Source organism: Streptomyces sp. NPDC048331 (assembly GCF_043201215.1).
Lineage (GTDB): Bacteria > Actinomycetota > Actinomycetes > Streptomycetales > Streptomycetaceae > Streptomyces.
Genome location: NZ_JBICYT010000001.1, coordinates 561,401 through 615,504, shown reverse-complemented (window position 1 = coordinate 615,504; position 54,104 = coordinate 561,401). Strand labels below are relative to the sequence as shown.

General features: G+C 71.0%; 55 protein-coding genes (2 of these 55 running past the window's edge). 25 read left to right on the top strand and 30 right to left on the bottom strand.

The genetic code is table 11. The features are described from left to right. Both ACGFYY_RS02880 and ACGFYY_RS02875 read right to left on the bottom strand, forming a co-directional pair. On the bottom strand, positions 1–186 hold the 5' portion of the coding sequence (locus ACGFYY_RS02880) for a carboxymuconolactone decarboxylase family protein (protein WP_365273410.1). Its footprint begins 288 nt before the window's first position; 186 of the gene's 474 nt are visible here — the first part of the coding sequence; its start codon is at positions 184–186; the stop codon falls past the left edge of the window. A gap of 94 nt (positions 187–280) precedes the next feature. Continuing rightward, positions 281–820 (bottom strand): TetR/AcrR family transcriptional regulator, encoded by a 540-nt coding sequence (locus ACGFYY_RS02875; RefSeq protein WP_393706708.1) that lies wholly within the window; start codon positions 818–820, stop codon positions 281–283. Positions 821–921: 101 nt separating this feature from the next. Between ACGFYY_RS02875 and ACGFYY_RS02870 the strand changes: the two genes are divergently transcribed. Continuing rightward, the gene (locus tag ACGFYY_RS02870) at positions 922–1,347 is read left to right on the top strand and encodes a nuclear transport factor 2 family protein (protein WP_393706707.1); all 426 of its coding nucleotides are present in this window, start codon (positions 922–924) and stop codon (positions 1,345–1,347) included. 93 nt (positions 1,348–1,440) lie between these two features. Here the strand turns inward: ACGFYY_RS02870 and ACGFYY_RS02865 are convergent, their stop codons facing one another. Beyond that, complete coding sequence (locus tag ACGFYY_RS02865; protein WP_393706706.1) at positions 1,441–2,022, bottom strand: TetR/AcrR family transcriptional regulator; 582 nt, start codon at positions 2,020–2,022, stop codon at positions 1,441–1,443. 140 nt (positions 2,023–2,162) lie between these two features. On the opposite strand from ACGFYY_RS02865, the gene ACGFYY_RS02860 reads away from it, so the two are divergent. Continuing rightward, positions 2,163–3,749 (top strand): MDR family MFS transporter, encoded by a 1,587-nt coding sequence (locus ACGFYY_RS02860; protein WP_393706705.1) that lies wholly within the window; start codon positions 2,163–2,165, stop codon positions 3,747–3,749. Positions 3,750–3,897: 148 nt separating this feature from the next. On the opposite strand, the gene ACGFYY_RS02855 is transcribed toward ACGFYY_RS02860, so the two are convergent. Next, a complete protein-coding gene (locus tag ACGFYY_RS02855; protein ID WP_393706704.1) occupies positions 3,898–4,224 on the bottom strand; it encodes a hypothetical protein in 327 nt (108 codons plus the stop codon). A 309-nt stretch (positions 4,225–4,533) separates the two neighbouring features. Here ACGFYY_RS02855 and ACGFYY_RS02850 point away from each other — a divergent pair, with 309 nt between their 5' ends. Together ACGFYY_RS02850 and ACGFYY_RS02845 are read left to right on the top strand one after the other, a co-directional pair. Continuing rightward, positions 4,534–5,394, top strand: a complete 861-nt coding sequence (locus ACGFYY_RS02850) for a polysaccharide deacetylase family protein (protein ID WP_393706703.1) — start codon at positions 4,534–4,536, stop codon at positions 5,392–5,394. Positions 5,395–5,510: 116 nt separating this feature from the next. After that, on the top strand, positions 5,511–5,840 hold the full coding sequence (locus ACGFYY_RS02845; RefSeq protein WP_030011500.1) for a hypothetical protein: 330 nt from the start codon (positions 5,511–5,513) through the stop codon (positions 5,838–5,840). Here ACGFYY_RS02845 and ACGFYY_RS02840 read toward each other — a convergent pair. Beyond that, positions 5,831–7,015: a serine hydrolase domain-containing protein gene (locus tag ACGFYY_RS02840; protein WP_393706839.1), complete on the bottom strand. Its 1,185-nt coding sequence runs from the start codon at positions 7,013–7,015 to the stop codon at positions 5,831–5,833. The genes ACGFYY_RS02845 and ACGFYY_RS02840 overlap by 10 nt on opposite strands. A gap of 161 nt (positions 7,016–7,176) precedes the next feature. Here ACGFYY_RS02840 and ACGFYY_RS02835 point away from each other — a divergent pair, with 161 nt between their 5' ends. Then, positions 7,177–7,803, top strand: coding sequence for a hypothetical protein (locus tag ACGFYY_RS02835; protein ID WP_393706702.1), 627 nt, complete (start codon positions 7,177–7,179; stop codon positions 7,801–7,803). Positions 7,804–7,951: 148 nt separating this feature from the next. On the opposite strand, the gene ACGFYY_RS02830 is transcribed toward ACGFYY_RS02835, so the two are convergent. The 3 genes from ACGFYY_RS02830 to ACGFYY_RS02820 form a co-directional block, all read right to left on the bottom strand. Continuing rightward, entirely contained in the window at positions 7,952–9,238 is a 1,287-nt protein-coding gene (locus tag ACGFYY_RS02830; RefSeq protein ID WP_393706701.1) for an extracellular solute-binding protein, read from the bottom strand. A gap of 296 nt (positions 9,239–9,534) precedes the next feature. After that, positions 9,535–10,152: an SMI1/KNR4 family protein gene (locus ACGFYY_RS02825; protein WP_365273437.1), complete on the bottom strand. Its 618-nt coding sequence runs from the start codon at positions 10,150–10,152 to the stop codon at positions 9,535–9,537. A gap of 59 nt (positions 10,153–10,211) precedes the next feature. Then, positions 10,212–10,580 carry a DUF192 domain-containing protein gene (locus ACGFYY_RS02820; protein ID WP_393706700.1) on the bottom strand — a complete coding sequence of 123 codons (369 nt, stop codon included), beginning with the start codon at positions 10,578–10,580 and terminating at the stop codon, positions 10,212–10,214. Between the two features lie 165 nt (positions 10,581–10,745). Here ACGFYY_RS02820 and ACGFYY_RS02815 point away from each other — a divergent pair, with 165 nt between their 5' ends. Further along, positions 10,746–11,519, top strand: a complete 774-nt coding sequence (locus ACGFYY_RS02815) for a prepilin peptidase (RefSeq protein ID WP_393706699.1) — start codon at positions 10,746–10,748, stop codon at positions 11,517–11,519. A 142-nt stretch (positions 11,520–11,661) separates the two neighbouring features. Here the strand turns inward: ACGFYY_RS02815 and mgrA are convergent, their stop codons facing one another. Continuing rightward, entirely contained in the window at positions 11,662–12,699 is a 1,038-nt protein-coding gene (gene mgrA / locus ACGFYY_RS02810) for an L-glyceraldehyde 3-phosphate reductase (RefSeq protein WP_393706698.1), read from the bottom strand. A gap of 129 nt (positions 12,700–12,828) precedes the next feature. Between mgrA and ACGFYY_RS02805 the strand changes: the two genes are divergently transcribed. From ACGFYY_RS02805 to ACGFYY_RS02780, 6 genes are all read left to right on the top strand, one after another. Beyond that, a complete protein-coding gene (locus ACGFYY_RS02805; protein WP_030011184.1) occupies positions 12,829–13,590 on the top strand; it encodes an isoprenyl transferase in 762 nt (253 codons plus the stop codon). 302 nt (positions 13,591–13,892) lie between these two features. Continuing rightward, positions 13,893–15,209 carry a PhoH family protein gene (locus ACGFYY_RS02800; RefSeq protein WP_365274859.1) on the top strand — a complete coding sequence of 439 codons (1,317 nt, stop codon included), beginning with the start codon at positions 13,893–13,895 and terminating at the stop codon, positions 15,207–15,209. A gap of 414 nt (positions 15,210–15,623) precedes the next feature. Continuing rightward, the gene (locus tag ACGFYY_RS02795; RefSeq protein WP_393706697.1) at positions 15,624–16,328 is read left to right on the top strand and encodes a transglycosylase SLT domain-containing protein; all 705 of its coding nucleotides are present in this window, start codon (positions 15,624–15,626) and stop codon (positions 16,326–16,328) included. A 135-nt stretch (positions 16,329–16,463) separates the two neighbouring features. Next, positions 16,464–17,867: an AI-2E family transporter gene (locus tag ACGFYY_RS02790; RefSeq protein WP_393706696.1), complete on the top strand. Its 1,404-nt coding sequence runs from the start codon at positions 16,464–16,466 to the stop codon at positions 17,865–17,867. A gap of 52 nt (positions 17,868–17,919) precedes the next feature. Continuing rightward, positions 17,920–18,237, top strand: a complete 318-nt coding sequence (locus ACGFYY_RS02785; protein ID WP_393706695.1) for a hypothetical protein — start codon at positions 17,920–17,922, stop codon at positions 18,235–18,237. A 9-nt stretch (positions 18,238–18,246) separates the two neighbouring features. Then, positions 18,247–18,933 (top strand): hypothetical protein, encoded by a 687-nt coding sequence (locus tag ACGFYY_RS02780; protein WP_393706694.1) that lies wholly within the window; start codon positions 18,247–18,249, stop codon positions 18,931–18,933. 63 nt (positions 18,934–18,996) lie between these two features. Here the strand turns inward: ACGFYY_RS02780 and ACGFYY_RS02775 are convergent, their stop codons facing one another. Further along, positions 18,997–19,533, bottom strand: coding sequence for an alkyl hydroperoxide reductase (locus tag ACGFYY_RS02775; protein WP_365274845.1), 537 nt, complete (start codon positions 19,531–19,533; stop codon positions 18,997–18,999). A gap of 3 nt (positions 19,534–19,536) precedes the next feature. Further along, complete coding sequence (locus ACGFYY_RS02770; protein WP_365274842.1) at positions 19,537–20,091, bottom strand: peroxiredoxin; 555 nt, start codon at positions 20,089–20,091, stop codon at positions 19,537–19,539. A 135-nt stretch (positions 20,092–20,226) separates the two neighbouring features. Here ACGFYY_RS02770 and ACGFYY_RS02765 point away from each other — a divergent pair, with 135 nt between their 5' ends. Further along, positions 20,227–21,174 (top strand): hydrogen peroxide-inducible genes activator, encoded by a 948-nt coding sequence (locus tag ACGFYY_RS02765; RefSeq protein WP_365274839.1) that lies wholly within the window; start codon positions 20,227–20,229, stop codon positions 21,172–21,174. 45 nt (positions 21,175–21,219) lie between these two features. Here the strand turns inward: ACGFYY_RS02765 and ACGFYY_RS02760 are convergent, their stop codons facing one another. The 5 genes from ACGFYY_RS02760 to ACGFYY_RS02740 form a co-directional block, all read right to left on the bottom strand. After that, entirely contained in the window at positions 21,220–23,571 is a 2,352-nt protein-coding gene (locus tag ACGFYY_RS02760) for an ABC transporter permease (RefSeq protein ID WP_393706693.1), read from the bottom strand. Beyond that, the gene (locus tag ACGFYY_RS02755; protein ID WP_365274833.1) at positions 23,568–24,257 is read right to left on the bottom strand and encodes an ABC transporter ATP-binding protein; all 690 of its coding nucleotides are present in this window, start codon (positions 24,255–24,257) and stop codon (positions 23,568–23,570) included. The genes ACGFYY_RS02760 and ACGFYY_RS02755 overlap by 4 nt, the downstream gene beginning before the upstream one ends. Further along, positions 24,254–24,778 carry a PadR family transcriptional regulator gene (locus ACGFYY_RS02750; RefSeq protein ID WP_365274830.1) on the bottom strand — a complete coding sequence of 175 codons (525 nt, stop codon included), beginning with the start codon at positions 24,776–24,778 and terminating at the stop codon, positions 24,254–24,256. Before ACGFYY_RS02750 ends, ACGFYY_RS02755 begins: the two co-directional genes overlap by 4 nt. A gap of 98 nt (positions 24,779–24,876) precedes the next feature. Then, positions 24,877–25,161 (bottom strand): hypothetical protein, encoded by a 285-nt coding sequence (locus ACGFYY_RS02745; RefSeq protein WP_382551162.1) that lies wholly within the window; start codon positions 25,159–25,161, stop codon positions 24,877–24,879. After that, positions 25,107–26,015: an SPFH domain-containing protein gene (locus ACGFYY_RS02740; RefSeq protein ID WP_393706692.1), complete on the bottom strand. Its 909-nt coding sequence runs from the start codon at positions 26,013–26,015 to the stop codon at positions 25,107–25,109. The genes ACGFYY_RS02745 and ACGFYY_RS02740 overlap by 55 nt, the downstream gene beginning before the upstream one ends. A gap of 232 nt (positions 26,016–26,247) precedes the next feature. Here ACGFYY_RS02740 and ACGFYY_RS02735 point away from each other — a divergent pair, with 232 nt between their 5' ends. Then, positions 26,248–28,512 carry a transglycosylase domain-containing protein gene (locus ACGFYY_RS02735; RefSeq protein WP_365274821.1) on the top strand — a complete coding sequence of 755 codons (2,265 nt, stop codon included), beginning with the start codon at positions 26,248–26,250 and terminating at the stop codon, positions 28,510–28,512. Between the two features lie 77 nt (positions 28,513–28,589). On the opposite strand, the gene ACGFYY_RS02730 is transcribed toward ACGFYY_RS02735, so the two are convergent. The 3 genes from ACGFYY_RS02730 to ACGFYY_RS02720 all read right to left on the bottom strand — a co-directional run bounded on the left by ACGFYY_RS02730 (position 28,590) and on the right by ACGFYY_RS02720 (position 33,337). Then, positions 28,590–30,791: a SpoIIE family protein phosphatase gene (locus ACGFYY_RS02730; RefSeq protein ID WP_393706691.1), complete on the bottom strand. Its 2,202-nt coding sequence runs from the start codon at positions 30,789–30,791 to the stop codon at positions 28,590–28,592. A 309-nt stretch (positions 30,792–31,100) separates the two neighbouring features. Continuing rightward, positions 31,101–31,820 (bottom strand): DUF402 domain-containing protein, encoded by a 720-nt coding sequence (locus tag ACGFYY_RS02725; RefSeq protein WP_365274815.1) that lies wholly within the window; start codon positions 31,818–31,820, stop codon positions 31,101–31,103. A gap of 113 nt (positions 31,821–31,933) precedes the next feature. Next, a complete protein-coding gene (locus ACGFYY_RS02720) occupies positions 31,934–33,337 on the bottom strand; it encodes a class II fumarate hydratase (RefSeq protein WP_393706690.1) in 1,404 nt (467 codons plus the stop codon). Between the two features lie 133 nt (positions 33,338–33,470). On the opposite strand from ACGFYY_RS02720, the gene ACGFYY_RS02715 reads away from it, so the two are divergent. Further along, positions 33,471–34,976 (top strand): ricin-type beta-trefoil lectin domain protein, encoded by a 1,506-nt coding sequence (locus ACGFYY_RS02715; protein WP_393706689.1) that lies wholly within the window; start codon positions 33,471–33,473, stop codon positions 34,974–34,976. A 68-nt stretch (positions 34,977–35,044) separates the two neighbouring features. Here ACGFYY_RS02715 and ACGFYY_RS02710 read toward each other — a convergent pair whose 3' ends face one another. After that, on the bottom strand, positions 35,045–35,815 hold the full coding sequence (locus ACGFYY_RS02710) for a glycerophosphodiester phosphodiesterase (RefSeq protein WP_393706688.1): 771 nt from the start codon (positions 35,813–35,815) through the stop codon (positions 35,045–35,047). A gap of 99 nt (positions 35,816–35,914) precedes the next feature. Here ACGFYY_RS02710 and ACGFYY_RS02705 point away from each other — a divergent pair, with 99 nt between their 5' ends. After that, the gene (locus tag ACGFYY_RS02705) at positions 35,915–36,331 is read left to right on the top strand and encodes a hypothetical protein (protein ID WP_393706687.1); all 417 of its coding nucleotides are present in this window, start codon (positions 35,915–35,917) and stop codon (positions 36,329–36,331) included. Here the strand turns inward: ACGFYY_RS02705 and ACGFYY_RS02700 are convergent. Beyond that, positions 36,276–36,926 (bottom strand): hypothetical protein, encoded by a 651-nt coding sequence (locus ACGFYY_RS02700; RefSeq protein WP_393706686.1) that lies wholly within the window; start codon positions 36,924–36,926, stop codon positions 36,276–36,278. The genes ACGFYY_RS02705 and ACGFYY_RS02700 overlap by 56 nt on opposite strands. Before the next feature lie 139 nt (positions 36,927–37,065). Then, complete coding sequence (locus tag ACGFYY_RS02695) at positions 37,066–38,730, bottom strand: fumarate hydratase (protein WP_393706685.1); 1,665 nt, start codon at positions 38,728–38,730, stop codon at positions 37,066–37,068. Positions 38,731–38,880: 150 nt separating this feature from the next. Here ACGFYY_RS02695 and ACGFYY_RS02690 point away from each other — a divergent pair, with 150 nt between their 5' ends. The 3 genes from ACGFYY_RS02690 to ACGFYY_RS02680 all read left to right on the top strand — a co-directional run bounded on the left by ACGFYY_RS02690 (position 38,881) and on the right by ACGFYY_RS02680 (position 40,791). After that, positions 38,881–39,561 carry a DUF1707 domain-containing protein gene (locus ACGFYY_RS02690; protein ID WP_393706684.1) on the top strand — a complete coding sequence of 227 codons (681 nt, stop codon included), beginning with the start codon at positions 38,881–38,883 and terminating at the stop codon, positions 39,559–39,561. A 98-nt stretch (positions 39,562–39,659) separates the two neighbouring features. Further along, positions 39,660–40,259: a TIGR03086 family metal-binding protein gene (locus ACGFYY_RS02685; protein ID WP_393706683.1), complete on the top strand. Its 600-nt coding sequence runs from the start codon at positions 39,660–39,662 to the stop codon at positions 40,257–40,259. 133 nt (positions 40,260–40,392) lie between these two features. Beyond that, positions 40,393–40,791 carry a WhiB family transcriptional regulator gene (locus tag ACGFYY_RS02680; protein WP_393706682.1) on the top strand — a complete coding sequence of 133 codons (399 nt, stop codon included), beginning with the start codon at positions 40,393–40,395 and terminating at the stop codon, positions 40,789–40,791. 162 nt (positions 40,792–40,953) lie between these two features. On the opposite strand, the gene glpX is transcribed toward ACGFYY_RS02680, so the two are convergent. Then, a complete protein-coding gene (glpX, locus tag ACGFYY_RS02675) occupies positions 40,954–41,985 on the bottom strand; it encodes a class II fructose-bisphosphatase (protein ID WP_030712049.1) in 1,032 nt (343 codons plus the stop codon). Positions 41,986–42,254: 269 nt separating this feature from the next. On the opposite strand from glpX, the gene ACGFYY_RS02670 reads away from it, so the two are divergent. Beyond that, on the top strand, positions 42,255–42,773 hold the full coding sequence (locus ACGFYY_RS02670) for a DUF4245 domain-containing protein (RefSeq protein WP_365281604.1): 519 nt from the start codon (positions 42,255–42,257) through the stop codon (positions 42,771–42,773). Between the two features lie 276 nt (positions 42,774–43,049). On the opposite strand, the gene ACGFYY_RS02665 is transcribed toward ACGFYY_RS02670, so the two are convergent. The 4 genes from ACGFYY_RS02665 to ACGFYY_RS02650 all read right to left on the bottom strand — a co-directional run bounded on the left by ACGFYY_RS02665 (position 43,050) and on the right by ACGFYY_RS02650 (position 46,762). After that, positions 43,050–43,643, bottom strand: coding sequence for a malonic semialdehyde reductase (locus ACGFYY_RS02665; RefSeq protein ID WP_030712043.1), 594 nt, complete (start codon positions 43,641–43,643; stop codon positions 43,050–43,052). Between the two features lie 146 nt (positions 43,644–43,789). Continuing rightward, the gene (locus ACGFYY_RS02660; protein WP_365265310.1) at positions 43,790–44,008 is read right to left on the bottom strand and encodes an exodeoxyribonuclease VII small subunit; all 219 of its coding nucleotides are present in this window, start codon (positions 44,006–44,008) and stop codon (positions 43,790–43,792) included. A 54-nt stretch (positions 44,009–44,062) separates the two neighbouring features. Then, on the bottom strand, positions 44,063–45,349 hold the full coding sequence (gene xseA, locus ACGFYY_RS02655) for an exodeoxyribonuclease VII large subunit (RefSeq protein ID WP_393706681.1): 1,287 nt from the start codon (positions 45,347–45,349) through the stop codon (positions 44,063–44,065). Between the two features lie 33 nt (positions 45,350–45,382). Beyond that, positions 45,383–46,762, bottom strand: a complete 1,380-nt coding sequence (locus ACGFYY_RS02650) for an APC family permease (protein WP_393706680.1) — start codon at positions 46,760–46,762, stop codon at positions 45,383–45,385. Between the two features lie 163 nt (positions 46,763–46,925). On the opposite strand from ACGFYY_RS02650, the gene ACGFYY_RS02645 reads away from it, so the two are divergent. Both ACGFYY_RS02645 and ppgK read left to right on the top strand, forming a co-directional pair. Further along, positions 46,926–47,930 (top strand): 4-hydroxy-3-methylbut-2-enyl diphosphate reductase, encoded by a 1,005-nt coding sequence (locus tag ACGFYY_RS02645; RefSeq protein WP_393706679.1) that lies wholly within the window; start codon positions 46,926–46,928, stop codon positions 47,928–47,930. Between the two features lie 21 nt (positions 47,931–47,951). Continuing rightward, positions 47,952–48,716: a polyphosphate--glucose phosphotransferase gene (gene ppgK, locus ACGFYY_RS02640; RefSeq protein ID WP_393706678.1), complete on the top strand. Its 765-nt coding sequence runs from the start codon at positions 47,952–47,954 to the stop codon at positions 48,714–48,716. Between the two features lie 12 nt (positions 48,717–48,728). On the opposite strand, the gene ACGFYY_RS02635 is transcribed toward ppgK, so the two are convergent. Further along, positions 48,729–49,250, bottom strand: coding sequence for a DUF6542 domain-containing protein (locus ACGFYY_RS02635; RefSeq protein ID WP_393706677.1), 522 nt, complete (start codon positions 49,248–49,250; stop codon positions 48,729–48,731). Positions 49,251–49,385: 135 nt separating this feature from the next. Here ACGFYY_RS02635 and ychF point away from each other — a divergent pair, with 135 nt between their 5' ends. Then, positions 49,386–50,474: a redox-regulated ATPase YchF gene (ychF, locus tag ACGFYY_RS02630; RefSeq protein ID WP_365265318.1), complete on the top strand. Its 1,089-nt coding sequence runs from the start codon at positions 49,386–49,388 to the stop codon at positions 50,472–50,474. A gap of 107 nt (positions 50,475–50,581) precedes the next feature. Here ychF and ACGFYY_RS02625 read toward each other — a convergent pair whose 3' ends face one another. Both ACGFYY_RS02625 and ACGFYY_RS02620 read right to left on the bottom strand, forming a co-directional pair. Then, complete coding sequence (locus tag ACGFYY_RS02625; protein ID WP_393706676.1) at positions 50,582–51,700, bottom strand: tyrosine-type recombinase/integrase; 1,119 nt, start codon at positions 51,698–51,700, stop codon at positions 50,582–50,584. A gap of 24 nt (positions 51,701–51,724) precedes the next feature. Beyond that, complete coding sequence (locus ACGFYY_RS02620) at positions 51,725–52,225, bottom strand: helix-turn-helix transcriptional regulator (RefSeq protein WP_393706675.1); 501 nt, start codon at positions 52,223–52,225, stop codon at positions 51,725–51,727. Positions 52,226–52,350: 125 nt separating this feature from the next. Here ACGFYY_RS02620 and ACGFYY_RS02615 point away from each other — a divergent pair, with 125 nt between their 5' ends. After that, the gene (locus ACGFYY_RS02615; RefSeq protein WP_125822349.1) at positions 52,351–52,545 is read left to right on the top strand and encodes an AlpA family transcriptional regulator; all 195 of its coding nucleotides are present in this window, start codon (positions 52,351–52,353) and stop codon (positions 52,543–52,545) included. Positions 52,546–53,056: 511 nt separating this feature from the next. Further along, positions 53,057–54,104, top strand: the 5' portion of a protein-coding gene (locus tag ACGFYY_RS02610; RefSeq protein WP_393706674.1) for a DUF3631 domain-containing protein. It continues 212 nt past the right edge of the window; the window shows 1,048 of its 1,260 coding nt (coding positions 1–1,048); the start codon lies at positions 53,057–53,059; the stop codon falls past the right edge of the window.

Sequence of the window (54,104 nt, the reverse complement as noted above, 5' to 3'; positions counted from 1 at the left end):
CGAGGCGTCCTTGAAGTGCATGTCGGTGCAGAAGCCGCAGCCGTTGATCTGGCTGGCCCGGAGCTTCACCAGTTCCTGCGTGGCGTGCGGGAGGGTCGAGTCCGAGATGGCCTTGCCCGCGGAGTTGATGTACCGGCCGAACTTGGTCGCGACCGCGTTGCCGAAGAGGTTGAGGCGCGCTTCCATGGTGATCTCCTTGCCGTGCCGACGGTTACACAGCTCTGACAGAAATCACGGTCCGGATGTGACAGCCTGGCGCGCCGGATGGATGTGACCTGCATCACTTGTCCAGGAGGAGCTCCGCGATCTCGCGGGCTCGGTGGGCCGGTTCCGGGCCGGGGGCGAGTGCGGCCACCGTCGTCGCCCCCTCGGTCAGGATCAGGAGCCGGTCGGCGAGGGCGGGGTCGGCGGTCAGGTCGGCGGTCAGGTCGGCCAGCAGGGCGTGGAGTTCCGCCTTGTGGACGCGGACGATCTCCGGGGCGGCCGCGCCCAGCTCCCCGTACGCGTTGAGGAACGCGCAGCCCCGGAAGTCGGGCTCGGTGAACCAAGCCGCCAGCCAGTCGAAGACCGCGAGCACGCGCGCCCGCGGCTCCGCCGGGGCCGCGGCGGTGGTGCGCAGGGAGTCCAGCCAGCGGCGGTCGCGGCGTTCCAGGTAGGCGGCGACCAGGGACTCCTTCGCCGGGAAGAGTCGGTACAGGCGCTTGAGGGGGACACCGGAGGCGGTGCGGATCCGGTCCATGCCGACGGCCTGGATGCCGTGTCGGTAGAACAGCTCCTCCGCCGCGTCCAGGAGTCGGGCGCGGGCCTCTTCGTCGTCCATGCGGGCAGCGTAGTCCAGATCGACCTTGCGTGGAGAACGTGCGTTCTCTATCGTCCGGGGAGTGCGAGAACGCTCGTTCTCCCCGCTGAGAGGTGACCGTCATGACCGACGCCCCCGCCGTACGACCGCCCCTGCCGCCCTTCACCGAGGAGTCCGCGCGCCTCAAGGTCCAGGCCGCCGAGGACGCGTGGAACAGCCGTGATCCCGAGCGGGTCGCCCTCGCGTACACCGGGGACTCGGTCTGGCGGAACCGCGACCGCTTCCTCACCGGCCGCGCCGAGATCCGCGCGTTCCTCGCCGACAAGTGGGAGCGCGAGCTGGACTACCGGCTCCGCAAGGAGCTGTGGGCGTTCACCGGCAACCGCATCTCCGTCCGCTTCGAGTACGAGTGGCACGACGCGGCCGGGCAGTGGTGGCGCAGCCACGGCAACGAGCAGTGGGAGTTCGCGGAGGACGGCCTGATGCGCCGGCGCGAGGCGAGCGTCAACGACGTCCCGATCGCCGCCGAGGATCGCCGACTCGCCTGAGCCCCCCGGCCCCGCGCCCGGCCCCGCGCCCGGCCCCCCGACCTCGCCCCCGACCCCGCGCCCTCCGCCCTCCACCTGCCGCCCGGCGGAGGGTCAGGAGTCCTCGTCGTGGGCCTGGGTGATGAGGTCCGTGGCGACCTTCAGGGCGGCCAGGCGGGTCTCCTCCGGGTCGCCCTCCACGTGCTGGAGGAACATCATCCCGGCGTGCAGCGTGAACAGCGCGCTGACGCAGCGCACCTGGTCCTCCAGCGGGCCGTCCTCCGTGCGGAGCAGTTCCACCAGGGTGAAGAGCCGCTTCTTCACCGTCTGTCCGATGGGGAGCTCGCGCGTCGTCGCCTGGTTCTCCTGCATGAAGCGGTACAGCACGGCGCCGCCCGCCATCGCCTCGCTGTAGCGGCGCAGCACCTCGCGCTTGGTCTCCAGGGTGCGCGGCTGGCTCTCCGCCCACGTGATCAGCTCGTCGATGGGCCGGGTCAGGTCCTCGAAGATGCTGATGATGATGTCTTCCTTGGTCTTGAAGTGGTAGTACAGCGCCGCCTTCGTGACCTCCAGCCGCTCCGCGATCTCGCGCAGCGACGTCTTCTCGTACCCCTGTTCGGCGAAGAGCTCCAGTGCGACGTCCTGGATGCGCTGACGCGTGTCGCCACGGCGGCGCTGCGGACTGCTGCTGGACATGGCTCTCCCCAATTACTTACTTGACGCCCGGCTAGTTGCGGGTCTACCGTCCCCAGTGTAGTGAACTAGCCGGGCGGCAAGTAAGTGCCGGTGCGGGACGTAGTGCGAGAAGCAGGGCCGGTAGGGCCAGGGGAGTGGACATGGTGGACACAGTCAAGCCTGCGGGGACCTCGGAGGAGGTGAAGCCGCGCAGCGTACGGGTCGTCCTCATGGCACTCATGATCGCGATGCTGCTGGCGATGCTCGACAACATGATCATCGGCACCGCGATGCCGACGATCGTCGGCGAGCTCCACGGTCTGGAGCACCTCTCGTGGGTGGTCACCGCCTACACGCTGGCCACCGCGGCCTCCACCCCCATCTGGGGCAAGCTCGGCGACATGTACGGGCGGAAGGGCTCCTTCCTCACCTCGATCGTCATCTTCCTGATCGGCTCCGTGCTCAGCGGCATGGCTCAGAGCATGGGCCAGCTGATCGGCTTCCGTGCGATCCAGGGCCTCGGTGCCGGCGGTCTGATGGTCGGCGTCATGGCGATCATCGGCGACCTGATCCCGCCCCGTGAGCGCGGCAAGTACCAGGGCATGATGGCCGGCGTGATGGCCCTCGCCATGATCGGCGGCCCGCTGGTCGGCGGCACCATCACCGACCACTGGGGCTGGCGCTGGTCCTTCTACATCAACCTGCCGCTCGGCGCGGTCGCGCTGGCCATGGTCACCGCCGTGCTGCACCTGCCCAAGAAGCGGGCGCGGGGCAAGATCGACTACCTCGGCGCCGCGCTGCTGACCATCGCCATCACCTCCACCGTCCTCGTGACGACCTGGGGCGGCAACGAGTACACGTGGGGCTCCGTCGAGATCCTCGGCCTCATCGCCGTCGGCGTCCTGTCGACCGCCGCGTTCCTCTACGCGGAGACCAAGGCCGCCGAGCCGGTCATGCCGCTGCACATCTTCCGCAGCCGCAACTTCACCCTGATGTCGGTGATCGGGTTCCTCGTCGGCTTCGCGATGTTCGGCGGCGTGCTCTACCTCCCGCTGTTCCAGCAGTCGGTGCAGGGCGCCTCCGCCACCAACTCGGGTCTGCTGCTCCTGCCCATGCTGCTCTCGATGATGGTCGTCTCGCTGATCGCGGGCCGGGTCACCACCAGCAGCGGCAAGTACAAGATGTTCCCGATCGCCGGTGGCGCGCTCATGGTCGTCGGGATGTTCCTGCTCGCGACCATGGACACCGACACCACCCGCCTCGTGTCCGGCCTCTACATGGCCGTCCTCGGCGCCGGCCTCGGCTTCCTGATGCAGATCACCATGCTGGTCGCGCAGAACAGCGTCGAGATGAAGGACATGGGCGTCGCCTCCTCCTCGGCGACCCTCTTCCGCACGCTCGGCGGCTCCTTCGGTGTGGCCCTGATGGGCTCCCTCTTCAGCGCCCGGGTCACGGACACCATGACCGAGCGCCTGGGCCCGGAGGCCGCCCAAGCCTCAGGCGGTGCCCAGCTGGACGCCGCGAGCCTGGCCAAGCTGCCCGAAGCGGTACGCGACGCCTACCAGCACGCGGTGGCCGCCGGTACGCACTCGGCGTTCCTGCTCGGCGCGGCCATCGCCGTACTGGGCTTCGCGGCGGCCTGGTTCGTCAAGGAGGTCCCGCTCCGCGGTGCGGGTCCGGCCGCCCCGGCCGGTTCCGCGGACGGTGACAAGGCGGCGCCGGCGGCGCAGGAGTCCCTCGCGCACTGACGGGCACGCGCCGCGTCGGTTCCGCACCGGCATCGGCGCCGCACCAGCGCCGGCATCACCAGGAAGGCGGCACCACCGGGACGACCGGTGGTGCCGCCTTCCGGCGTGTCCGGGCGCCACGGTCGTACCGGCTGCCCGGAGGGCGGTCCTACTCCGGATCGTCGGTCTCCCAGGGGTGCAGGAAGGCGTCAGGGCGCAGGCCCCACGCCGTGAGTGCGGTACGCGAGGCCGCCTGGTCCGCCGCGCCGATGTCGTGGTCGAAGCCGTCGATGCGCTCGCCGTCGTACTCCCGGTGCCGCGGGCCGAAGACGCGGCCCCGGTCCTCACGCACCCGGCCCTCGTCCCGCGCCCGGTCGTCGGACCGGCCGCGGGTGGGGGATGCGTCCACGAACGCGCGGCGGCCCGGGCGGGACGCCGGGACCTCCGTCACCAGTTTCCGGCCGAGGCGCGGCGCGGTCGGCTGTCCACCGGCCACTCGGATCCGTCGTCCGTCGCGGCCGTCGTCGCGTCCACGGAGTCCGTGAGGGCCATTCCGGGCGAGCGGCACCCGGTGAACTTCCGTGCGCATGCGCCGATTCGGGATCCGGATCGCGTGACGTTCGAAGGCCTGCCCGTTTCGCGTGTGTTCGTGTGGGCAGGTATGCAACTCGATGAAGGACTAAAGTCCCTTCGGTCCCAAGAGTCCCATAACAGCGAATTTATGGGCTATTTGGCTGGAACTCCTCGCCTGCGATGAACGTCCTGATCCAGAGAACGCTCGCACAGCGGATGGGGAGGACAGTTCATGGGTTTGTTGGCGCGCGCGAACAAGAAGGGCGTCCGGGCCGGTGCCGTCGTCGTGGCCTCGGCCGCCGCCGTGGCAGCGACCGCGTGGGGCGTGGCATCCCTGGTCGGGCCGGGCGGAACCGCCTCCCAGTACAACGTGGCCCGGCCGGGCGCCACCGACCACTCCGGTCATGGCGACGACGGTCGGCCCGGGCAACAGCCTCAAGGGATACCCGAGGGCATAGCCCACGCGTCCGAGAGCGGCGGTAACGCCGTCAACATCACCATCGACGACGGCCCCGACCCCCGCTGGACCCCGAGGGTGCTGGACGTCCTTCGGCGGCACGACGTCAAGGCGACCTTCTGCATGGTCGGACCGCAGGCCAAGGCCCACCCCGACCTGGTGAAGAAGGTGGTCGCGGCCGGACACCGGCTCTGCGACCACACCATGAACCACGACACGGCCATGGACAAGAAGCCCGTCGCCTACCAGCAGGCACAGATCCTGGAGGCGAAGAAGCTGATCGAGGAAGCCGCGGGCGGCGGCGCGAAGGTCGAGTACTACCGGGCCCCCGGCGGCGCGTTCACCCCCGACAGTCGGCGCATCGCCGCCGCGCACGGCATGCGGCCGCTCGGCTGGAACGTCGACACCAAGGACTTCGACAAGCCGGGCACGGCCGCCATCGTGAACGCCGTCAAGCGCGAGATCGGCAACGGCCCGACCGTGCTCTTCCACGACGGCGGTGGCAACCGTGCCCAGACCGTCGACGCCCTCGACCAGGTGCTCACCTGGCTGAAGGAGCAGGGCCGGCCCACCGGCTTCCCCGTCCGCACCACCCCCGACGCCCCCGACGCCGGGACCGCCGCCGAGGCGCGCTGACACCTTCTCCTGACACGCCGTCCGCCGGGCGAACGGGTGACGGTCGACGACGCGGACCCGCCCGCGTTGTTCCCTGGTCGGGCACGGACGAACGTACGCCCGACCAGGAGGCTCCTGTGGCCATCGCCCCCGCCAGACTGTCCGACCCGGTGGTCGGCGCCCTCGTCGCCGCCGTCAACGCGCACGACAAGGACGCCTTCCTCGCGGTCCTGACCGCCGACGCGACCATGTCCGACGACGGCTCGGACCGCGACCTGCACGACTGGATCGACCGGGAGATCTTCGACTCCGGCGGCCACATGGACGTCCAGTCCGAGTCCGACGGCGGCCGCACCCTTCTCGTGAACTACCGCAACGACACCTGGGGCGAGATGCGCACCACCTGGCGCTTCGTCATCGCCCCCGGCGGCGGCCGGATCAGCCGCTTCGAGACCGGTCAGGCCTGAGCGGACTCCGGCCCCCGCGCCACGCCGAGCACCGCCGCCGTCAGCCGGTCGTTCTCCGGGGCCCGCCCGCCGGGGAAGCCGAAACGGCGGCGCGTGTAGCCGTACGCGATCCCCGTGGCCGGGTCGGCGAAGCCCTGGGCGCCCGCCGCGCCGGAGTGCCCGAAGGCCCCGGGGCCCACTGCGGGCTGCTGCTCGAAGCCCAGCCCGAAGTGGTCGGACTCCGCGGTCACGGCGTCCCGGCCCGGCGTGTGCAGCCGCGCGAACTCGGCGGCCGTGGCCGGCTCCAGCAGCGGAGCCCGACCGTCCAGCACGCCGATCGCCGCCGCGTACAGGCCCGCGACACCGCGCGCCGAGCCGGTGCCGCCCGCCGAGGCCGGGCCGAGCTCGCGGGTCCTCGGGTGGTTGGCGTGGGCGACCAGGTCCATCGGCGGCTCCCGGTGCGCGTTGAAGGCGACCGCGAGCAGCTCCGGCAGCGGGCCCGCCGCCTCCTGTGCCGCTCGCTGGGCGGGCGTCGGCAGCATCTCCAGCACCGGCTTCCACCGACCCTCCTGCGATGCCGGCAGGCCCATGTAGAGGTCCAGTCCGTACGGGGCGCGCACGTGCTCCTCGTACAGTTCCTGGATCGACCTGCCGGTCGCCCGTCGGACCACCTCGCCGGTCAGCGCGCCGATCACGAAGGCGTGGTAGCCGTAGGCCTCGCCCGGCTCCCAGAACGGCTTCTGCGCGGCGAGCCGGGCCGCGATCAGCTCGTCGTCCGCGATCTCGTCGTGGTCGAGGCCCCCGTCCGTGCCGATCAGCCCCGACCGGTGCGCCAGCAGCCCGCGCAGCGTCAGCCGCTCCTTGCCGTCCCCGGTGAACTCCGGCCAGTACGAGGACACCGGGCGGTCCAGGTCCAGTACGCCGTCCTGCACCAGCAGCGCCACCACGAGGTGCGCCGCGCCCTTGGTGATGGAGAAGACCCCGCTGACGGTGTCGCCGTCGGTGTCCTCGCCCGACCACAGGTCGACCACGCGCCGGCCCCGGTGGTGCACCACGAGCTGGGCCTCGGGGGAGTGCGGTTCGGCCGCCACGAAGGCGGCGAACTCCTCCCGCACCGGCTCCCAGCCCGCCACCACCGTGCCGCCCACCCCGCCGCTCGTGCCACGGCCCACGCCATCACTCACGTACGCGCCCATCGGATCCCCCGTCGATCGCCCCATCGGCCTGTCCTGCTCTTCGGACGGGGGAACGAGAGATGATCATCACGTATTCCACTGCTGCCGGACCGGCCGCTCCCGTACGGGTGAAAGCGCGCCCGGCGTCGTTCCGGCGCGCCACGGGGCCCGTTGGACCGGGTATGAAGCGCACCCGCATCGCCGCTCTCGCCCTCGCCACCGCCTCCGCCGCCCTCGCGCCCCTCCTGGGCCAGGCCGCCACCGCCGCGGAAGGCGGGCCGTACCTCCAGGACCCGGCCGGCGGCGAGAAGTCCATGAAGTCGATGTGGACCAAGGACGAGATGCACAAGGTGGAGGGGCAGCTGCGCTTCCACCCCGGAGTCCAGTACCGGACGGTCACCCGCCCGGGGCCGGCGGCCGCGCCGGACCACGAGCGTCGCTCCGGCGACCCCAAGACGCTGGCCTGGCTGCCCTCGTACGAGTTCGCCTGGTCGGTGTCGGACTCGACGGTGGTGAAGAAGGCGTTGACGGTCAAGGAGGGCGCGCACCCGATCGTCGTGCACGCCGTGCTGCGCGACGCGGACCGGGTCAAGGTCGGGGAAGTGCGCAAGGAGCTGGCAGGAAAGCCGCCGACCGGGCGCGAGAAGGTCGCGGGCGGCAAGCGGATCGCGTGCGACACCGGGGAGTACACGGTGGAGTGGTCGGTCACGCGCTCCGGCTACGGAACGCTCGGGGGCACGCTGCGCTGGAACTCCAGCTGCGAGCAGTACCGGACGGCGTTCGCCTCGAACCACGGGCCGCAGAGCTGAGTGTCCGGGTGGAGGCCGGCCGCCCCGTGCACCTTGTGGGTGCTCGTCGGGCGACTGGGCCGAGGCCTTGGATCAAGTGCCGTAATGGCCATGGTGCCGCACAGGGTGGTCTGCGGCATGGGTCGAAGGTCCCGTGTCGAGAAAATTCTCAGTGCTTCTTGGAGGCCTGGGCGGCCTGTTGGGCGATGTCCTCCAGAACGCCCTTCGGGCTTCCGGTCGGTTCCACCGCGCGGCCGATGTTGCGCTTGATGGTGTCGCTGACGGTCAGCCAGGCCGGGTCGTCGACCGGGTAGAGCTGGGCGCCGCGCAGCGCGTTCAGGAACTGCGTGTCGTTCTTGTCCAGGCCGCCCCCGGCCGGGGTGCGCGAGGCGGTGACCGTGGACGGCAGCAGGTGGTAGCGGTCCGCGAAGTCCGACAGGTTCTTGTCCTGGTAGATGAACTCCAGGAACTTGCCGATCTCCGTGCGCTTGCCGTTCTGCTTGAAGGCCATCATCCAGTCGGCGACACCGACGGTGGGCGGCTGCACCCCGGTGCCGAGGTTGTCCGAGACGGGCATGGACGTGGTCGAGACGCCGATGCCCTTGGTGCGCGCCTCGTGGGCGAGCGAGGGATAGCCGTTGACCATGCCGACCTCCCCGCGCAGGAAGGCGGCGAAGGCGTCGGCGCGGTTCAGCTGCGACGGCGGGGTCGGACCGGTGAGTCCGGGACCGACCATCTCCCGCTTGACCCAGTCCCAGGTGGCGATGTTCTGCTCCGAGGCCAGGCTGTAGTTGCCGGCGCTGTCGGCATAGCCGCCGCCGTTGCTCAGCTCCCAGATCAGCGCCTCGGCGTGGGCCTCCTCCGGGCCGAGCGGCAGGGCGTAGGGGTACTTGACGCCCTTGTCCTTGAGCGCCTTGGCGTCGACCTTGAGGTCGGCCCAGGTCTTCGGGGGCTCCTTGATGCCGGCCTTGGCGAAGAGTGCCTCGTTGTAGAAGAGGAGACGGCTGCTCGCCACGAACGGCAGGCCGTAGAGACTGTTGTCGACGGAGCCCGCGTCGGCGAGCGGCTGGAGGAAATTCGCCTCCGCGGTGACCGAGAGGAGTTCGTCCGCGGGATACAGCTTCCCCTGGGCGGCGAAGTCCGAGTAGGACCCCATCAGGGCCACATCCGGCGCCTTGTCGGCCTTGACCATACGAGAGACCTCGCGGTCGATGTCGGCCCATGGCAGAAGCTGGACGTCCAGCTTGATTCCGGGGTTCGCCTCGCTGAAATCGGTCGCCATCTTCTCCCAGTAGGGCTTGGAACTGGTGGCCGGGCTGTCGCCGTATTCCGCGGCGACCAGGTGCAGCGTGACGTCGTCACCTGCGCCGCCTCCGGAGCCGCCACATCCGGCCAGTGGTATCAGCAGACCGAGCGCGGCCGTGGTGGCGGTCGCGCCGGAAATTCTACGTCGCACGGGTGTATTCCCCTGATTTTCTTTTGGATCCCGTTATTACTTATGAGTTGCTCCAGGCGGAGGTGTCCCTCGATGGCCTGTTGGCCGGAATTCTCTCCCGAGGGAGGGGTGGTTGATTCCATTGGGGGCCCACTTGTGGTCAATGCTCCAAGTGGCGCTATTCCCTATGGTGTTTTCCGATATGTGATCCGAATAGTGGACGCGCGTAGACATACCGAAAAGCCCGTTCCGGTCGAGGAACGGGCTCTACGGGGTGCGGGCGCAGGCGCGGATGTGGGCGCGGGCGCGGGGACGGCCTAGTCGGCGAACTCGCCCGCGTACGGGTCGGGCTCGCCCGTCTCCGGGTTGCGGCCCTCCTGCCAGCGCCGCTGGGCCTTGCGCCAGTGCACGAAGCTGAGGTGGCCGCCGTCCCAGAAGGTGATGCTGACGGGGCTCACGTCGAACTCGTCGGAGCACAACCGGTAGAGGAACTCGCCCATGCCGTACGGGTACACGGCGAAGGAGTCGGCGGTGTGCCGCCCGCAGACCAGGACCGGCCACCGGTCCGGGTCGGGGTCCGAGGTGAGCCAGCACAGGATGTCCGACCCGCCGGTGACACCCCAGGCGATGATCGACTCAGGGTCCACGTCGAAGGCGGCGCGGCCGCCCTCCGCCTCCCAGGTCTGCCGCGCGTTGCCGGTCTCCTCGGCCATCCCGGCCGGGTCCCACTGGAGTCCGGGCTTGGGCAGCGGCAGCAGGATGCTGGCCTCGCCGTTGATGGAGCCCGCGCCGAAGCGGCCCATGAACGCGATGAAATCGGCCGGGAACCGGGTCCCCCAGACGGCCTCCACCGCCGGCCAGTCGATGTCCTCGTCGGCGCCGTGCGTCGCCGGCATGATCTGCTCCAGCGCCTTGATCCGCGCGTTCTCCGTCATGCCGCTCCCCTGATGCCCCAGCTCAACCGCCCCAACCTACTGCCAGTGGGGAGCCTCGCCTAGCGGGGCGTGAGACGCCCGGGTACGTCCACCTTGACGGTGGTTCCCGCCCGCAGGCCCCAGTCCGCCATGGCGCCGGCCGTCGACTCCAGGACGTGCCGGGAGCGCGGCCGCGGCAGTCCGAGCCGGCCCGGAGCCATGGTGACCACGGCGAGCACCCCGAACTCGCGGTCGAGGTACGCCACATCGATCGCGAACCGCATCCGGAAGGTGTGCACGCTCGCCGCGGGGGTCAGCAGCATCACGCCGTCGATCCCGTCCCGCCCGAGCAGGCCCCGGGTGCGGGCCCGGTAGGACGCGGCGACCTCCAGAGGGATGCGGTGCGCGCCGGCGTGCAGTGTGCCGGAGCCGTCCTGCCAGTTCGCCATGCCGGCCAGCGTAAGGGGTGCCGCCGCGCGGAGCCGTCCCCTACCCGGCCTTCCACCGTTCCCCGGATTCCGCCCGGCCCCGGTCCTCGAGCGCCGGACGGGCCGCGCTGAAGGGACAGCGCCGGAAGCCCCGCGCGGCGCACCCGTCGGCGCTACCGTCGCCGCATGGGTGTCGCCCTGATCGTTCTTGCCGCCGGATACGGCGCCGCCGCGGGATGGCTGCTGCCGCGTGCCGCGTACCGGTTCTCCGTCGAGCCGGGGGAGCCTTGGCGCGACCGCTGCCCGCAGGGGCACCGGGTGCGCGGCTGGCTCGGACCGGCCCGCTGCCGGGTTCCCGCGCAGGCCCTCGTGCGGGGCCCGGGCGGCCCGCCCCCCGAGTCCGCCGTGCCGCACGTCTACGGGAGGCGCGCGGTCCCCCTCGCCGCCCTCGCCGGGGCGCTCTGCGCCGTGCTCGCGGCTGCCGTCGGGGCGCGGCCCGAGGCGCTGCCCTACGTGGGGCTCGCCCCGGCGGTCGTGCTGCTCTCGCTCGTGGACCGCGCCGTGCACCGGCTGCCCGACGTACTGACCCTGCCGCTCGCCGCCGCGGTCGCCGCGCTGCTCGGGGCGGCCGCCCTCGCGCCCGGCTCCGCCGGCTCCTGGAGGCTCGCACTGCTGGGCGGCGGCGCGCTCGGAGCGGCGTATCTGCTGCTCCATCTGATCAACCCCGCCGGCATGGGCTTCGGCGACGTCAAGCTGGCGCTCCCGCTGGGGGTCGCTCTTGGGTGGTACGGGTGGGGGGTATGGGCCGCGGGGGCCTTCCTCGGCCTGTTCTACGGGGCCCTGTACGGGCTGTACGTGCTCCTGCGCAGCCCCGACGAGCGGAATCACGGGTACGCGTTCGGCCCCTTCATGGCGGCCGGAGCGCTCACCGGAGTGCTGCTGGGCGGTTTCGGAGCGTAATCATCCTGCGCCAATGCACGCAGCATGCTTTACGAAGGGTTATGGTGGAACCCCCCCCTCGGGCCGGTCCGTATCCCCCCCACGGACCGGCCCGTTTTTCGTTTTCCGGCTCCCCGGCCGTGCGACGTGACAAACGTGCAGGTCAGTCGCGTTGGGCCCAGATGTTGGTGCCGGGGGTGGACACGGCCAAGGAGTCGATCTCCTTCAACTCGGCCTCGGTGAGCGGCGCGGAGGCCAGCGCGGCCACGTTCTCCTCCAACTGCGGCACGCTCGACGCGCCGATCAGGGCCGAGGTCATCCGGTCGTCGCGGAGCACCCACTTGAGCGCCAGCTGGGCGAGGGACTGCCCGCGGCGTGCCGCGATCTCGTTCAGCCCGGTCAGCCGGCGGAGCACCTCGTCCGAGAGCAGGTCCGGGTCGAGGGACTTCCCCTGCGCCGCGCGCGAGTCCGCCGGGACGCCCTTCAGGTACTTGCCGGTCAGCATGCCCTGCGCGAGCGGCGCGAAGGAGATGCAGCCCATGCCGGCGTCCTCCAGGGTGTCCAGCAGGCCGTCCTCCTCCGTCCAGCGGTTGATCATGGAGTAGGAGGGCTGGTGGATGAGCGGGCGCACGCCCATCTCGCGCAGGATCCGCACGGCCTCGGCCGTCTGCTCCGCCGTGTACGAGGAGACACCCACGTAGAGCGCCTTGCCCTGCTGGACCGCGGACGCGAGGGCGCCCATGGTCTCCTCCAGCGGGGTCTCCGGGTCGAAGCGGTGCGAGTAGAAGATGTCGACGTAGTCCACGCCCATCCGCTTCAGCGAGGCGTCGAGCGAGCTGAGCAGGTACTTGCGGCTGCCCCACTCGCCGTACGGTCCGGGGTGCATCAGGTAGCCGGCCTTGGTCGAGAGGATCAGCTCGTCGCGGTAGGCCGCGAAGTCCTGCGAAAAGATCTTGCCGAAGTTCAGCTCGGCCGAGCCGGGCGGCGGCCCGTAGTTGTTCGCCAGGTCGAAGTGGGTGATGCCGAGGTCGAAGGCCCGGCGGAGGATCGCCCGCTGGGACTCCAGGGACCGGTCGTCGCCGAAGTTGTGCCAGAGGCCGAGGGAGATGGCGGGGAGCTTGAGGCCGCTGTGGCCGGTGCGCCGGTACTCCATGGAGTCGTAGCGCGAGGGCTCTGCCCGATAGGGATTGGTATCAGTCACGTTGTCCTCCCTATCACGGAGTTGTGACAGACCGAGTTGGGTACCCCATCCCGGCGCGCAGTAATGTGGCGGACTCGGGGGTGGGACCGCATTTCGCACGGGGGCAAGGCACGGAGGGGCTGGAAGATCGTGAAGCTGCGCGACCTGGTGTACAGGCTTTATGCACGCCGGGTGGAAGGCCGCCTCGACCATGACGCGGCGCCCAAGCACATCGGCGTCATCCTGGACGGGAACCGCCGCTGGGCGAAGGCGTCCGGAGGGACGACGGAGCAGGGCCACCAGGCCGGCGCCGACAAGATCTCCGAGATGCTGGGCTGGTGCACCGAGACGGACGTCGAGGTCGTCACCCTGTGGATGCTCTCCACGGACAACCTGGACCGGCCGGAGGTCGAGCTCCGGCCGCTGCTCAACATCATCGAGAACACCGTCCGGGGCCTCGCCGCGGACGGCCGCTGGCGCGTCCACCACGTCGGCAACCTCGACATCCTGCCCGCCCGGACGCAGAACGTCCTCAAGGAGGCCGAGCAGGCCACCCACGACGTCGACGGGATACTCGTCAACGTCGCCGTCGGCTACGGAGGCCGCCAGGAGATCGCCGACGCGGTCCGCTCGCTGCTGCTGGAGCACGCGCGCAAGGGCACCTCCTTCGAGGAGCTCGCCGAGATCCTCGACATCGACCACATCGCCGAGCACCTCTACACGCGCGGCCAGCCGGACCCGGACCTCGTGATCCGCACCAGCGGCGAGCAGCGGCTGTCCGGATTCATGCTGTGGCAGAGCGCGCACAGCGAGTACTACTTCTGCGAAGTCTTCTGGCCGGCCTTCCGCAAGGTCGACTTCCTGCGGGCCCTGCGCGACTACGCGGCCCGTCACCGGCGCTACGGCACCTGAGCCCCTCGGGTCCCGACACCCCCTCCCCTCGAAGCCTTCACCAGGGATTCACCGAGCGTCCGTCATATGCCATGGCATGGCCTGGCTTGTTCGGGGAATATCCCTTTCAGGTCGATGCCCGATCCACGGGTGTCGAGTCTCAGCGGACGGCATGGGGTCGTCCGCCCGGGAGGCCCTTTGCACCAGGACGCACGTGCGGTTCGCACGGACGGAGTGGAGGGCCGGAAATCGGCCCTGGCATGGGTGCCGATGACCGGTCCGGTCTTCATGGCCCGACCTCTTCCGAGGGGGTACGTCCTTCCGTGGTGACCAGCACAAAGAGCCGCCTGCAAGACAGGCGGACCTACGTCCTCGACACCAGCGTCCTGCTGGCAGACCCCAACGCGATCTCGCGCTTCGACGAGCACGAGGTCGTGCTCCCGATCGTGGTGATCACCGAGCTGGAGGCTAAGAGGCACCATCCCGAACTCGGCTACTTCGCGCGTCAGGCCCTGCGCCTGCTCGACGACTTCCGGGTTCGCAACGGTCGCCTGGACGCCCCCATCCCGCTGGGCGATCTGGGCGGCACCCTGCGCGTCGAGCTCAACCACTCCGACACGAGCGTCCTGCCCGCCGGCTTCAGGTTGGGGGACAACGACTCGCGGATCCTCGCGGTCGCCCGCAACCTCCAGGCCGAGGGCTACGACGTCACGGTGGTCTCGAAGGACCTCCCGCTGCGCATCAAGGCCTCCTCCGTGGGGTTGCTCGCCGAGGAGTACCGCGCGGAACTGGCGATCACCGACGCCGGCTGGACGGGCATGAGCGATCTCGCCCTCTCCGGGGAACAGGTGGACCTCCTCTACTCGGAGGACCGCCTCTACGTGCCGGAGGCCGCGGAACTGCCCGTGCACACCGGACTGGTCCTCCAGTCGGAACGCGGCAAGGCTCTCGGCCGCGTCACGGCGGACGGCAACGTGAAGCTCGTGCGCGGGGACCGGGAGGCCTTCGGGCTGCACGGTCGCAGCGCCGAGCAGCGCATCGCGCTGGACCTCCTCCTCGACCCCGAGATCGGGATCATCTCGATGGGCGGCCGGGCCGGCACCGGAAAGTCGGCGCTGGCGCTCTGCGCGGGACTGGAAGCGGTCCTGGAGCGCAGGCAGCACCAGAAGGTGATGGTCTTCCGGCCGCTGTACGCGGTGGGCGGTCAGGACCTCGGCTATCTGCCCGGGGACGCCTCCGAGAAGATGAGCCCCTGGGCGCAGGCGGTCTTCGACACGCTCTCGGCGGTCGCCGGGCGCGAGGTCATCGAGGAGGTGCTGAACCGCGGGATGCTGGAGGTCCTGCCGCTCACGCACATCCGAGGTCGCTCGCTGCACGACGCCTTCGTGATCGTGGACGAGGCGCAGTCGCTGGAGCGCAATGTCCTGCTGACCGTTCTGTCCCGAATTGGCGCCAATTCGCGGGTCGTTCTGACCCACGATGTCGCCCAGCGGGACAACCTGCGGGTCGGTCGGTACGACGGAGTCGTCGCCGTGGTGGAGAAGTTGAAGGGCCACCCGCTCTTCGCCCACATCACGCTGACGCGTTCCGAGCGCTCCCCGATCGCCGCGCTGGTCACCGAGATGCTGGAGAACCTCTGAGGGTCGTATCGGTCAAAAACCCCATAGCGGGAAGGTGAGTTGGCGCCGCCCGGCAAAGGCCCGAGAGCCTAGCCGGGCGGCGTCGTGCTGCACAGGTCTTTTCTCGAATCGGCAGCGACATGCCTGGTGTGACCTTTCACACGCAGCGGAGAATTGCCTTGCGGTGTCGCGTTCCGGCAGAGTCTCTTTTCCGTCAGGCCCCGCATACGGCACACCTGTATCTCCCGTGAGGTACGCGCAGCACCACAACTCCACAGCCGAACGCCGTATGCCGCCCGGAGCTTCACGCGGCGGCCCCCGTAAGGGGGTTGCCCACGGGCCCGCGCCTCCAGTGACCGTAGAACCACGGAGGCCAGAGTCGAGGGCACTTTTGCGCCCGCGCGGTCACTGCGGACGCTGCTGGAAGGACACCGTGTGAGCCGGATCTCGGTCCGGGGGTTCGCCGTGGCTTCGGCCACCGCGGTCACCACCGTCGGCGCAGTCGTAGGCGTTGCCACCGGCGACCCCACGAACGATCTCGAGACGACCGCGTCCGGCGCGACTCTCCTCGCCGACATCCCGGTCGGCGACCAGGCACAGGTCCAGAGCGCGTCCCTGACGCAGCAGGCCGATGCCATCGCCCACGCCGCCGATGTCGACGCCAAGCGTTCCGCCGAGGAGGCCGCGCGCGTCCAGGCCGCCGAGGACGCCAAGGCCAAGAAGGCCGAGGCCGAGAAGGAGAAGGCCGAGGCGGAGGCCAAGCAGAAGAAGGAACGCGAGGCCAAGGAGGAGGTCGCCAGCCGCTCCGCGGCCCGCGACGCCGGTGACTTCGCCCCGCAGAGCTCCTACACGGTCGCTCAGGTCAAGGCCATCGCCCAGCAGATGGTCCCGGCCGGGCAGTTCCAGTGCTTCTCGAACATCATCAACCAGGAATCCACCTGGAACTACAAGGCCGTCAACTCGTCCTCGGGCGCGTACGGTCTGGTCCAGGCGCTGCCCGGTTCGAAGATGGCCTCGGCCGGCGCGGACTGGCGCACCAACCCCGCCACGCAGATCAAGTGGGGTCTGAACTACATGGAAGACCGCTACGGCAGCCCCTGTGGTGCCTGGAGCTTCCACCAGGCCAACGGCTGGTACTAGAAAGCCCGCGACGACGCGAGCGTCGCGGCACCGCACAACCCGGGGGAGCCCCGCACCGTCCTACGGTGCGGGGCTCCTCGCGTGTACGGTCTTCGAGGTGAGCCCGTAGAGCGGGGGCGGGGGAAGGAAAGCGACATGGCGAAGAGGGAAGGCTGGCTCGGCCGGCTCGGGAACAAGCTGAACCGGATGGAGGCGCGGCTCAACGAACGGCGCGCCGAGGTCGAGGCCGAGACCAGGGGCGACCTGCCGGGGCCCGCCGGGCCCGAGCGCGCCTCGGCGGACGCGTCCGCCGCCGGGGCCGTCGCCGCGGCGACCGTGCCCGCGCCGCCCACCTACCCGCCCGTGGTCCCCGCGCCGCATCTCGCCGCCCCGGCCGCGCCCGTGCGCCCCGACCCGGCGAGCGTCGTCCCCTGGGGGATGCGCGTCGCCGCCGAGGCCAGCTGGCGGCTGTTGCTGCTCGCCGGGATGCTCTGGGTGCTGATGAAGGTGATCAGCGAAGTCCGCCTGGTCGTCCTCGCCTTCGCCGCCGCCATGCTCGTCACCGCCATGCTCCAGCCCTTCGTGGTCCGGCTGCGCAGACTGGGCCTGCCGCGTGGTCTGGCCACGGCCGTCACGGCGATCCTCGGCTTCGTGGTCATCGGGCTCGTCGGCTGGTTCGTGGTCTGGCAGGTCATGGAGAACCTCGACGACCTCTCCGACCGGGTCCGCGACGGCATCAACGAGCTCAAGCTCTGGGCACTGGACAGTCCGTTCCACGTGACCGAGAAGCAGATCAACGACATCGCGAAGAACCTCAGCGAGACCATCGGTACCAACACCGAGCAGATCACCTCCGCCGGACTGCAGGGCGTGACGGTCCTCGTCGAGGTCCTGACGGGCATTCTGCTCGCGATGTTCTCCACGCTGTTCCTGCTCTACGACGGCAAGCGCATCTGGAACTGGGCGCTGGGCCTGGTCCCGTCCGCCGCCCGCGCCGGTGTCGCCGGTGCCGGTCCGCGCGCCTGGCGCACGCTGACCGCGTACGTGCGCGGCACGGTCATCGTCGCCCTCATCGACGCGATCTTCATCGGCCTCGGCATCTACTTCCTGGACGTGCCGATGGCGGTGCCGCTGGCCGTCTTCATCTTCCTGTTCGCCTTCATCCCGCTGGTCGGCGCCGTGGTGTCGGGAGCCCTCGCGGTGGTCGTGGCGCTCGTGACCCAGGGCGTGTTCACCGCCCTGATGGTGCTGCTCGTGGTGTTGGCGGTGCAGCAGATCGAGGGCCACGTGCTCCAGCCCTTCATCCTCGGCCGGGCCGTACGGGTGCACCCGCTCGCGGTGGTGCTCTCGGTGGCCGCCGGCGGCATGATCGCGGGCATCGGCGGGGCGGTCGTCGCGGTGCCGCTGGTGGCCGTCACCAACACGGTGGTGGGCTATCTGAAGGCGTACTCGCGGGAACAGCACCACCTCGGATCCGGAATGATCGGGCCGGGCCCGCACGGCTCGACGGCCCTGAACGTGGCCCCCGAGGCCGAGCTCGAGGGCCACGTCACGTCCTGAACCGTTCCCGCGGAACGGATTCGCCGGGGACGGGGCGCGGAAAAACTTCACCGTGGTGGTCGAGGCCGACCCGCACAAGAAGACGGATCCCTCGGCCGAGTTCGACGCCCCGTCCCCGCACAACCTCGCCTCTGCGGGCGGTGGGCGCACGGGAGCGGTGCCGGACCTCGGAGAGCGTGCCGTGATGACCGCGATGGCCGGCGACAACTGGCTGATCCTCAAGGTGCTGGACGGCGGAGCGGTGTTCACCGTCGAAGCGGGCGCCGACAACTTCGCGGAGACGAACGGTAGGGCCGCCACCGACGTGGACGCGGTCCGGGCGGCGATGATCGAGGACATGCGCGAGCTGATGGCCACACTCAAGAAGTAGGGGGCGCACATGATCGGGGAGCCCGAGCTCGACGGGGAGTGGGGTCCCGCGGCCCCGGCCGAGCTCGTGGAAAGCGAGCCCGCACGGTTACAGGGAGCGGTCCGGGCGCGACCCTGGCGCTCGGCCGTGGTGGCCGTGGTGGCCACCTCGGCACTGTGGGCGGGCGGGCTCTACGCCTTCGGGGACCTGTCGGCCGAGCCGGAGATCCGCTACCGGTTCGCAGAGGACCTCTGCGACCAGTTCAAGGCCCCGGCCCTGGAAGGGCTGCTGGGCCCTCTTGGGGACGCCGTACCGAAGGCGGGCGGCCGGCATCCGGCGCTGGACCGGGCGTCGTGCGCCCGTGGCGGCGAACGGCCGTCCTCAACCGGGAGCGTCCAGGTCACGGCGGTGGTCGAACTGCACAAGAAGACCGATCCGGCGCCGGAGTTCGCCGTCGACTCCCCTGACGTCGGGTGGTTCGCCGGGGACAGCGGCGAGCAGGAGTCGATGCCCGGCCTCGGGGAGGAGGCCATCGTCTCCCGCCCCGGGATCGGTGACGGCCTCCGGCTGCGCGTCCGTGACGGCGGCGCGGTGTTCACCGTCCAGGTGATGGTCTTCCCCGGGGTGAGTGAGGACGGGCCCGGCACCCGGGACGCCCTGGTGGCCGCGGCGGCCGAGGACGTGCGGGCGCTGATGGCCGCGCTGCGTACGAGCTGACACAGCACGGTGCCCCGTGACCGGATCCGGTCACGGGGCACCGTGCTGGCGTACGGGGTGCCGTTACTCGGCGGCGAGGGCGGCCTCGGCGTCGAGGGTGACGGCGACGGCCTGGATCACGGAGGCGATCTTGAAGGCCTCCTGGATCGTCTCGCGGTCGACGCCGGCCTTGCGCAGGACCTGCTCGTGCGAGTCCAGGCACTGGCCGCAGCCGTTGATCGCGGAGACCGCGAGCGACCACAGCTCGAAGTCGAGCTTCTCCACGCCCGGGTTGCCGATGACGTTCATCCGCAGGCCCGCGCGCAGCGTGCCGTACTCCGGGTCGGAGAGCAGGTGCCGGGTGCGGTAGAAGACGTTGTTCATCGCCATGACCGCGGCGGCGGACTTGGCGGCGGTGTACGCCTCCGGCGAGAGGTTCGCCTTCGCCTCGGGCTCCAGCTCACGCAGGACGAGCGGCGAACGGGCGGCGATCGCGCAGGACAGGACGGTGCCCCACAGCTGCTGCTGCGGGAGGTCGCTGTTGCCGATGACCGAACCGAGGTTCAGCTTCAGGTCCTTGGCGAAGTCCGGTATGGCCGACTTCAGGGAGTCGAGGGACATCCGTCACTCACCGGCCAGCAGCGCGCCGGCGTCGATGGTGCTGTCACCCTTGTTCCAGTTGCACGGGCACAGCTCGTCGGTCTGCAGGGCGTCCAGGACCCGCAGGACCTCCTTGGGGTTACGGCCCACGGAACCGGCGGTCACCATCGAGAACTGGATCTCGTTGTTCGGGTCCACGATGAAGACGGCGCGCATCGGCAGGCCGTCCTCGCCCAGGATGCCCAGCTCGGCCGACAGCTCGCGCTTGATGTCGGACATCATCGGGAAGGGCAGGTCACGCAGGTCGGCGTGATCCTTGCGCCAGGCGTGGTGCACGTACTCGGAGTCGAGCGAGAAGCCGAGGATCTGCGCGTCGCGGTCGGCGAACTCCTCGTTCAGCTTGCCGAACGCGGCGATCTCGGTCGGGCACACGAAGGTGAAGTCCAGCGGCCACGCGAAGATGACCTTCCACTTGCCCTCGTAGGTCTTGTGGTCGATCTGCGCGAACTCGGAACCGGCCTCGAGCGAGACGCAGGCGGTCAGGTCGAAGGCGGGGAACTTGTCACCAACAGTGAGCACGCGCTCTCCTAATGCAGTGGAAAATAACCCTTTTGGGGGTTTTCCGATGGGGTTGGACGTATCTCACATGCTGACACACCTGCATTGATTACAGAAATAGCTACTCTTGTTCCGGGTGATCGGAGGTACCTATCAGTGGCTGTCAGTAGTAGGGGAGCGAAGCAACCGACGCTCGCGCAACTGCGCGCCTTCGCGGCGGTCGCCGAGCATCTGCACTTCCGGGACGCCGCCGCGGCCATCGGCATGAGCCAGCCCGCGCTCTCCGGAGCCGTCTCCGCGCTGGAGGAGGCCCTCGGCGTGCAGTTGCTGGAGCGCACCACCCGCAAGGTGCTGCTCTCCCCGGCGGGCGAGCGGATCGCGGCGCGGGCCCAGGTGGTGCTCGACGCCATGGGCGGGCTGCTGGAGGAGGCCGAGGCGGTACGGGCGCCCTTCACCGGGGTGCTGCGGCTCGGGGTGATCCCCACGGTGGCGCCGTACCTGCTGCCGACCGTGCTCGGGCTGTTCCACCGGCGCTACCCGGGGATGGACCTCCAGGTGCACGAGGAGCAGACCGCCTCGCTGCTCGAGGGGCTGGCCGGCGGACGCCTGGACCTGCTCCTGCTGGCGGTGCCGCTGGGGGTCCCCGGGGTCACCGAACTACCCGTCTTCGACGAGGACTTCGTCCTGCTCGCACCTCGGGAGCACGCACTGGCCGGGCGCCGGGACATCCCGCTGGAGGAACTGCGCGGCCTGCAGTTGCTGCTGCTCGACGAGGGGCACTGCCTGCGCGACCAGGCCCTCGACATCTGCCGGGAAGCCGGGCGGACCACCGGGGCGGACGTCACCACGACCGCCGCCGGACTGTCCACCCTCGTACAACTGGTCGCCGGGGGACTGGGGGTGACGCTGTTGCCGCGCTCCGCGCTGCGGCTGGAGACCGCCCGCAACGAGTACCTGTCCACCGGGTACTTCGCCGAGCCCGCGCCGTCCCGACGGATCGCCCTGGCCATGCGGACCGGGACCGCCCGGCAGGAGGAGTTCGGGGCGATCGCCGCCGCGCTGCGCGAAGCCGTACGCCCGCTCCCGGTCTGGCCCACCGACTAGGGCGTCGCCGGGAGCGGGCGTACGGGGGTCGGGCGGGGGCCGGGGTCACTCCGTACGGAGGCCGTCCGGGCGCATCAGCCGCAGCAGCGGCGGCAGGCTGAGCAGGGTCACCACGACCACCACACCCGCGCCGACCCCGGTCATCCCGAGGACCGACGGCCAGTCGATCCGGACGGGCTGGGCGGCCATCCCCATCAGGACGGCGCCCAGCGCGGTGCCCACCCCGGCCGCCAGCACCAGACCCAGCACGATCGGCACGGCCGTCTGCCAGAGCACCGACAGGCTCAGCGTCGAGCGCTTGGTGCCGAAGGCGACCAGCGAGGACAGCAGCCGGCGGCGCTCGCGCAGCTGCTCCAGCTGCGAGACGAAGAGGCTGCCGCCGATCAGGACCAGCACGGCGGCGGCACCGAAGAACAGCCCCGTGCGGATCGAGGAGAAGCCGGCCGCCTGCTCGGTGTCGCGCAGCGTCATCGCCGTGACGAACGGGTCCGTCCGGAAGACGGCGTTGCGCGCCCGGTCCAGGGCGTCCGGACCGGACTCGTCGACCTGCACGAAGATCCGCGCGTCCGGGAAGTCGCCCAGCTCCTTCGGCGCGACCGACGGGGTCACCAGCAGGCCCGTGCGCAGCTGCCCGGCGGGATCCTCCCGGGCGTGGACCGTACGGGTGCCCGCGGGGACCTGCCACTTCGCCGGACCGGGCCGGTCGTCCGGCTCGGACTCGTAGCGCCGGATGTTGCCGACGAACAGCTCCTCGCCGGGCTTCGCCGTGCCTCCGTAGATCCCCGTGGAGGACGGGCCGGTCAGGATGAAGGCGTCGCCCTCCGTGCAGGAGTCGAGCACGGCGACCTCCCCGAGCGCGTCGCAGGTGCCGACGGTGATCTGGACGGCTTCCTCCTCCGCGGGCATCCGGTGGGCGGCCTGCGCGGAGGTCAGCGGGACGGCGCGGGTGACGCCCGGGACGGCGGCGATCCGCCGCGCGAGGTCGTCGATCGGCGCGTCCGACGCGCGGTTGACCATGACGGCGACGGCGGCCCTGGAGGGGTCCTGGCCGGTGGACCTGGTGTAGTCGCCCTCGACGCCCGCGAAGAGCATCTGCAGGGCGATGGCTCCGGCGACGGCGACGGCGATGCCGTTGACCAGGCGGGCGGCGCTGCCGCTGCTGACCTGGAGCCGGCGTACGGCGAGCTGCCAGGAGACCGGGCCGCCGGACATCCTCCCGACGAAACGCTCCAGCAGCCAGGGCAGCAGCACCGTGATCCCGACGAGCAGCAGCACCACGCCGGCGCTGACCTGCCACTGGTTGAACCTGCCGTGGTCGTTGCCGCGGCCGCCCATGGGCACGAGCAGGCCGAGCCCGACCAGCGGGAGCAGCAGCCGCCACCAGATGCGACGGCGGGAGGGCTTGGCCGTGCGGACCACGCCCAGCGGCTCGATGACCACACCGCGCAGCGCGAACAGGGTCACGGCCACGGCCGCCGCGGGCACCGCGAGGGCGACCAGGACGACCAGCCAGGGGGCCGGGTCGAGGTCGGCGGGGAAGACGCTGCGCTGACGCAGGCTGACGCTGCCGACCAGGGAGCGGCCGACGGCGAAGAAACCGGCGCCCAGGACCAGCCCGACGAGGGAGCCGGCCAGTGCCTCTCCGGCCGCGATGCGGCGCACCATCCTGCTGTCCGCGCCGACCAGCCGTAGCGCGGCGAGCCGCCGGTCGCGCCGCTCCCCGCCGAAGCGGACGGCGGTGGCGATGAACACGGCGACGGGCATCAGCAGGGCGACGAACGTCAGGACGACCATCAGCATGAGCACGGGGTCGAGGCCGTCGCGGTCGGCCTCGTAGCCGAAGCTGGTGATGCGCTCGACGCGGTGGTCCTCGGGGCCGTTCTTGCGGAGGGTGTCGCTGCCCAGGTAGAAGAGCAGTTCGCCGGGGCCGACCAGGCCCCGGTCACCGACGATCTCGCTGACCGGCGCGTCGAGCCGCTCGCGCAGCAGGGCGCCCTCGGAGGACTTCAGCAGCTCGGCCAGGGCGGGGGAGAGGGCCATCTCGCCCGGGCCCGGGAACTTCGTCAGGCCGGGCGGCAGCGGGGCGTCCGGGCCCTCGGCCCGCAGTACGTGCCCCTCGATGTCCTTGTCGCGGTACGTCTGTCCGATCCGGGCGTACAGCAGGGTGTCGGGTCCGGGGGCGTCGGCCGTCCCGGAGCTCATCGTCGACCGGGCGTCGCCGCGCTCGTACCGGGCGGTGAGGGCGCCGGGGATCGCGGTGCTGATCAGCAGCAGCGCGACGCCGAGGCCGACGCCGACCCCGGTGAGCAGGGTGCGGATCCAGCCCTCGCGGCCGCCGCCGAAGGCGAAGCGGGCACCCATGCCGAGGTCGCGGGTCCAGACCTGGAGACGGCTCATACGATCCGCTCCATGTCGCGGGACTTCCCGTCGCGCACGACGATCTCGCGGTCGGAGTAGGCGGCCACGCGCGTCTCGTGCGTGACGAGCACGACGGCGGCGTTCGCGGACCGGGCGGCCTCCGTGAGGAGCTGCATGACGAGTTCGCCGTTGAGGGAGTCCAGGGCTCCGGTGGGCTCGTCGGCGAAGATCACCCGCGGGCCCGTGACGAGGGCGCGGGCGACGGCCACGCGCTGCCCCTGACCGCCGGATATCTCGCCGGGCCGCTTGGCGCCGAGGTCCTCCACCTGGAGCTGCTCCATCCGGCGCAGGGCGGTGCGTTCGGCCTCCTTGCGCTTGACGCCGGTCAGGCGCAGCGGGAGGGCGACGTTCTCCACACAGGTCAACTCCGGTACGAGCTGGCCGAACTGGAAGACGAAGCCGAACTCGGTGCGGCGCAGGGCACTGCGTTCGGCGTCGCTCAGCGTGGTGAGCTCGCGGCCCGCGTAGGTGATGGAGCCGGAGTCGGGCGGGACGATCCCGGCGAGGCAGTGCAGCAGGGTGGACTTGCCGGAGCCGGAGGGGCCCATGACGGCGACGACCTCGCCCGCGTGGATGGAGAACTCGGCGCCGTCCAGGGCGTTGGTGGTCCCGTACGCCTTGCGCAGGTCCGTGGCGGCGAGCAGGGAACCGGCCGGGGTCATCATCGGCGGACCTCCCGCGCGAGCTGGTCGAGGCGGGCCGCGGTGAGCTCCAGCCACCGCAGGTCCGCTTCGAGGTGGAAGAGGGCGTGGTCGCAGATGAGCTGGTCGGCGATGTCGCCCTTGCGCTTGCGCTGGGTGAGGATGCGCATGAGGCGCAGGTGCTCGGCCCGCTGGGTGTCCAGCAGTTCGTCGGCGCGGCGGCCGGTGAGCAGTGCGAGGACGACCTTCGTGTAGAGGGTCGAGTGGAGGTACGGCTCCGGCTTCTCGGGCTGGGAGAGCCAGGCTTCGACGTCGGTGATGCCGGCGTCCGTGATGGAGTACCGCTTGCGGTCGGGACCGCCGCCCGCCTCTATGCCCTCGACCTCGACGAGGCCGTTCTTCAGGAGCCGGGACATGGTCGAGTAGACCTGCCCGTAGGCGAGGGGGCGGTCGTGGCCGAACGTCTCGTCGAAGGCCCGCTTCAGGTCGTAGCCGTGGCGCGGGCCGGCCTCGAGGAGGCCCAGGAGGGTGTGACCGATGGACATGGCGCCGACTATACATCGTGTGTATACGTGCAGTGTATAGAGGTGTTGAGCTGCGGAAACGTAAAAACCGCTCCCGTGCGGTGGCACGGGAGCGGCGTTCACTCCGAGGGCTTGGGCGGTCGGCCCCGGCGGGGGATGGGGCCCGGGGCGGAGGGGAGGCGACCGGCCTCCGCGAGGGCCCGGCGGAGCAGGAACTCGATCTGCGCGTTGGCGCTGCGCAGTTCTTCCCCCGCCCAGCGGGCCAGCGCGTCGTACACCTGCGGGTCGAGTCGCAGGAGCACCTGCTTGCGCGCCTGTCGGCCCGCCGGTTTCTCCTCGCCGCCGGGGGTCACTGGTAGAGGGTTCCCGTGTTGACCACCGGCTGGGCGGCGCGGTCGCCGCACAGGACGACCATCAGGTTCGAGACCATGGCCGCCTTGCGCTCCGGGTCCAGGTCCACGATTTCCTGCTCCGCCAGTCGGGTCAGTGCCAGCTCGACCATGCCCACCGCGCCCTCCACTATCTGCTTGCGGGCCGCCACGACCGCGCCCGCCTGCTGGCGCTGGAGCATCGCGGAGGCGATTTCCGGAGCGTACGCGAGGTGCGTGAAGCGGGACTCGATGATGTGCACACCGGCCGCGTCGACGCGGTCGCGCAGTTCGACCGCCAGCTTCTCGGTGATCTCCTCGGCGTTGCCGCGCAGCGACAGGCCGCCCTCCTCGTGCGCGTCGTAGGGGTACTCGATGGCGATGTGCCGGACCGCGGCCTCGGTCTGGGTCTCGACGAACTCCGTGAAGTCCTCCACCTCGAAGGTGGCCCGGGCGGTGTCCTCGACCCGCCACACCACGACCGCCGCCAGCTCGATCGGGTTGCCGTAGGCGTCGTTGACCTTCAGGACGGCCGTCTCGTGGTTGCGCACCCGGGTGGAGATCTTCTCGCGGGAGGTCAGCGGGTTCACCCAACGCAGCCCGTCGGCGCGGACGGTGCCCTTGTAGCGGCCGAACAGCTGGACGACCCGGGCCTCGCCCGGCGCCACCGTGTTCAGCCCGCTCATGGCGAACGTGGAGACGAGGCCCAGGAGTACGCCGAGGGCTATCAGGGCCACCTTGGTCGCGACGGCCGCGAGTACCGCGCCGGCCACGACCAGACCGGCACCCGCCAGCAGACCCAGCAGCCCGAGCAGCAGAGCCAGGCCGCCGCCGACGCTGCGCGCGGTGAACTCCCTTACGCCGTCAGAGGTGGCGTTTTCGTTCGTCATGGTTTGCCCCGTTTCTCAGGTCGCGGTCGATCGAACCGCCTAGCAAAGTGATATCACTTTTTTGCGCTGCGGCAACCCTTCGGCTTAGGTGAGCGTCGGTTCCATTGACGCGGGTGCTGATTCTCACGTCCGAAATGACCGGAATTGGTCATGGTTGGCCAACTTTTATCACAGCCTGCGGTGTTAGCTTTCTGAGCTGACGTCGGGGGGGTAATCGAGCGGAGCGGGAGCGATGGGCCGAGCAGAAGTGCGTAAGGCGCAGCAGCAGCGCGGTGCGCGGCGTGCGCCGAGCGGACGCGCGCAGGGCACCGAAGGAAGCGGAAGTACCGGTAAACGCACGGGCATACGCCGCTTCTTCACCTGGAAGAAGATCCTGGGCACGTTCTTCGGGCTGATACTGCTCGGCATGGCCGCACTGGTCGCCCTGTACTTCTACGTGGAAGAGCCGGACCCCAACAAGCAGGCGCTCCAGCAGAGCAACGTCTACAAGTACGCAGACGGCACGATCATGGCCAGCAAGGGCAAGGTCAACCGCGAGATCCTGCCGATCGACAAGATCCCGATGGACGTGCAGGAGGCGTTCATCGCGATCGAGAACAAGTCGTTCCGCAAGGATCAGGGTGTCGACTTCAAGGGTCTGGCCCGCGGTCTGTGGAACACGGCGACCGGGCGCGGCAAGGCCGGTGGCTCCACGATCACCCAGCAGTACGTCAAGAACTACTACCTGACCCAGGACCAGACCGCGAGCCGCAAGCTCAAGGAACTGGTGATCTCCCTGAAGGTCGACCAGAGGATGAAGAAGCCCGAGATCCTCGCGGGCTACCTGAACACCAGCTACTTCGGGCGCGGCGCGTACGGAATCCAGGCGGCCGCCCAGGCCTACTACGGCGTGGACGCGGGCCAGTTGACGCTCGAGCAGGGCGCCTACCTCGCCACCCTCGTCCAGGCCCCCAGCCAGTACGACTGGTCGACCGCGAGCGAGGACACCAAGAAGCGGATCATGATCCGCTACAACGCCACCCTCGTGAACATGGTCGACATGGGCAAGTTGGACGAGGCGAAGCGCCAGACGTTGAAGCTCGCCGAGCCGCAGCCGCCGCAGCCGCCGATGGGCATGGACGGCCAGAAGGGCTACCTGGTCCAGGCCGCCGAGGCCGAACTCAACGCCCAGGGCGTCGAGAAGAAGCTGATCGACGCCGGTGGCTGGACCTTCACGCTGAACATCGACCCCAAGAAGCAGGAAGCGCTGGAGAAGGCCGTCGAGGACGAGCTGGAGTCCAAGCTCGACCGCAAGGACACCAAGGGCAAGCCCCAGGACCAGAGCGTCCAGGCCGGTGCCACCTCCGTGGACCCGAAGACCGGCGCGATCGTCGCGATGTACGGCGGTACGAGCCTGAAGGACCACTGGTCCAGCAACGCCCTGCGCAAGGACTACCAGCCGGGCTCGACCTTCAAGCCGGTCGTGCTGGCCTCCGCGCTGGAGAACGGCGCGAAGACCCAGGACGACAAGCCGATCACGCCGAACGCGCTCTACGACGGCACCAGCAAGCGTCCGGTCAAGGGCAGCGACATCCCCTTCGCCCCCCAGAACCAGGAGGACCGCAACTTCGGCACGCCGATGATGACGGTCCAGGAGGCGACCAACTACTCGGTCAACTCCGTCTACGCGCAGATGATCGTGGACGTCGAGCCGCGCAACGTGAAGAAGACGGCCCTGGCCCTCGGCATGAAGGACCGTGAGGGCTGGCCCGAGGACAAGCCCGCCATGTCGCTCGGCACCATGAGCGCCAACACCGTGGAGATGGCCGGCGTCTACGCGACCTTCGACAACCACGGCAAGAAGGTCACGCCGACCATCATCAAGAAGGCCGAGCACAAGGACCGCGAGGTCGAGCCGGCCCAGCCCATCGGTGCCCAGGCCATCAGCCGCCAGACCGCCGACACCGTCACCAAGGTGCTCACGGGCGTCGTCAACGACGACGGCGGCTCCGGCAACAAGGTCCGCAGCAGCGCCTACGAGGCCGCCGGCAAGACCGGTACCACCGAGAACAACGTCTCCGGCTGGTTCTCCGGATTCACCCCGGAACTGGTCACCGTCGTCGCGATCTTCGGCGAGGAGCCCGTCACCGCCAAGCAGGTCACCCTGACCGGTACCGCCGGTCTCGGCCGACTGGGCGGCTCCAGCTTCCCGGCCTCGATCTGGAAGGCGTACACGCTCGCCGTCCTCAAGGGCCACGCGGGCAAGTTCCAGCTGAGCGAGGCGGAGATGGGCGCCGTACAGACGCCGTCCCGCAGCGCCTCGCCGACGCCTTCGCCGTCGCCGTCCTCCAGCGCCCCGGCGGCCAGCAGCAGCCCGCCGGCGTCCCCGACGCCGACCCCGACGCCCACGGCGACCAAGACGACGCCGACCCCGACCCCGACGCCGACCCCGACGCCCACGGCGACCAAGACCAACGGTCCCAAGCCGCCGGACCCGCCGCTGCTGCCCGAGCACTAGGCAGTACCGACAGGGGAAAGGCCGCCGCCCCACAGCCTTCGAAGCTGTGGGGCGGCGGCCTTTCGTACGGAGCGCGATCAGCGCCGCTCGGGCCGCCCCGGCAGCGACAGCTCGAACCAGACGACCTTGCCGCTGCTGAGCCGGGTCGCACCCCAGCGGCGGGCCATCCGGTTGACCAGGAACAGGCCGCGGCCGCCCTCGTCGGTGTCCCGCGCCCGGCGCTGGCGCGGCAGCTGCGGCGAGTCGTCGCCGACCTCGCAGCGCAGGACGTCCGTCCGCAGCAGGCGCAGGGTCACGGGCCGCTCCGCGTACCGCACGGCATTGGTGACCACCTCGCTGACCAGCAGCTCCAGCGAGTCGCTCAGCTCCTCCAGGCCCCACCGGGTCAGGGCGCGGCGGGCGAACCGGCGGGCCCGGCCCGGCGCGGTCTCCTCCGGGTCCAGGAACCAGTACGCGACGTCGCTGGGCGCGATCCCGTCGAACCGGGCCGCGAGCAGCGCGATGTCGTCGTCCCGGTCACCGGGGCCGAGCATGTCCAACACGTCGTCGCAGAGCGCCTCCAGCGGCGGCGGATGGTCCAGGCCCGTCAGCTGGGCGGTGGTCGCCAGGCGCTCGCGGAGCTGCTCGATGCCGGTCCACACGTCCCGCAGGCGCGACTCCACCAGGCCGTCGGTGTAGAGCAGCAGGGTGCCCCCGGCGGGCGCGTCCAGCTCCACGGCCTCGAAGTCCACGCCGCCGACGCCGATGGGCGCGCCGGGGGGTACGCGGAGCACCTCGGCACGGCCGCCCAGGTGCAGCAGGACCGGCGGCGGGTGGCCCGCGTTGGCGATGGTGATCCGGTGCGCGACGGGATCGTAGACCGCGTACAGGCAGGTGGCCATGCGGTCGGAGCCGAGGCGTTGCGCCTGCTCGTCCAGGTGGTGCAGGACCTCGGCGGGCGGCAGGTCCAGCTGCGCGAGGGTCTGCGCGGTGGTGCGCAGCTGACCCATGATCGCGGCGGAGGTCATGGAGTGGCCCATGACGTCGCCGACGACGAGCGCGACCCGGCTGCCGGGCAGCGGTATGGCGTCGTACCAGTCGCCGCCGACCCGGGCCGTCTCGGCGGCCGGCAGATACCGGGAGGCGAGGCGCACCCCCGTGGGCTGCGGCAGGCTGTCGGGCAGCATGGTGCGCTGCAACTCGTCGGCGATGTACGCCTCACGGCCGTACAGGACCGCCTTGTCGATGCCGAGCGCGGTGTGGGTGGCCAGCTGGGCGGCGACCAGGAGGTCGTTCGGCTCGAACGCGGGCCGCTCGGGGCTGCGCAGGAACACGGCCGCGCCGATCACCCGGCGACGGCCGCGCAGCGGCGCGAGGACGGCCCGGTTGCCGCCCGGCAGCGGGTGGTCCTCGCCGAGCAGCTCCGGCAGCGCCGCCCGGGCGGCGGCGGAGGACGCGAAGACGGGCCGTACGCCGCGCAGCACCTCGGCGAGCGCGCCGCCCGGCCGGATCTCGCACAGCTCGGCCGCGGGCAGGTCACCCTGCGGGCCGACCAGCGGCAACTGGCTGAAGTCGAGCTCGCCGGTGGCCCCCGCGGCCCCGGCGAGGTCCATCCCCGCGCCGATCGTGCTGCTCATGTCCGTCAGGTCGTCGATCGGCCGGAGCCGGTCGGTGCGCCGGAGCCTTAAAACGACCGGGCCGACGGGCCGCTCGTCGCCGACCGGGAGCGGATCGCGCAGGTAGACGAGGATGGCGTCCGAGAAGGTCGGCACGGTGGCCCGGCACAGGCCCAGCACGATCTCGTCGAGGTCGATGCCGCGGGCGATGCGCCGGGTGGCCGCACCGACGAAGCGCAGCCGGTCCCCCTCGCGGCGCGCCGCGGTCGCCTCCCCGGCACCCGTGAGCGGTGCTCCGGACCCGCCGCCTCCGTGCCGGCCGGCGCCCGCGGTGGCGGCGACCGCCCCGGTGTCACCGTGGGTCGGGTCCTCCCGCGGGCGGGCGTTGTCGTGGCCAGGGTCCTGCGGCTGTCCCTGTGCTTGTACCTGGCCCTGGAGGCGGTCCGCGGCGCCCGGGACGTCCGGCGCGGCGGCGCCGCGGGGCCGGGGGAGCCCGGCCGCCGAGCGGGCCGCGCGTGCGTCGGAGGCCGCGGCGCTGCCGCCGGGCTCCGCGCCCTTGCCCGGCGCATGCGTGCGTACGGCCTCGGTGGCGGCGATGGGCGCCTTGCCGTGGCCGGCCTCGTCCGTACCTCCGCCGGAGGCGACGGGCTGCGGGCCCTCCTGGGAGGTGGGGTACTCCGTCACGCGTGGATTTCCGTCCGTTTGCGCTCGATGTGCGCTGCACTCAACTCGGTCAGTCGCGGTATACCCGCTCAGCGGCCCGGGCACCATCACCCCGAGGTTCCTGCCCCAAACTTCTCTCCCCACCTCCGGCCGGGAGGTGCCCCTGACGGACCCCCGCCCCCTCGTCGTCTCTCGTCGTGCGTCCGACCTCCGGTCAGATCCCGTGCGCCGAGGGACACTTGCGCAAGGATGCGGCGACCGCATCGTCCCGCGCGCGTGATCTCGTGGAGGACGATCCTACGTTTGCACCCTGGGGGCGCATCAAGGGTCTCATGAGGTCATATGCGCCGGGGTGCGGTCCCAGTCCTCCGGAAGAGTCGGAATCGTCCAGGCCGGATCCGGCCGCCAGTTCTCCCATCCGTCGGAGAACGGGGCTCCCCATTCCTCGATCACCGCGACGGCCGCGCGGCCCGCCTCCCTTACCCGGTCGGCCTGCTCACGGTCCATCAGACCGGACCGCTGTGCCTGCGCGAACTCGTCCTCGTCGAGCCACGTCCAACTGCGGTCCGGGTGGACGGCGATGTCCAGGAAGTGGTCCACGGAGTCCACCCCGCCGGCCCAGCGCGAGCGCGGCTCCTCCAGGTTCACGTACCAGTTCTTGAACTGCCAGCCGGGGCCCCAGAACAGCCACACGGACCAGGAGTCCCCGGGCCGGGCCAGTTTCAGGACGCCGGCGCCGAACCAGCGCGACCGTACGGTGGTCCGTGGCGCCGTGTAGCGGGTGGCGAGCGGCTCCTCGTGGACGGAGGTGCCGTCGGCCAGTACCGGCTTGACGCATTCGGTGCCGGGGGCCATCCACACCGCCAGCAGCTCGTCCGTGTCCTCGACCACGGTCACCGGGCGGCAGATGTGGACCGGGCCCTTCAGTCCCGGGGCGTGGTCGCGGTAGCGCCACAGGATCTGCTCCCCCGGCGCCCAGCGCGGGCCCCGCGCGGGGCTCCGCGGCGCGCTCCGCGCCGCGGAGTTACCCGGCTTGAAAGTACCTGTCATGCGCAGATCTTAGGGCGGGGGTCGCCGCGCCCGCTGCGGCGCAGGTCACCGGCGGGTTCGGAGAGGAGAATCGACCGGATCCGGCCCCCGCCCCCGGGGGGCGCTCGGACGGGTCAGGGGTGGGTCATGCGCAGCACGTCGAGGGCCTCGTCGAGCTGCTCCAGGGTGAGGGCGCCGCGCTCCACGTACCCGGACTCCAGGACCACCTCCCGGATCGTCCTGCGCTCGGCGAGGGACCTCTTGGCGACCTTGGCGGCCTCCTCGTAGCCGATGTAGCGGTTGAGCGGGGTGACCACGGAGGGCGAGGACTCGGCGTATTCCCTGGCCCGGGCCTCGTTGGCGGTGATCCCGTCGATCGTGCGGTCGGCCAGCAGGCGGCTCGCGCCGCCGAGCAGCCGGATCGATTCGAGGAGGTTCCTGGCCATGACCGGGAGCATCACGTTGAGCTCGAAGTTGCCGGCCGCGCCCGCCACGGCGACCGTCGCGTCGTTCCCCATGACCTGTGCGGCGACCATCAGGACGGCCTCCGGGACCACCGGATTGACCTTCCCGGGCATGATCGAGGAGCCCGGCTGGAGATCCGGGAGGTTGATTTCGGCCAATCCGGTGCGTGGTCCGGAGGCCATCCAGCGAAGGTCGTTGGAGATTTTGGTGAGGGACACGGCGACCGTGCGCAGCATTCCGGAGGTTTCCACGAGGGCGTCCCGGGCCCCCTGTGCCTCGAAGTGGTCGCGGGCCTCGGTCAGCGGGAGTCCGGTCGCCTCGGCGACCTCGGCGATCACCGCGGCGGAGAACCCGGGCGGGGTGTTGATGCCGGTGCCCACCGCGGTGCCGCCCAGCGGCAGCTCGGCCAGCCGCGGCAGGGCCGCCCGCAGCCGCTCGACGCCGTAGCGGATCTGGGCGGCGTACCCGCCGAACTCCTGGCCGAGGGTGACCGGGGTGGCGTCCATCAGGTGGGTGCGGCCGGCCTTGACGACCGGGGCGAACTCGGTGGCCTTGCGCTCCAGGGCGGCCGCCAGGTGCTCCAGGGCCGGGATCAGCTCACCGGTGACGGCGGCGGTGGCGGCGATGTGGATGGACGACGGGAACACGTCGTTGGAGCTCTGCGAGGCGTTGACGTGGTCGTTGGGGTGGACCTCGCGGCCCAGGCGTTCGGTGGCCAGGGTGGCGATCACCTCGTTGGTGTTCATGTTGGACGAGGTGCCGGAGCCGGTCTGGAAGACGTCCACGGGGAAGTGGTCGTCCCAGCGTCCGTCGGCCACCTCGGCGGCGGCGGCGCGGATGGCGTCGGCGACGTCCTGGTCCACCACGCCGAGCTTCGCGTTCACCACGGCGGCGGCGGCCTTGATCCGGGCGAGTGCCTCGATGTGGGCGCGCTCCAACCCCTGCCCGGAGAGGGGGAAGTTCTCCACGGCGCGCTGGGTCTGGGCGCGCCATTTGGCGTGCCGGGGCACCCGTACGTCGCCCATGGAGTCGTGCTCGATCCGGAACGTGTCGGCCTGCTGGTCATCGGTCATGTTCATAGCCTCCTCAAAAAGTTGAGCAATTGTCTTGTTCGAAGTGTTCCCAACTCCCCTACCGGCCAGTAAATACCGGGGGTAACACCCATCTCCAGGGAGGCGTTCCATGGCACGTGCCCGTACGAGACCCATGCTCAGATCTACCTTCGCCGCCGTCGCGGCGATCGCGGCCGCCCTGGGGGGAGTCACCGCCATCACCCCCATGGCCCAGGCGGCGCCCGCCTCCGGGGCCGTCGCCGTGCCCCTGTCGCCCGAGCTGGAGGCCGTCCGCGCCGCGGAGGCCACCAAGATCTACGGCGCCCCGGCCGTCCGCCCGATGAACGAGCGGAAAACTGGCCTGATCTCGCTGGGCGACAGTGAGATTTCGGGCGAGGGCGTCGGCACCTACGACCCCTCCACCAACACGCCGAACAACCAGTGCCACCGCTCGCCGGACGCGGCGATCCACCGCACCGGCATCCCGGCCGACCTGACCTTCAACGTCGCCTGTTCCGGCGGCTACACCGGCAACATCAGGATCGGCGGCAGCAAGCAGTACGCCGACGAGCTGGTGCAGAGCGACAACCTGGCCGTCAAGGCCCGCAACACGAAGATCAAGATGGTCCTGCTGGTCGCCGGTGCCAACGACGACCTCCAGTTCGGCCCGGTCATGACCGACTGCGTGACCCGCTGGGTCCTCGGCCAGGGCACCTGCGAGCCCACGTACAAGCCCACCTGGCAGGCGCGCGTCGACGGCCTGAAGCCCAAGGTGGAAGCCACGGTCGCGGACCTCAGGACCGTCATGCGCGACGCCGGTTACGCCGACTCCGACTACAAGCTCGTCGTGATGGGTTATCCCAGCCCCATCGGGCCCGACTTCTACGACAACCCGAACTTCCCCGGCAAGCTGCCCGGCGGCTGCGCCGGCTACGACTCCGACGCCGCCTGGGGCCGCAACTACGCGGTGCCCACCTTCGGGAAGGGCATGCGCGCGGCCGCCCTCGCCTCCGGCGCGATCTACCTGGACAACTCGAGGCTCTTCCACGGCCACGAGGTCTGCATGGAGGACACCTGGGCCCGCGGCCTCTACCTGGACCTCGGGGACCACTTCCCGTGGGACGAGAACACCGCCCGCCAGTCCTTCCACCCCAACTACCGCGGCCACGGCGCCTTCGCGTCCTGCCTGACCCAGCTCTACGACTCCGGCCTGCGCGAGGCCTCCTGCGCGGACCCCGCGAGCACCGGCACGCCCGTCCTGCAGGCCGGGGCCTGGGACGACACGTTCAAGCCCCTGAAGAACGAGGCGACCGGCAACTGCCTCGACTCCTTCGGAGGCTCCAGCGCGAACGAGACCAAGATCGTCGGATGGGACTGCCACGGCGGCCGCAACCAGGGCTGGTGGTACGACAGCGCCCGCGGCTCCGTGCACGTCGAACTGACCCAGGACCGCTGCCTCGACGTCCCCGGCGCCGACTACGGTTCCGGCACCGGCCTGATCATCTGGAACTGCCACGGCGGCGCGAACCAGCGGTTCGTCCGCGACGGCGCCACCCTGCGCCCCGCAGCCGCCCCGGGCATGTGTCTGACGGTGGCCGCCGCCCACGAGCCGCTGCGCCTGCGGACCTGCGACGGCTCCGCCGCACAGCGCTTCGCGTAACCGCCCCGCACCCGAAGACCCCCCACGCCCGGCCGGCGCACCCCGGCCGGGTGTTCCCACGACGGGCCTCAGCGGGCCTCCAGCTGCTCCCGCACCTGCTTGGGCCGGTTGGTGATGATCGTGTCCACGCCGAGCCGCACGCACAGCTCCACGTCCCGCGGCTCGTCCACCGTCCACACCCGCACCGACAGCCCCTTCGCCTTCAGCCGGGCCACCAGCCCCGGGTCCCGGCGTACGAGGTCGATGCCCGGGCCGGCGTGCCCCGCGAACGGCGGCCGGAGCGGCCGCAGTCGCCGCTCCATCAGGTAGACGGCGGGCAGGCCGGGCGCGAGCCGGTTCAGCCTGATCAGGGCGTTGCGGGAGAAGCTCATCACCTCGACCAGGCCCGCCCGGCCGTCCGCCAGTCCGTGGTCCTTCAGGACCCGCACGAGTTCGGCCTCCAGACGGCCGCCGGTACGGGTGGGGTGCTTGGTCTCCACGGCCAGTCCGACGGGCCGGTCCGCGGCCAGCGCCTCCTTCAGCAGGTCCTCGAAGAGCAACACCTGGGCTCCCCGGTGCTCCTCGCCCTTCCAGCTGCCGAAGTCGAGCGCGGACAGCTGCTCGTAGGTCATCTCGGAGACCACCCCGCGCCCGTCGGAGGTCCGCTCCACCCGCCGGTCGTGCACGCACACCAGCTTGTGGTCGGCGGTCAGCCGTACGTCGCATTCGAGCGCGTCGGCCCCGTCGGCGACGGCCTGCCGGTAGGCGGCGAGGGTGTGCTCGGGGTGCTCGTGGGAGGCCCCGCGGTGGGCGACGACCCGGACGGCGCGGGTGGTGCGGAGGGAGGATGCGGCAGTCATACGGAAATCCTTGCGAACCGGGGTGAACGTGCAGGTGTGCAGCTGTGTCCCCGACGTTAACCGGATGCGGTGCCCCGAACGGGCGGGCAGGCTGACGCCATGCCCGAGCGGACGACGACCTCCATGCCCTGCGAGCCGTGCCGGCGCTGCGTGTTCCACGCGTGGCAGCTGATCGACGGGGACGCGCTCTCCTGGCGGGCGGAGTGGGCGTGCGGCACCTGCGCCTTCGGGGCCCCCGACACCTGTAACCGCGACGAAGGGCGGGGGCCGGCGCCCGATCACGTCCGTGCGGCCGTCGTCGCGGCGCAGGGGACCGTCCTCATGGATCTCCGGGGCGGCGGCGTGCCCGCCCTCAGGGCCGTCCGGAAGGTGCTCGGCCTGCCCCTGGCGCAGTCGCACGTCGCCGTACGGGACGGCTACCGGGCGACCCCGGTCGAGGCCGAGCTGATCAGGCGGCTGATCACGGGGTCGACGGGCGCGGGGTCGACGGGCGCGGGGGCAGCGGCGCCGGGGTGACCTTGAACCCGCCCTTGGTGACCTCGGTGAAGGGGGCCGGGGCCATGCACGTGCCCACACGGGGCTCGGACACCGACCCGTCGGGCTGCACGTCGACGTTGGCGATGCCCCACGAGAAGCCCAGCCGGTCCGGGCCGCCGCGTTCCCCGTCCTGGACGCTGATCCCGATCCGCTTGCCCTCCCAGCCGACGTTCGAGGAGGTGACCACCGCGGTGATGGTGGCCGTCCGGCCGCCGGTGACCAGGCAGTCCACCTCCGCCTCGCCGACCGCGGTGACGTTCTCGTCCGGCATCGCGTGGTAGATCGTCACCTTGCCCCGCGCGTCGACCGGCATGCCCTGCTCCCCGCCCTGCGCGGGGAAGGGCCTGCTCCACGGGACGGCCTCGGCGTCGACCGTGAAGCGGATGTCGTGCGACGCGGGCGCGTACGGGTAGCGGATCGTGCCGCCCCCGTGCACCGCGGCGACCTTCGGCGCGGCCTGCGCGGCCGGCGTCGCGGCGGCCGGGGCCGCGGGGGCCGGCGCCGCGGCGATCAGCGTCGCCGCCAGCGCGGCGGCGGTTCCGGCCAGGACGAGGGCGCGCTTACGGTTCTTCATCGTGAACTCCCTTTGGCGGTCGTGCCGTTCGGTTACGGGAACAGCCTCGCCGGGAGTTCGTCGGCCTGCCATCTGCCGATGGGCGGATATGCCTGAGGGCCCCTCCCCCGAACGGGGGAGGGGCCCTCAGGTCCTCGCGCTACAGGCCCGGGCCGCGGACCGGGATGTGGGTGAACGTCGGCTCCGGGGCCGGGTTCTGGAAGAAGTCGTTGCCCTTGTCGTCGACCACGATGAAGGCCGGGAAGTCCTCGACCTCGATCTTCCAGACCGCCTCCATGCCGAGCTCCTCGTACTCCAGGACCTCGACCTTCTTGATGCAGTCCTGGGCCAGGCGCGCCGCCGGGCCACCGATCGAGCCCAGGTAGAAGCCGCCGTGCGTACCGCACGCGTCCGTCACCTGCTGGGAGCGGTTGCCCTTGGCCAGCATGACCTTGGAGCCGCCCGCCGCCTGGAACTGCTCGACGTAGGAGTCCATGCGGCCTGCCGTGGTCGGGCCGAAGGAGCCCGAGGCGTAGCCCTCGGGGGTCTTCGCGGGACCGGCGTAGTAGACCGGGTGGTCCTTCAGGTACTGCGGCATCGGCGCGCCCGAGTCCAGCAGCTCCTTGATCTTCGCGTGCGCGATGTCGCGCGCCACGACCAGCGGACCGGTCAGCGACAGCCGGGTCTTCACCGGGTGCTTGGTGAGCGTCGCCAGGATGTCGTCCATCGGCTGGTTCAGGTCGATGGAGACGACATCCGAGGCCTCGCTCAGGTGCTCGTCCGTGGTGTCCGGCAGGAAGCGCGCCGGGTCCGTCTCCAGCTGCTCCAGGAAGACGCCCTCGGCGGTGATCTTCGCGGTGGCCTGGCGGTCCGCCGAGCAGGACACGGCGATGGCGACCGGCAGGGAGGCGCCGTGCCGGGGAAGGCGCACGACGCGGACGTCGTGGCAGAAGTACTTGCCGCCGAACTGCGCGCCGATGCCGATCTTCTGGGTCAGCTCGAAGACCTGCTGCTCCAGGGCCTCGTCGCGGAAGCCGTGGCCCAGCGCCGAGCCCTCGCGGGGCAGCTCGTCCAGGTAGTGCGCCGAGGCGTACTTGGCGGTCTTCAGCGCGTGCTCGGCCGAGGTGCCGCCGACGACGATCGCCAGGTGGTAGGGCGGGCAGGCCGCCGTACCGAGCGAGCGGATCTTCTCCTCCAGGAACTTCATCATGGAGGCCTCGTTGAGGACCGCCTTGGTCTCCTGGTAGAGGAAGGACTTGTTGGCCGAGCCGCCGCCCTTGGCCATGAAGAGGAACTTGTACGCGCCGCCGTCGGTCGCGTACAGCTCGATCTGCGCGGGCAGGTTCGAGCCGGTGTTCTTCTCCTCCCACATCGTGATCGGGGCCATCTGCGAGTAGCGCAGGTTCAGCCGCGTGTAGGCGTCGTAGATGCCGCGCGAGAGCGCCGCCTCGTCCCCTCCCTCGGTGAGCACGTTCTGGCCGCGCTTGCCCATGACGATCGCCGTGCCCGTGTCCTGGCACATCGGCAGGACGCCGGCCGCCGCGATGTTCGCGTTCTTCAGCAGGTCCAGGGCCACGAACTTGTCGTTCGAGGAGGCCTCGGGGTCGTCGATGATGCGACGCAGCTGCGCCAGGTGCGCGGGGCGCAGGAAGTGCTGGATGTCGTGGATGGCCTCTTCGGCGAGCTTGCGCAGCGCCTCCGGCTCGACCTTGAGGAACGTACGGCCGTCCGCCTCGAAGGTGGACACGCCCTCGGCGGTCACCAGTCGGTACGGGGTGGTGTCCTCGCCCAGGGGCAGCAGGTCGGTGTACGCAAACTCTGGCATGACGGCAGTCATTCCTCACTCGGCAGACGGCGCTGGCGACCGATTGGCAGCGCGGTTAACCAGCGTAGGACCTCTTCCCGCGGGCGTGTCTGTGAGGTAAGGCTCACTCAGCAGTATCGCGATCTATCGTGTCTCGCTATGCTGGGCGTCGTGGACCTGGAAAAGCACCCCGCCGCCCCCGCACCCGCACCCGCCCCTGCGAGCCCCGGCCCCGCCGAGCTGCGCGCCTCCGACGCGGACCGGGACCGGATCGCGCAGATCCTCGGCGACGCGCTCGCCGAAGGCCGGCTGACGGCCGAGGAGCACTCCGACCGACTGGACACGCTCTACGCGGTCAAGACCGTCGGCGAGCTGGAAGTGCTCGTCCGTGATCTGCCCGCGCCCGGCGGCGTCCATGCCCCGCCCTCGTACGGGACCCCCTCCACGGCCCCCGGCGGCCCCGCCGAGACGATAGTGGCCGTGTGCAGCAGCTCCGCCCGCAAGGGCCGCTGGCGGCCGGGCCCGCACACCCGCGCCGTCTCGGTCATGGGCGACATCACCATCGACCTCACCGAAGCGGTCTTCGAACAGCAGGTCACCGAGATCAACGTGACCTGCGTCCTCGGCAACGTCGAGGTCCTGGTCCCGGAGAACGTCACCCTGCGCGGCTACGGCAGCGGGGTCCTCGGGAACTTCGAGGTACGCGGCGAGGGCCGAGGGGAGACCGACCCGCAGGCGCCGGTGGTGATCGTGCGGGGCTTCGCCCTGCTCGGCAACATCGAGGCGCGGCCCAAGCTCGGCGCCCGCCTGGTGGACCTGGCCCGCAAGCTGCGCGAGCGCCTGGAGGGCTGACACCGGCCGAGGCGGCCGGCCCTGGGTCGGTGCGCCGCGGATCCGGATCCGACGAAATTCGGCCGCCGCCCGCGACGCCGCGTTCTAGGGTCCCGAGCATGACGACAACCACGTGGGAACTGCTCGACCAGGCGTACGCGACCCTGCGCGAGGCCGTCGCGGGGGTGCCCGCCGACGGCTGGGACCGCCCGACCCCCTGCACGGGGTGGAACGTCACCCAGGTCCTCCGGCACGCCGCAGGCGACCAGCTCGCCTACGCCGCCCGTCTGACCGGCGGTCCCGGGCCCACCGAGGACCCCTTCGCGCCCTCCGGCACCCTGGCCGGCCCGCCCGCGGCCCTGCTGGAACCGGCGCTCGCCGCCGCGGCCGAGGCCTTCGCCGGCGTCGCCCCCGACGAGACCGAGGTCGCCGTGCCGCTGCCGCCCTTCTCCGTACCGGCCGCGACGGCCGTCGGCGCGGCCGCCCTCGACGCCGCCGTGCACGCCTGGGACATCGCCGTCGCCACGGGCCGCCCGCCGGGCCTGACCGACGCGCTGGCCGCCGCCGTGCGCCCGGCCGCCGACGCCCTCACCGAGCCCCTGCGAGGCTTCGCCTACGGCCCGGCCGTCCCCCTCGCGCCGGGCGCGGACCACGGCGCGGCGGCGCGCCTGCTGGCCTTCCTCGGGCGGGATCCCGGTTGGGCCGCGCCCACGGCGTGACGGCCCGCCCGACGGGGGTCTCGTTTCGGACGAACCCCCGGCGGCCCGTGGCGCGCGGTGCATAGGGGCGCGTACAGCGGGTAGGGACAGGTGCGTCGTCTCTCGCTCACGTATACGTCGTCAGGAGTAGACCGTGCCGCATCCGCCGCATCAGTCCTTGCAGGTAGCCGCCGTCCAGAATTTTTCGGGGCGCGCGACGGCCGTGCCGAAGCCGCGGGTGCCGGCGAGGGCGGAGGACGGCCCATGGCATGCGGAGGCGGTGTGCCGCCGGGACGAGGCGGGGCTCTTCTTCGCGCCGTCCAAGGAGCCGACCGCGGCCCGGCTCTCGCGCGAGGAGGCGGCCAAGCGAGTCTGCGCCCGCTGCCCGGTGATGGTCGCCTGCCGGGAGCACGCGCTGCTCCAGCCCGAGCCGTACGGGGTGTGGGGCGGGCTCACGGCGGCCGAGCGCCGGGTCGTGCTGGCACGGATGCGGCGTAGGGCCGCCGAGCTGCGTCAGGCCCCGGGAACCGGGCCGATCGCCGCGGCCGGCTGAACCGGTCCCGGGCCGTCCGGGCCGCCCGCGGCGGATCACCGGGGCGCCGGGCGTCGCCCTCGGGCGACGACGCCGCAGGCCGATGCCGGACGTGCGTGGATGTGCGAGAGGGGCGGTCCCGCCGCACGCGGTGACCGCCCCTCTCGCTTCCTCACACCGGAATCAGTGCGCGCGGTCGAAGTCGATCGCGCTGTACGCGCGCAGCTTCGACAGGCGGTGCGTGGAGTCGATCTGTCGGATCGTGCCCGACTTGGAGCGCATGACCAGCGAGGACGTCGTCGCGGTCTCCGAGCGGTAGTGGACACCGCGCAGCAGCTCGCCGTCGGTGATGCCGGTGGCGACGAAGAAGACGTTCTCGCCGGACACCAGGTCGTTCGTGGTCAGGACGCGGTCCAGGTCGTGACCGGCGTCGAGCGCGCGTTGGCGCTCGGCCTCGTCCTTCGGCCAGAGCTTGCCCTGGATGGTGCCGCCGAGGCACTTTATGGCGCACGCCGAGATGATGCCCTCGGGGGTGCCGCCGATGCCGAGGAGCAGGTCGACGCCGGTGCCCTCGCGCACGGCCATGACCGAGCCGGCGACGTCGCCGTCGGAGATGAACTTGATCCGGGCTCCGGTCTCGCGGATCTCCTTGACGATGCCCTCGTGGCGGGGGCGGTCCAGGATGACCACGGTGACGTCCTCGACGGCCATGTTCTTGGCCTTGGCGACGCGGCGGATGTTCACCGAGACGGGAGCGTTGATGTCGACGAAGTCGGCGGCCTCGGGACCGGTGACCAGCTTCTCCATGTAGAACACCGCGGACGGGTCGAACATGGTGCCGCGGTCGGCGGCCGCCAGGACGGCGATGGCGTTCGGCATGCCCTTGGCGTTCAGGGTGGTGCCGTCGATCGGGTCCACGGCGATGTCGACCTCGGCGCCCGTGCCGTCGCCGACCCGCTCGCCGTTGAAGAGCATGGGGGCCTCGTCCTTCTCCCCCTCGCCGATGACGACGACGCCGTTCATCGAGACGGTGGAGATCAGGGTGCGCATCGCGTTGACCGCGGCACCGTCCGCGCCGATCTTGTCGCCGCGACCGACCCACCGGCCCGCGGCCATGGCGGCGGCCTCGGTGACCCGTACGAGTTCCAGTGCGAGGTTGCGGTCGGGGGCCTCCGGAGAGACTTCGAGCTGGGGCGGCAGGTTGTGCTCGGTCATCGGAGCGCACCTTTCTGTACGGCGACGGCCGGGAAGTGAGGGTGCTGGAACTCTATCGGTACGTCGACATATTGAGCAGGGCGGGTCACGTATGAGCGGCATATCGGTCAGCCGATTGTCCTGAGCGGACGTCTTGCGGTCCTCCCCAGCCCTCCGGATCTCCTGCGGATCCGCACCGGGACTCTCCAGGGTCCGCCGACACGCCCCGCACCGCGACCCCGGCGGTGATCGCCGCCCCGCGATGCGGGACGATGGGTCGCGTGGCAGGTATGAAAGGCAAGCAGACGGTCTGGGACATGGTCCGGTCGCTGGGGGTGATCGGCATCGTCGTCGCCGGGATCTACCTCTTCGTCCCGCATGACGAGAAGGCCGACCCGACGCGCACGGTCGACTACCGGGTGGAGACCATCACGGCCCGGCGTGCGGCCCCGTATCCGGTGGCGGCCCCCGTGGGGCTCCAGGAGCAGTGGCGGGCGACCTCGGTGACGTACGAGCGCAAGAACGCCAACGCCTGGCACCTGGGCTTCCTCGACCCGGAGCAGCAGTACGCGGCGGTGGAACAGTCCACGGACACCTCGGCCAAGTACCTGGCCAAGGTCACCCAGCAGGCGAAGGCCACCGGGCAGACGCAGCAGGTCGGCGACCTGACCTGGGAGCGCTGGGACGGCGAGAAGTACGACGCCCTCGTGCGGCAGGAGCAGGGTTACGTGACGGTGGTGACCGGCACGGCCTCCTTCGAGCAGCTCGGCGCGCTGGCGGCGGCGCTGGAGTTCAAGCAGGGCAAGTAGCGCCCTGCACCTCGGGCGCCTCGGGCGTCTCGTGCGCCTCGAGCACCTCGGGTGCCTCGTGCGCACCGGCGTGGAACGTGTACGCAGAAGGGGGGGGGGGGGGGGGGGGGGGGGGGGGGCGGAGCCCCCGGGGGGGGGGGGGGGGGGGGCCGGGCCCGGCCCGGGGGAGCCCCGCCCGGGGGGGGCGCGGGCGGCGCCCCCCCCCCCCGCCCCCCCCCCCCCCCCCCCCCCCCCCCCCCCCCCCCCCTTCTGCGTGTGCTGCTACGGCGGAGCCGATCAGACGGTGGTGATGACCTCGTCGAAGCCCAGGCGCGGGGAGCGGTCGAACCAGGCACCCTCGGCGGCCGGCTTGCCGATGTTGATGACCATGATCGGGGTGTGGTCGGCGTCCAGGAACTCCTTCTGGATGCCGGCGAAGTCGGCGCCGGTCATCGGGCCCGCGGCCAGGCCGGCGGCGCGGATGCCGATGATGAAGTAGGCGGCCTGCAGCGCGGAGTTCAGCAGCGCGGACTGCTCGCGGACCGGGCGCTCGGAGAAGAACGCGTCCTTGGCCTGCGGGAAGTGCGGGAGCAGCTGCGGGAGCTCCTCGTGGAACTCGTTGTCCGCGGAGAGGATCGCGACCAGCGGCGCGGTGGCGGTCTTGGCGTCGTTGCCCTTGGCCATGTGCTGCACGAGGCGCTCGCGGGCCTCGGGGGAGCGGACCAGGGTGATGCGCAGCGGGGTCTGGTTGAAGGCGGTGGGACCGAACTTCACCAGGTCGTATATCGCCTGGACCTGCTCCTCGGTGACCGGCTCGTCGGTGAACGAGTTGGCCGTGCGGGCCTCGCGGAACAGCAGGTCCTGCGCGGCGGAGTCAAGAACGAGAGACATCGGGAAAGCCTTCTTCCATACGGAGGTGAAGCGATGTCCCAGACTCTACGGCGGAGGTAGATGAATTTTCAACTAAATCGGCCTGCCGGTGATCGGGATCACTTTCGGACCCGCGCCCCAGGCCCTCCCGGGTCACCCCTCCCCGGTCACTCCTCCTCGGCCGGCTCGCGTGCCGCGAGCGCCGAGTCCAGCCGGGCCCGAGCCCCCTCCAGCCAGTGCCGGCACACCCTCGCCAGCTCCTCGCCGCGCTCCCAGAGCGCGAGGGAGTCCTCCAACGAGGTGCCGCCGGCCTCCAGCTTGCGGACGACCTCGATGAGTTCGTCGCGGGCCTGCTCGTACCCCAGCGCCGTTCCGGCCTCTGTCATTCCCGTATCCATCCTCTGTGTGTCGTGCGACCGCGTGATTGCGGCCGTGTGTCGCTATGCGGAAGCGGCCGTCGTGTCCGTCGGCTCCGTCGGGTCTGCCTGGTCTGCCTGGTCTGCCTGGTCTGCCTGGTCCGCCGGGGAGACCTCCACGGAGAACGAGCCCTCCGCCACCCGCGCGCGCAGCACCTCGTGCGGAGCCACCTCCTGCGGGGAGCGCACCACATGGCCGTCGGCCCGCTGCAGCACGGCGTACCCCCGCTCCAGCGTCGCCGCCGGGGAGAGCGCCACCACCCGGGCCAGGGTGTGCGCCAGTTCCGAGTCGGCCCGGTCCAGCAGGTGCCCCAGCGTGCGCCGGGCACGGGCCAGCAAGGCGTCCAGCTCGTCCTCGCGGATCTCCACCATCCGCTGGGGGTGGACGAAGACCGGCCGGGCCAGGGCGTGCGCGAGGCCCCGTTCCTCCCGGTCGAGCAGCCCGGTGACGGCACGCAGCCCCCGGGCCTGCAGCTGGCGTACGCGCTCCAGCTCCTCGCCGACGTCCGGCACCACCTTCTTCGCCGCGTCCGTGGGCGTGGAGGCCCGGACGTCCGCGACCAGGTCAAGCAGCGGGGAGTCCGGCTCGTGGCCGATCGCCGAGACCACCGGGGTGCGGGCCGCGGCCACCGCCCGGACCACCTCCTCGTCGGAGAACGGCAGCAGGTCCTCCACGCTGCCCCCGCCGCGCGCCACGATGATCACGTCGACCTCGTCCAGGGCGTCGAGCTCCTTGACCGCCTGGACCACCTGGGGCACCGCGTGCACCCCCTGGACGGCTACGTTGCGCACCTCGAAGCGGACGGCCGGCCAGCGGCGCCGGGCGTTCTCCAGGACGTCGCGCTCGGCCGCCGAGGCCCGCCCGACCACCAGCCCGATCAACTGCGGCAGGAAGGGCAGCGGATTCTTGCGGTCCAGCGCGAAGAGCCCCTCGGAGGCCAGGGACCGCTTGAGGCGCTCCAGCCGGGCGAGGAGCTCCCCGATGCCGACCGGCCGTATCTCCGTGGCCCGCAGGGACAGCTGCCCGCGCGGGGCGTACCACTCGGGCTTGGCCAGCAGGACGACCCGGGCGCCCTCGGAGACCACGTCGGCGACCTCGTCGAAGACCTGGCGGAAGCAGGTCACGCTGACCGAGATGTCGTGCGAGGGGTCGCGCAGCGTCAGGAAGACCACCCCCGCTCCCGGTCGCCGCGAGAGCTGCGTGATCTGCCCCTCCACCCACACCTGGCCGAGCCGCTCGATCCAACCCCCGATGAGCCGGGACACCTGGCCTACCGGCAGCGGCGCCTCGGCCGACGTATTCAGACCCATGCACGCAGGCTATCCGGCGCCGCCGACAGTGCGTCAGGCCCCGGCGCCGGTGTCGCCGGGCAGGTCGCGGCGGCCGCGCTGGACGAGCAGCACCGCCAGGCCCACCGCCAGCCACACCGCCCCCACCAGCTGCGCCGTCCACGAGGCCTCGACGATCACCGCGACGGTCACCGCCGCCCCCAGCACCGGCATCACCAGGTGCTTCCACCAGTTCGGCGGACCCTCGCGCCGCTGCACCACGAACCAACCCACCACCGAGGCGTGCAGCAGGGTGAAGGCCACCAGCGCCCCGACGTCCACCACCGACACCAGCTGGTCGAGCCCGTCGTCGCGCCGGGCCGCCCACACCGCCGCGACCAGCGTGATGGTGGCCGCCACCAGCAGGGCGGGCCGCGGGGTCCCGTCCGAGGTGCGGGCGAGCATCCGGGGCAGCCGCCGTTCCCGGGCCATCGCGAACACCAGCCGCCCGGCCGCCGCCTGCCCGGCCAGCGCCGCGAAGGCCGCCCCGATCGCCTTGCTGACCGCCACCAGGTCGTGCAGCCAGGAGCCGACCGCTGACTCCACCGCGTCGTAGAAGGCCGGACCCTGCAGCGCCGGCTCGGCCGCCAGCTCCGCCGCGGACACGGGCATGAGCAGCGCCGCCAGATAGCTCTGGGCGATGAACAGCAGCCCGGCCAGCGCCAGGCAGAACAGCACCGCCCGCGCCACCCGCTCCGAGCTCCCCGTCACCTCCTCGGCGAAGGAGGCGATGGCGTCGAAGCCGAGGTAGGACAGGACCGCGATCGACACCGCGCCCAGCACCGCCGCGGTGCTGAAGCCGAGCGAGCCGTCCCCGGTCAGCGGGGACAGCCAGCCGCGCCGCGCCCCGCCCTGGACCAGCACGGTCACCGCGGCCACCACGAAGACGAGCAGGACCAGGATCTCCATGGCCAGCACGGCGAAGCCCACGCGCGCGGCCGCCCGTACGCCCCACAGGTTCAACGCGGTGGTGACCACGACGGCCAGGGCCGCCCACACCCACCGCGAGACCTCCGGGACCAGCGCGTTCATCGCGATGCCGGAGAAGAGGTACGCGACCGCCGGGATCAGCAGGTAGTCGAGCATCGCCATCCAACCGGCGATCAGTCCCGGTCCCTCGCCGAGACCCTTTCGGGCGTACGTGAAGACCGAGCCGGCCTGGGGGGCGACCCGCACCATCTGCGCGTAGGAGAAGGCCGTGAAGGCCATGGCCACGGTCGCGCAGAGGTAGACGAGCGCGACGGCACCGTGCGACGTGGCGTCGAGCGCCCCGAAGACCCCGACGGGGGCCATCGGGGCGATGAACAGCAGGCCGTAGACGACCAGATCCCGGAAGCCGAGGCTCCGCCGCAGCGCCGAGGGCGCCGCCGCGCTGGAATCCGTAACGGAAGCCATCCGTCCTCCGGGGCATAGGGGGCGGGACAGGTGGGACGGGTGGTGTGTGTCAGGTGGTGCGGGTCGTACGGGTGGTGGTGCGGGTGGTACGGGTGGTGGTGCGGGCTTTCGGGCAAGTGTGTGCCGTACGGCCGACGCCCGGCCTCCTGGAGACCCCCGTACGATGGAGCACATGACTGCTCCCGCCCCCGCTCCCGCTTCCCGCCGTGTCCTGCTCGCCGCGCCCCGCGGCTACTGCGCGGGCGTGGACCGAGCCGTGATCGCCGTCGAGAAAGCCCTTGAGCAGTACGGTGCGCCGGTCTACGTCCGCCACGAGATCGTGCACAACAAGTACGTCGTGCAGACCCTGGAGAAGAAGGGCGCCATCTTCGTCGAGCGGACGGAGGAGGTCCCCGAGGGCTCCATCGTGATGTTCTCCGCGCACGGCGTGGCGCCGGTGGTGCACGAGGAGGCCGCGCGCGGCAAGCTCGCGACGATCGACGCGACCTGCCCGCTGGTCACCAAGGTGCACAAGGAAGCCATCCGGTACGCGAACGAGGACTTCGACATCCTCCTCATCGGCCACGAGGGCCACGAGGAGGTCATCGGCACCTCCGGCGAGGCCCCCGACCACATCACGATCGTCGACGGCCCGCACGACGTGGAGAAGGTCACCGTCCGCGACGAGTCCAAGGTCGTCTGGCTCTCCCAGACCACCCTCTCGGTCGACGAGACCATGGAGACGGTCGACGCGCTGAAGACCAAGTTCCCGCTGCTCGTCTCGCCGCCGAGCGACGACATCTGCTACGCCACCTCGAACCGGCAGGCCGCGGTCAAGGTGATGGGCGCCGACTCCGACCTGGTCATCGTGGTCGGCTCGAAGAACTCCTCGAACTCGATCCGGCTCGTCGAGGTCGCCAAGGACGCCGGCGCCAAGGCCGCGTACCTGGTCGACTACGCGAGCGAGATCGACGAGGCCTGGCTGGAGGGCGTCACCACCGTCGGCCTCACCTCGGGCGCCTCGGTGCCGGAGGTCCTGGTCGAGGAGGTCCTGGAGTGGCTGACGGTGCGCGGTTACGCGGACGTGGAGATCGTCAAGACCGCCGAGGAGTCGATCGTCTTCTCGCTGCCGAAGGAACTCCGCCGCGACCTGCGTGCCGAGGCCGCCGAACTGGTCGCCGACAAGTAACTCGTTTCGTACGGTATGTCCATGCAGATCTTCGGCGTGGACATCGGCGGAACCGGGATCAAGGGCGCTCCCGTGGACCTGGAGCGCGGCGACCTGGCTCAGGAGCGCCACAAAGTGCTGACCCCACATCCGGCCACCCCCGAGGGGGTGGCCGGATGCGTCGGTGAGGTGGTGCGCAACTTCGACTGGGACGGGCCGCTCGGGGTCACCTTCCCGGGCGTGGTCACGAGCGGCGTCATCCGTTCGGCGGCCAACATGGACAAGTCCTGGATCGGCGTCGACGCGGCGGCGCTGATCTCGCGCGAGCTGGGCGGCCTGCCGGTCACCGTCCTGAACGACGCGGACGCGGCGGGCGTCGCCGAGATGACGTACGGGGCCGGGCGCGGCCGGAGCGGCACCGTCCTCCTGCTCACCCTGGGCACGGGCATCGGGAGCGCCCTGTTCACGGACGGGCGGCTGGTCCCGAACTCGGAGCTCGGTCACCTGGAGCTGAAGGGCCACGACGCGGAGACGCGGGCGTCGGTGAAGGCCAAGGAGGACCACGACCTCACGTGGGAGCGCTGGGCGCACCGCGTGCAGAAGTACCTCCAGCACGTGGAGATGCTGTTCTCGCCGGACCTCTTCATCATCGGCGGGGGCGTCAGCCGCAAGCCGGAGAAGTTCCTGCCGCTGATCGAGGGCGTGCGGGCCGAGATCGTCCCGGCTAAGCTGCAGAACAACGCGGGCATCGTGGGCGCGGCGATGGCGGCCGGGGCCACGAAGCCGGCGAAGGCGGCCGAGAAGTAGCGGCAGGAGCACTCACCGGGCGATACGCCGGGGCAGCCGCCGCCTGCCGATCAGTACGGCCTTGCGTACGACGGCGATCAGGGCGGCGACCAGCGTCCCGGCGTACAGCCAGCCCGCGTGCAGGGACAGCGCGGACACCAACCCCATCAGCTGTCCGCCGAGGCCGCCGGAGCCGCCCGAGATGGGCCACACTCCGGCGGCGAAGGCGATGGGCACGCCGATCGGCGCGGTGATCAGGTCGGCGGGCCGCACCCAGAGCGCGGTGGCGGCGGCGACGGGCAGGAAGAGCAGCCCGTAGACGAAGAGCGAGGAGCCGAAGAGCAGCCAGCAGATCCCGCCCACCAGCACCATGGCGGCGCACGCGAACAGCCCGCCGCCGAGCCCGGTCAGTCGGGGCCGGGGCATCCGCCGCGCGAGCGCGGACCGCCGTGGGCCCCCGCCGACCTGGGCGGGCACCGCGGCGGGCCGGGGCGCCTGGCGCTGGGCCGGCGGTCGCTGCCGGTGAGGGGCCGATCGCGTCCTGTATTGCTCCACGCCACCAAAGTAGGCCGGGAGCGGGTCGGATCGGGCCCCGGACACGCGTACATCGACCGCCACTCATCGGAAAGTAAACTGTCCGGTGGCCCACTCCTGGGCCGCCGCCCCCTCCAGCTACGGGAAGTCGCCAACGTGTCGCTCACGATCGGAATCGTCGGCCTGCCGAATGTCGGCAAGTCGACCCTTTTCAACGCCCTGACCAAGAACGACGTGCTGGCGGCCAACTACCCGTTCGCCACGATCGAGCCGAACGTCGGCGTCGTCGGCGTCCCGGACGCGCGCCTGGGCGTCCTGGCCGGCATCTTCGGTTCGCAGAAGATCCTCCCCGCGACGGTCGACTTCGTCGACATCGCGGGCATCGTCCGCGGTGCCTCCGAGGGCGAGGGCCTCGGCAACAAGTTCCTGGCGAACATCCGCGAGTCGGACGCCATCTGCCAGGTCATCCGCGCCTTCAAGGACGAGAACGTCGTCCACGTCGACGGCAAGGTCTCGCCGAAGGACGACATCGAGACGATCAACACCGAGCTGATCCTCGCCGACCTCCAGTCGATCGAGAAGGCCGAACCGCGCCTGACGAAGGAGTCCCGCCTCCAGAAGGAGAAGGTCGCCGTCCTCGCGGCCGTCGTCGAGGCCAAGAAGATCCTGGAAGCGGGCGACACCCTCTTCTCCAAGGGCATCACCAAGGGCACCGAGCAGGGCGACCTCCTGCACGAGCTCCACCTGCTGACCACGAAGCCCTTCCTCTACGTCTTCAACGTGGACGAGGACGAGCTGACGGACGAGGCCTTCAAGGCCGAGCAGAGCGCGCTCGTCGCCCCCGCCGAGGCGATCTTCCTCAATGCCAAGCTGGAGGCGGAGCTCATCGAGCTCGACGACGAGGAGTCGCTCGAGCTCCTCCAGTCGGTCGGCCAGGAGGAGCCCGGCATGGCCACCCTCGGCCGCGTCGGCTTCGCCACGCTGGGTCTGCAGACCTACCTGACGGCCGGCCCGAAGGAAACCCGCGCCTGGACCATCAAGAAGGGCGCCACCGCCCCCGAGGCGGCCGGCGTGATCCACACCGACTTCCAGCGCGGTTTCATCAAGGCCGAGATCATCTCCTTCGCGGACCTGGTCGAATGCGGCTCGGTCGCCGAGGCGCGCGCCAAGGGCAAGGCCCGCATGGAGGGCAAGGACTACGTCATGCAGGACGGCGACGTGGTCGAGTTCCGCTTCAACGTCTAATACGTTCGGCGAAAGGCCGTCTGACCTGCGACGGAGCCGGTTGGGCGGCCTTTGCGGTCCGCACAGAGTCCGCAGCGTGCTGACTTCGGTCAGCGCGCGGGGAGCGGCTACGCCGCTTCGTCGACCTGTGGCCGGGCATCGACGGACTGGTCCGCGTACGCCTTGTCGACGGCGGCCCGGGTCCGCTCCTCGGAGTCGGGCCACAGGTGGGTGTAGATGTTCAGCGTCATGGCCGCGTTGGTGTGGCCGAGGCGCTCGGAGACCGTCTTCACGGACTCGCCGTGCTTGATCAGCAGGCTGGCGTAGTGGTGCCGGAGGGCGTGAGGTCCCGTGCCCTTCGCTACGCCGGCCTTCGCGCAGGAGGGCCGCCAGGACCCGTCCATGAAGTGCGTGTAGACCACGGGTCCGCCTTGAGGCGCCGTGAAGATCCAGCCCTCGGGCCCATCGGCGGGGAAGTCCCGCAGGTGGGCCTTCATCGCATCCACCGCCATGCGGGGGAGCGGAACCGTGCGGTGCGAGCGAGCGGTCTTGGGCGGGCAGACGTACACGCCGTGCTTGGCGGTCTGCTGGATCTGCTGCTCGACCGAGACGGTCGCCTGCAGCAGGTCGACGTGCCGGAGCTGGAGGCCGAACAGCTCGCCGGGGCGGAGCCCGGTGGCCGCGCCGAGCAGCACGAGGCCCTTGTAGCGGGCGGGTATCTCGTCGGACAGCGTCCGCACCTGCTCGACGGCCAGCGGTACGACCTTCTTCCGGGGCACCGACGGCAGCTTCGCCTCGGCGCACGGGTTGTGAGGGATCATCCGGTCACGGACGGCCGCCCGGAAGACGGCGTTGACCGTGTTGAAGACCGTCCGTGAGGTGCTGGCGGCCAGCCCGTGCGTGGTGGTCAGGCTGGTGACCCAGCTCTGTACGTCGCCGGGTTTGATGGCGCCGAGTGCCCGCTTCTCCCAGGCCGGGTAGACGTAGCAGCGCAGGTGCTGGGCCACCGCCTTGGCCGTGGAAGGCCGGTGCGGCTGTATGGCCCGCCATTCCTCTGCGTACTCCTTGAAGGGCTTCTTCGCCGACCGAGGGTCGACGTACTGCCCGGTGACCATGCTGGCCGTGACCTCGTCGATCCACCGCTGGGCGTCGACCTTCCGGTCGAAGTGGCGCGCGTGCTCCTTGCCGTCGAGGTCGCGGTAGCGGGCTCGCCATTTGCCGTTGGGGCGCTTCTGGATGTTGGCCAAGCGGCTTCTCCTTCGTGTCGGTTGTCAGTAGTGGCCACCGTCCTCGATGTCGCTGCTGAGCGTGCGAGCGTCCCGCTCGTCGCCCATGAGGCGGAGGCACTGCTCGTGGATGGCCCGCGAGCTGTCGGGGTGGGTCTTGATGTGGTCGGCGATGGCGACCACGGCGTGGTGAAGGCGATCGCGCGCGTCTCGGGCCTCGTAGAAGGCTTCGACGGCCTCTTGGACGAGGCGCCGACTGTCGATGTCGAGCCCCTCCAAGGGCGGTGACATCAGCTCTTCGAGGGGGAGCTCGAAGACGCGGGAGAAGGCGAGGGCCTCGTCGAGGTTAATGCGCCGGCGGGGGGTGCCGTTTTCGATGCGCCAGACAGCGGTCTGGTTCATCTTCACCCCGGCCCGCGTGACCCGTTCCGCCAGTTCCGTCGTGCTCCATCCCCTGACCTCGCGCTCCAGAGCGACGCGTGCGGCCACGTTTCCCTCGCTGTAGAGCAGCGGCACCTCGCCGGACTCGGGCCTGTCGCCTGCCATCGCACCTCCATCGCAACCATCCTCGCTATGCAGATTGAAACATGGACTTCCCGATTTGGGTAACCGGGGGTCGTCAGGTACAACATTATTCAGATACGAAACGTCACCTAGTCGAATGGGAATACATGCGATACCTGACCACCGCCGAGGTCGCCGAGCGCTACCGCACAGCCGAGAGCACCGTCCGCTACTGGCGCCACATCAGGAAGGGGCCGCGCGGCATCAAGGTCGGGAAGCGGGTGCTGTACCCCGAGGCCGAGCTGCTGCGGTACGAGCGAGCGCTGATCGATGGCCAGGACGAGTGGGGTCTGGCCGCGTAGCCACAGACCCGAAGCTGCCGGGGCCCTCCACCCACCTCTGAACGACCAACCGACGAGAAGGCCGACCAGGTCCCGCTCCGCCCCTCGCCAGAAGGGAACGCCTATGGAGGACACCTCCTCCCCCATCCTGTCGACCGCTTCCGCTGCAGGCGGTTGGCCGCCGGTCGCGGTCCCCGGCCAGGGCATCCCGTGGCGCGGTCCGGATCGAGCAAACGTCCGGTCCACCTCTTCGGGGACCGGCGATCGACCGGACCGTGCCGCTGGTCCGGTCGGTCCGGAACCGGACCGACCCGCGACCGAAACCCGGACCGGAGTTCCGGACAACCCGGACCAGGAACCCGGACCGGCGGAGAACGCACAGCTCAGCGGCCTGCCGGACCGGACCAACAACCCGGACCACCCGTCCGGTCCGGATGGGGCCGGACCAGATGCCGGGGACCGGGCGGAGAGTTCCGGTCAGTCGCTTGTCGAACCCAGACCGTCGGTCGGGGTTGACCACGGTGCTGCTGGGATGGTCCCGGAACCCGGACCGGGGACTGGGGACCGGGAGCGCGCTGGCCTCAAGGCGGACCGGGACCAGGACGGGACCGTCGTACTGGACGAGCTGCGCGCCGCGATCGGCCGGTACGTCGTACTGCCGAGCGAGGAGGCACTGACTGCGGTCACCCTGTGGGTGGCGGCCTCCCACATTCAGCCCGCCCTCCAGCACGCTCCGCGCCTGGCGGTGGTGGGGCCGACCAAGGGCTGCGGCAAGTCGCGTGTCCTGGACGTGCTCCACGAGACCGTGTCCCGACCGATGATGACGGTGAACACCTCGCCGGCGGTGATCTTCCGGATCATCGGCGAGGACCCGCCGACGCTACTGGTGGACGAGGCCGACACCATCTTCGGCCCCAAGGCCGGGGACAAGGAGGACCTCCGTGGCCTCCTGAACGCCGGACACCAGCGCAACCGGCCCGCGTGGCGGATCTCCGGCCCGGAGCACAAGCCGACCGCGTTCCCGACTTTCGCCATGGCTGCGCTGGCAGGCATCGGCGACCTTCCGGACACGATCATGGACCGCGCCGTCGTGCTCCGCATGCAGAAGCGCAAGCCCGGCGAGAAGGTTGCTCCCTTCCGCTCCCGGCACTCCGTTCCGGAACTGAACGCGCTGCGGGACCGGCTGGCCGCGTGGCTGACCCCGCTGCGCGGGACAGCGCACCGGCTGGTGCCACCGATGCCGGTCGAAGACCGGGCCGCGGACACCTGGGAGCCCCTGGTCATCGTCGCCGACCTGGCCGGCGGCCACTGGCCCGCCCAGGCCCGTGCCGCCTGCCTGGCGATGACCCGGAGCGAGGTGGTCCAGGACGAGCAGACGACACTGAAGACCCGGCTGCTCCGGGACATCCGCCGCGTCTTCGAGCAACAGGGCGACAAGGAGGCGCTGCGCAGCCACGACCTGCTCGCCGCCCTCGTCCAGGACGCGGAGGCGCCCTGGGCCGAGTACGGGACGAAGGGCCTGAACGCCTACCACTTGGCCAACCTGCTGCGCGACTTCGGCGTCAGTCCGGCCAACCACC

Coding starts and splice junctions, on each gene's coding strand:
- ACGFYY_RS02705 (WP_393706687.1), top strand. CDS start 35,915: ATGCCCGAGCGGACGACGACCTCCATGCCCTGCGAGCCGTGCCGGCGC.
- ACGFYY_RS02780 (WP_393706694.1), top strand. CDS start 18,247: ATGATCGGGGAGCCCGAGCTCGACGGGGAGTGGGGTCCCGCGGCCCCG.
- ACGFYY_RS02760 (WP_393706693.1), bottom strand. CDS start 23,571: ATGAGCCGTCTCCAGGTCTGGACCCGCGACCTCGGCATGGGTGCCCGC.
- ACGFYY_RS02700 (WP_393706686.1), bottom strand. CDS start 36,926: ATGAAGAACCGTAAGCGCGCCCTCGTCCTGGCCGGAACCGCCGCCGCG.
- ACGFYY_RS02670 (WP_365281604.1), top strand. CDS start 42,255: ATGAAAGGCAAGCAGACGGTCTGGGACATGGTCCGGTCGCTGGGGGTG.
- ppgK (WP_393706678.1), top strand. CDS start 47,952: ATGCAGATCTTCGGCGTGGACATCGGCGGAACCGGGATCAAGGGCGCT.
- ACGFYY_RS02720 (WP_393706690.1), bottom strand. CDS start 33,337: ATGACCGATGACCAGCAGGCCGACACGTTCCGGATCGAGCACGACTCC.
- ACGFYY_RS02725 (WP_365274815.1), bottom strand. CDS start 31,820: ATGACAGGTACTTTCAAGCCGGGTAACTCCGCGGCGCGGAGCGCGCCG.
- ACGFYY_RS02850 (WP_393706703.1), top strand. CDS start 4,534: ATGGGTTTGTTGGCGCGCGCGAACAAGAAGGGCGTCCGGGCCGGTGCC.
- ACGFYY_RS02695 (WP_393706685.1), bottom strand. CDS start 38,730: ATGCCAGAGTTTGCGTACACCGACCTGCTGCCCCTGGGCGAGGACACC.
- ACGFYY_RS02825 (WP_365273437.1), bottom strand. CDS start 10,152: ATGACGGAGAACGCGCGGATCAAGGCGCTGGAGCAGATCATGCCGGCG.
- ACGFYY_RS02660 (WP_365265310.1), bottom strand. CDS start 44,008: ATGACAGAGGCCGGAACGGCGCTGGGGTACGAGCAGGCCCGCGACGAA.
- ACGFYY_RS02875 (WP_393706708.1), bottom strand. CDS start 820: ATGGACGACGAAGAGGCCCGCGCCCGACTCCTGGACGCGGCGGAGGAG.
- ACGFYY_RS02645 (WP_393706679.1), top strand. CDS start 46,926: ATGGAGCACATGACTGCTCCCGCCCCCGCTCCCGCTTCCCGCCGTGTC.
- ACGFYY_RS02835 (WP_393706702.1), top strand. CDS start 7,177: ATGAAGCGCACCCGCATCGCCGCTCTCGCCCTCGCCACCGCCTCCGCC.
- ACGFYY_RS02840 (WP_393706839.1), bottom strand. CDS start 7,015: ATGGGCGCGTACGTGAGTGATGGCGTGGGCCGTGGCACGAGCGGCGGG.
- ACGFYY_RS02620 (WP_393706675.1), bottom strand. CDS start 52,225: ATGGCAGGCGACAGGCCCGAGTCCGGCGAGGTGCCGCTGCTCTACAGC.
- ACGFYY_RS02665 (WP_030712043.1), bottom strand. CDS start 43,643: ATGTCTCTCGTTCTTGACTCCGCCGCGCAGGACCTGCTGTTCCGCGAG.
- ACGFYY_RS02860 (WP_393706705.1), top strand. CDS start 2,163: ATGGTGGACACAGTCAAGCCTGCGGGGACCTCGGAGGAGGTGAAGCCG.
- ACGFYY_RS02715 (WP_393706689.1), top strand. CDS start 33,471: ATGCTCAGATCTACCTTCGCCGCCGTCGCGGCGATCGCGGCCGCCCTG.
- ACGFYY_RS02750 (WP_365274830.1), bottom strand. CDS start 24,778: ATGTCCATCGGTCACACCCTCCTGGGCCTCCTCGAGGCCGGCCCGCGC.
- ACGFYY_RS02740 (WP_393706692.1), bottom strand. CDS start 26,015: ATGACGAACGAAAACGCCACCTCTGACGGCGTAAGGGAGTTCACCGCG.
- ACGFYY_RS02710 (WP_393706688.1), bottom strand. CDS start 35,815: ATGACTGCCGCATCCTCCCTCCGCACCACCCGCGCCGTCCGGGTCGTC.
- ACGFYY_RS02865 (WP_393706706.1), bottom strand. CDS start 2,022: ATGTCCAGCAGCAGTCCGCAGCGCCGCCGTGGCGACACGCGTCAGCGC.
- glpX (WP_030712049.1), bottom strand. CDS start 41,985: ATGACCGAGCACAACCTGCCGCCCCAGCTCGAAGTCTCTCCGGAGGCC.
- ACGFYY_RS02790 (WP_393706696.1), top strand. CDS start 16,464: ATGGCGAAGAGGGAAGGCTGGCTCGGCCGGCTCGGGAACAAGCTGAAC.
- ACGFYY_RS02755 (WP_365274833.1), bottom strand. CDS start 24,257: ATGATGACCCCGGCCGGTTCCCTGCTCGCCGCCACGGACCTGCGCAAG.
- ACGFYY_RS02615 (WP_125822349.1), top strand. CDS start 52,351: ATGCGATACCTGACCACCGCCGAGGTCGCCGAGCGCTACCGCACAGCC.
- ACGFYY_RS02820 (WP_393706700.1), bottom strand. CDS start 10,580: ATGGCGAACTGGCAGGACGGCTCCGGCACACTGCACGCCGGCGCGCAC.
- ACGFYY_RS02815 (WP_393706699.1), top strand. CDS start 10,746: ATGGGTGTCGCCCTGATCGTTCTTGCCGCCGGATACGGCGCCGCCGCG.
- ACGFYY_RS02685 (WP_393706683.1), top strand. CDS start 39,660: ATGACGACAACCACGTGGGAACTGCTCGACCAGGCGTACGCGACCCTG.
- ACGFYY_RS02650 (WP_393706680.1), bottom strand. CDS start 46,762: ATGGCTTCCGTTACGGATTCCAGCGCGGCGGCGCCCTCGGCGCTGCGG.
- ACGFYY_RS02775 (WP_365274845.1), bottom strand. CDS start 19,533: ATGTCCCTCGACTCCCTGAAGTCGGCCATACCGGACTTCGCCAAGGAC.
- ACGFYY_RS02735 (WP_365274821.1), top strand. CDS start 26,248: ATGGGCCGAGCAGAAGTGCGTAAGGCGCAGCAGCAGCGCGGTGCGCGG.
- ACGFYY_RS02870 (WP_393706707.1), top strand. CDS start 922: ATGACCGACGCCCCCGCCGTACGACCGCCCCTGCCGCCCTTCACCGAG.
- xseA (WP_393706681.1), bottom strand. CDS start 45,349: ATGGGTCTGAATACGTCGGCCGAGGCGCCGCTGCCGGTAGGCCAGGTG.